This window comes from Flavobacterium geliluteum (genome assembly GCF_017948595.1).
GTDB lineage: Bacteria > Bacteroidota > Bacteroidia > Flavobacteriales > Flavobacteriaceae > Flavobacterium > Flavobacterium flavipigmentatum.
Map to the genome: position 1 here is coordinate 57,672 of NZ_JAGFBV010000006.1, position 57,671 is coordinate 115,342.

At 36.0% G+C, this 57,671-nt stretch carries 37 protein-coding genes and 1 pseudogene (1 of these 38 only partly in view); 13 read left to right on the plus strand and 25 right to left on the minus strand.

Features of this window, described 5'->3' with window-relative positions:
- Positions 1 to 26: 26 nt before the first annotated feature.
- The 4 genes from J3495_RS05235 to J3495_RS05250 all read right to left on the minus strand — a co-directional run bounded on the left by J3495_RS05235 (position 27) and on the right by J3495_RS05250 (position 6,931).
- Positions 27 to 1,220, minus strand: coding sequence for an exo-beta-N-acetylmuramidase NamZ family protein (locus J3495_RS05235; RefSeq protein ID WP_210665519.1), 1,194 nt, complete (start codon positions 1,218 to 1,220; stop codon positions 27 to 29).
- A gap of 111 nt (positions 1,221 to 1,331) precedes the next feature.
- The gene (locus J3495_RS05240) at positions 1,332 to 2,204 is read right to left on the minus strand and encodes a DUF4397 domain-containing protein (RefSeq protein WP_210665520.1); all 873 of its coding nucleotides are present in this window, start codon (positions 2,202 to 2,204) and stop codon (positions 1,332 to 1,334) included.
- A gap of 27 nt (positions 2,205 to 2,231) precedes the next feature.
- Complete coding sequence (locus J3495_RS05245; RefSeq protein WP_210665521.1) at positions 2,232 to 3,848, minus strand: SusD/RagB family nutrient-binding outer membrane lipoprotein; 1,617 nt, start codon at positions 3,846 to 3,848, stop codon at positions 2,232 to 2,234.
- Positions 3,849 to 3,856: 8 nt separating this feature from the next.
- On the minus strand, positions 3,857 to 6,931 hold the full coding sequence (locus J3495_RS05250) for a SusC/RagA family TonB-linked outer membrane protein (RefSeq protein WP_210665522.1): 3,075 nt from the start codon (positions 6,929 to 6,931) through the stop codon (positions 3,857 to 3,859).
- A gap of 1,023 nt (positions 6,932 to 7,954) precedes the next feature.
- On the opposite strand from J3495_RS05250, the gene J3495_RS05255 reads away from it, so the two are divergent.
- Together J3495_RS05255 and J3495_RS05260 are read left to right on the plus strand one after the other, a co-directional pair.
- Entirely contained in the window at positions 7,955 to 10,867 is a 2,913-nt protein-coding gene (locus J3495_RS05255) for an FAD-binding and (Fe-S)-binding domain-containing protein (protein WP_210665523.1), read from the plus strand.
- 234 nt (positions 10,868 to 11,101) lie between these two features.
- The gene (locus J3495_RS05260; protein WP_210665524.1) at positions 11,102 to 13,042 is read left to right on the plus strand and encodes an amino acid permease; all 1,941 of its coding nucleotides are present in this window, start codon (positions 11,102 to 11,104) and stop codon (positions 13,040 to 13,042) included.
- 238 nt (positions 13,043 to 13,280) lie between these two features.
- Here the strand turns inward: J3495_RS05260 and J3495_RS05265 are convergent, their stop codons facing one another.
- Positions 13,281 to 14,486: an aminotransferase class I/II-fold pyridoxal phosphate-dependent enzyme gene (locus J3495_RS05265; RefSeq protein ID WP_210665525.1), complete on the minus strand. Its 1,206-nt coding sequence runs from the start codon at positions 14,484 to 14,486 to the stop codon at positions 13,281 to 13,283.
- 393 nt (positions 14,487 to 14,879) lie between these two features.
- Here J3495_RS05265 and J3495_RS05270 point away from each other — a divergent pair, with 393 nt between their 5' ends.
- The 5 genes from J3495_RS05270 to J3495_RS05290 all read left to right on the plus strand — a co-directional run bounded on the left by J3495_RS05270 (position 14,880) and on the right by J3495_RS05290 (position 18,496).
- Positions 14,880 to 15,335 carry an Lrp/AsnC family transcriptional regulator gene (locus J3495_RS05270; protein ID WP_210665526.1) on the plus strand — a complete coding sequence of 152 codons (456 nt, stop codon included), beginning with the start codon at positions 14,880 to 14,882 and terminating at the stop codon, positions 15,333 to 15,335.
- 268 nt (positions 15,336 to 15,603) lie between these two features.
- Positions 15,604 to 15,849 (plus strand): hypothetical protein, encoded by a 246-nt coding sequence (locus J3495_RS05275; protein WP_210665527.1) that lies wholly within the window; start codon positions 15,604 to 15,606, stop codon positions 15,847 to 15,849.
- Positions 15,839 to 16,129 carry a type II toxin-antitoxin system RelE/ParE family toxin gene (locus J3495_RS05280; RefSeq protein ID WP_210665528.1) on the plus strand — a complete coding sequence of 97 codons (291 nt, stop codon included), beginning with the start codon at positions 15,839 to 15,841 and terminating at the stop codon, positions 16,127 to 16,129. Before J3495_RS05275 ends, J3495_RS05280 begins: the two co-directional genes overlap by 11 nt.
- A 276-nt stretch (positions 16,130 to 16,405) precedes the next feature.
- The gene (gene lpdA, locus J3495_RS05285) at positions 16,406 to 17,809 is read left to right on the plus strand and encodes a dihydrolipoyl dehydrogenase (RefSeq protein ID WP_210665529.1); all 1,404 of its coding nucleotides are present in this window, start codon (positions 16,406 to 16,408) and stop codon (positions 17,807 to 17,809) included.
- Between the two features lie 144 nt (positions 17,810 to 17,953).
- Positions 17,954 to 18,496 carry a lipocalin family protein gene (locus J3495_RS05290; protein WP_210665530.1) on the plus strand — a complete coding sequence of 181 codons (543 nt, stop codon included), beginning with the start codon at positions 17,954 to 17,956 and terminating at the stop codon, positions 18,494 to 18,496.
- 57 nt (positions 18,497 to 18,553) lie between these two features.
- On the opposite strand, the gene J3495_RS05295 is transcribed toward J3495_RS05290, so the two are convergent.
- Together J3495_RS05295 and J3495_RS05300 are read right to left on the minus strand one after the other, a co-directional pair.
- Positions 18,554 to 18,928, minus strand: a complete 375-nt coding sequence (locus J3495_RS05295; protein WP_210665531.1) for a DoxX family membrane protein — start codon at positions 18,926 to 18,928, stop codon at positions 18,554 to 18,556.
- A gap of 204 nt (positions 18,929 to 19,132) precedes the next feature.
- Positions 19,133 to 20,032, minus strand: a complete 900-nt coding sequence (locus J3495_RS05300; protein ID WP_210665532.1) for a DUF4349 domain-containing protein — start codon at positions 20,030 to 20,032, stop codon at positions 19,133 to 19,135.
- Between the two features lie 216 nt (positions 20,033 to 20,248).
- On the opposite strand from J3495_RS05300, the gene J3495_RS05305 reads away from it, so the two are divergent.
- From J3495_RS05305 to J3495_RS05315, 3 genes are all read left to right on the plus strand, one after another.
- A complete protein-coding gene (locus J3495_RS05305) occupies positions 20,249 to 21,535 on the plus strand; it encodes an anthranilate synthase component I family protein (protein ID WP_210665533.1) in 1,287 nt (428 codons plus the stop codon).
- 113 nt (positions 21,536 to 21,648) lie between these two features.
- Entirely contained in the window at positions 21,649 to 22,959 is a 1,311-nt protein-coding gene (gene tilS / locus J3495_RS05310; RefSeq protein WP_210665534.1) for a tRNA lysidine(34) synthetase TilS, read from the plus strand.
- On the plus strand, positions 22,959 to 25,040 hold the full coding sequence (locus J3495_RS05315) for a protein-disulfide reductase DsbD family protein (protein WP_210665535.1): 2,082 nt from the start codon (positions 22,959 to 22,961) through the stop codon (positions 25,038 to 25,040). Before tilS ends, J3495_RS05315 begins: the two co-directional genes overlap by 1 nt.
- Positions 25,041 to 25,205: 165 nt before the next feature.
- On the opposite strand, the gene J3495_RS05320 is transcribed toward J3495_RS05315, so the two are convergent.
- The 3 genes from J3495_RS05320 to J3495_RS05330 form a co-directional block, all read right to left on the minus strand.
- Complete coding sequence (locus tag J3495_RS05320; protein WP_210665536.1) at positions 25,206 to 26,531, minus strand: ammonium transporter; 1,326 nt, start codon at positions 26,529 to 26,531, stop codon at positions 25,206 to 25,208.
- Positions 26,532 to 26,871: 340 nt separating this feature from the next.
- The gene (locus J3495_RS05325; RefSeq protein WP_210665537.1) at positions 26,872 to 28,179 is read right to left on the minus strand and encodes an amidohydrolase family protein; all 1,308 of its coding nucleotides are present in this window, start codon (positions 28,177 to 28,179) and stop codon (positions 26,872 to 26,874) included.
- Between the two features lie 28 nt (positions 28,180 to 28,207).
- On the minus strand, positions 28,208 to 31,201 hold the full coding sequence (locus J3495_RS05330) for an amidohydrolase family protein (protein WP_210665538.1): 2,994 nt from the start codon (positions 31,199 to 31,201) through the stop codon (positions 28,208 to 28,210).
- 246 nt (positions 31,202 to 31,447) lie between these two features.
- Here J3495_RS05330 and J3495_RS05335 point away from each other — a divergent pair, with 246 nt between their 5' ends.
- Entirely contained in the window at positions 31,448 to 32,983 is a 1,536-nt protein-coding gene (locus J3495_RS05335; protein WP_210665539.1) for a YifB family Mg chelatase-like AAA ATPase, read from the plus strand.
- A gap of 230 nt (positions 32,984 to 33,213) precedes the next feature.
- On the opposite strand, the gene J3495_RS05340 is transcribed toward J3495_RS05335, so the two are convergent.
- From J3495_RS05340 to gltB, 6 genes and pseudogenes are all read right to left on the minus strand, one after another.
- A complete protein-coding gene (locus J3495_RS05340) occupies positions 33,214 to 33,663 on the minus strand; it encodes a hypothetical protein (protein ID WP_210665540.1) in 450 nt (149 codons plus the stop codon).
- Between the two features lie 36 nt (positions 33,664 to 33,699).
- Complete coding sequence (locus tag J3495_RS05345; protein WP_210665541.1) at positions 33,700 to 34,887, minus strand: hypothetical protein; 1,188 nt, start codon at positions 34,885 to 34,887, stop codon at positions 33,700 to 33,702.
- 444 nt (positions 34,888 to 35,331) lie between these two features.
- Complete coding sequence (locus J3495_RS05350) at positions 35,332 to 35,874, minus strand: hypothetical protein (protein WP_210665542.1); 543 nt, start codon at positions 35,872 to 35,874, stop codon at positions 35,332 to 35,334.
- A 475-nt stretch (positions 35,875 to 36,349) separates the two neighbouring features.
- Positions 36,350 to 37,570, minus strand: a pseudogene (gene lysA, locus J3495_RS05355) (diaminopimelate decarboxylase); the annotation flags it as partial.
- 560 nt (positions 37,571 to 38,130) lie between these two features.
- The gene (locus tag J3495_RS05360) at positions 38,131 to 39,585 is read right to left on the minus strand and encodes a glutamate synthase subunit beta (protein WP_210665544.1); all 1,455 of its coding nucleotides are present in this window, start codon (positions 39,583 to 39,585) and stop codon (positions 38,131 to 38,133) included.
- A gap of 169 nt (positions 39,586 to 39,754) precedes the next feature.
- Positions 39,755 to 44,272: a glutamate synthase large subunit gene (gene gltB, locus J3495_RS05365; protein ID WP_210665545.1), complete on the minus strand. Its 4,518-nt coding sequence runs from the start codon at positions 44,270 to 44,272 to the stop codon at positions 39,755 to 39,757.
- 416 nt (positions 44,273 to 44,688) lie between these two features.
- Here gltB and sucC point away from each other — a divergent pair, with 416 nt between their 5' ends.
- Positions 44,689 to 45,882: an ADP-forming succinate--CoA ligase subunit beta gene (gene sucC / locus J3495_RS05370; protein WP_210665546.1), complete on the plus strand. Its 1,194-nt coding sequence runs from the start codon at positions 44,689 to 44,691 to the stop codon at positions 45,880 to 45,882.
- A 245-nt stretch (positions 45,883 to 46,127) separates the two neighbouring features.
- On the opposite strand, the gene J3495_RS05375 is transcribed toward sucC, so the two are convergent.
- The 3 genes from J3495_RS05375 to J3495_RS05385 form a co-directional block, all read right to left on the minus strand.
- Positions 46,128 to 46,592 (minus strand): DUF1456 family protein, encoded by a 465-nt coding sequence (locus tag J3495_RS05375; RefSeq protein WP_210665547.1) that lies wholly within the window; start codon positions 46,590 to 46,592, stop codon positions 46,128 to 46,130.
- A gap of 162 nt (positions 46,593 to 46,754) precedes the next feature.
- Positions 46,755 to 47,789, minus strand: coding sequence for an aminotransferase class I/II-fold pyridoxal phosphate-dependent enzyme (locus J3495_RS05380; RefSeq protein WP_236025398.1), 1,035 nt, complete (start codon positions 47,787 to 47,789; stop codon positions 46,755 to 46,757).
- Between the two features lie 3 nt (positions 47,790 to 47,792).
- The gene (locus tag J3495_RS05385; protein WP_210665548.1) at positions 47,793 to 48,803 is read right to left on the minus strand and encodes a dipeptide epimerase; all 1,011 of its coding nucleotides are present in this window, start codon (positions 48,801 to 48,803) and stop codon (positions 47,793 to 47,795) included.
- Between the two features lie 368 nt (positions 48,804 to 49,171).
- Between J3495_RS05385 and J3495_RS05390 the strand changes: the two genes are divergently transcribed.
- Entirely contained in the window at positions 49,172 to 49,573 is a 402-nt protein-coding gene (locus J3495_RS05390; protein WP_210665549.1) for an excinuclease ABC subunit B, read from the plus strand.
- Here the strand turns inward: J3495_RS05390 and uvrB are convergent.
- The 6 genes from uvrB to J3495_RS05420 all read right to left on the minus strand — a co-directional run.
- A complete protein-coding gene (uvrB, locus tag J3495_RS05395) occupies positions 49,570 to 51,561 on the minus strand; it encodes an excinuclease ABC subunit UvrB (RefSeq protein ID WP_210665550.1) in 1,992 nt (663 codons plus the stop codon). The two genes, J3495_RS05390 and uvrB, sit on opposite strands and share 4 nt — an antisense overlap.
- 130 nt (positions 51,562 to 51,691) lie before the next feature.
- Complete coding sequence (locus J3495_RS05400; RefSeq protein ID WP_236025399.1) at positions 51,692 to 54,811, minus strand: TonB-dependent receptor; 3,120 nt, start codon at positions 54,809 to 54,811, stop codon at positions 51,692 to 51,694.
- 407 nt (positions 54,812 to 55,218) lie between these two features.
- The gene (gene rlmF / locus J3495_RS05405; RefSeq protein WP_210665551.1) at positions 55,219 to 56,163 is read right to left on the minus strand and encodes a 23S rRNA (adenine(1618)-N(6))-methyltransferase RlmF; all 945 of its coding nucleotides are present in this window, start codon (positions 56,161 to 56,163) and stop codon (positions 55,219 to 55,221) included.
- A 149-nt stretch (positions 56,164 to 56,312) separates the two neighbouring features.
- The gene (locus J3495_RS05410; RefSeq protein WP_210665552.1) at positions 56,313 to 56,975 is read right to left on the minus strand and encodes a thiamine diphosphokinase; all 663 of its coding nucleotides are present in this window, start codon (positions 56,973 to 56,975) and stop codon (positions 56,313 to 56,315) included.
- A 208-nt stretch (positions 56,976 to 57,183) separates the two neighbouring features.
- A complete protein-coding gene (locus tag J3495_RS05415; protein WP_210665553.1) occupies positions 57,184 to 57,624 on the minus strand; it encodes a DinB family protein in 441 nt (146 codons plus the stop codon).
- Positions 57,625 to 57,632: 8 nt separating this feature from the next.
- On the minus strand, positions 57,633 to 57,671 hold the 3' portion of the coding sequence (locus tag J3495_RS05420) for a GyrI-like domain-containing protein (protein WP_210665554.1). Its footprint extends 444 nt past the window's final position; the window shows 39 of its 483 coding nt (coding positions 445-483); the start codon falls outside the window, past its right edge; the stop codon is at positions 57,633 to 57,635.

The following is a 57,671-nucleotide window of genomic DNA, read 5'->3' on the forward strand; positions in this document are numbered from 1 at the left end:
GCATTGTTTTTTACTCTAAAAAAGGTTTAGTCGTACAGTAAATAAAGGGCTCTTTTTTTCTTAAATTGTTCTAAATCATTCTTCCAGCTATTGCGAATTTCGGTTTCTGAAACTCCTTTCTCAATTTGTTCCTGCAATTTTTTTGTTCCTGCAAGTTTTGTAAAAAAGGGTGTAAAAAACTTCAATTGATCAGTTGATTTTTGATAGGCTTCGATTAGCCATTTAAGTTCTAAGCGGGTTAGTTTTGGTGTTTTTGATAAATCTTTTCCAAAACAAATTTCTCCATTATAAGGTGGCGTTTTAGAACCAAAATTAGGTTTGGGCGTAAAACTGAAATCACTTTTTGGTAAAAAGGGAGAGCCGTAAATTTGAAATTGTTTTTCGGTGCCGCGGCCAACGCTCACATTGGTTCCTTCAAAAAAACACAAACTGGCATACAGATTTATCGATTGATCATTTGGCAAGTTTGGAGATGGTTTTGCTAATAAACTGTAACTCATTTTTCGATTATAATTGGAACACGGAATCACAGTAAGTGGGCAATTTGCACCATTTTTCAGCCATTTTTCGCCGTTGATCATTTGACCGTATTCGCCAATCGTCATGCCGTGTAACACCGGAATCGGATGCATGCCTACAAAACTGGTATATTCTTTTTCTAAAATTGGTCCATCGATAATGCTTCCGTTGGGATTGGGTCTGTCGAGAATGATCATCGGAATGTTATTTTCGGCGCAAGCCTCCATCACATAATGCAGCGACGAGATATAAGTATAAAATCTGGCACCCACATCCTGAATGTCAAAGACTATGATGTCTATATTTTTTAATTGTTCCGGTTTTGGTTTTTTGTTATCTCCGTAAAGAGAAATAATAGTGAGACCCGTTTTGGTGTCTTTTCCGTCAACGACTTGTTCGCCGGCATCTGCAGTTCCTCTAAAGCCATGTTCGGGAGCAAAAATGGTCTGAATGGTTATGTTTTGCTCTAATAAAAAATCGACCAAATGAATTTTTGTAGATAAAAGACCTGTTTGGTTGGTCACGATTCCAACTTTTTTGTCTTTTAGCAAAGGCAGGTATTTTTCAAAATGATCAGCACCCGTTTTAATTTCAGTATTTGGACTAACACTATTATTTTCGGATGGCCGTAGCAAATTTGAAAATAATAGAATAGGAAATAATAAAAGTAGGGGAGTGATTTTTTTTAAAATTCGAAACATGATAAAAAAGTTTAGTGATGGTTTGGTAATCGAAAATCTAAACATTTGTAAAACATAAAGTTAAGATTCTCTTTAGGAGTTTCTAGAGAGAATCTTACTTTTTGATATCAATTATTTATTGGTGTACCAACTTATGGCAGGCTTGTTTGTTGTAGAACCTGCAGGTAAACCATCGGCAATCCCTCGGCAATAAATGGTATAAATTCTACCTGCTCTCGGCACAAAAACGCCTGTTCCTGAGTTGGCTTGATTGGCTACAACGGTGGCTCCAGGAAGATTGGCAGGAGCGCCAGCTGTACGAAGTTGTATTTGGTACCCTCTGGTATCAGTGCCTACTTGTGCTTCTATGGCGACAAATTTTTCGTCACCACCTTTAAAAGTTACATTTCTGTAGGTGTACACTTCTTTTGTCGTGATAGCACCTGCTGCTGTTCCCGCGAGAGAAGTTTCTTTAATAAGTCCTAAATCGTAACCAGCTGCAGGAGTATTGCTTATTACGTTTATAAAACGAATGTAAGCTTTTGTCTTGTCTATATTGGCTACAGATAAATCATCATTGATTTGATAAGTAGAATACACAGGAGGCGTAACGGATGGTGGGGTTGCCACTAGAAAATTACTGTAATATTTTCCGAGTTCTGTAGTAAGGCTTCCTTCAAAAACCGTTACTGGCGTTGTGGCTGTAGTCCGCACGCTCAAAGGTTGTGTGCCAGATTTTACCAAAGCATAATTGGCAGGTATTGGATATTGAGCTCCAGAAGCCATCGCACCCGAAATTTTGTCTGCACCTAAGAAATAATTTACCGAAAAATTGGTTCCGTTGGGTCCCACCACAGCATGAATAAATTTTACATTGGCAGCGTTTGACGAAATTTCGGAGGTTTCGTACGGCGTAAAGTCATGCTCATCGTCACATGATGCCAGCAATACTATTCCAAGAATTGGAAAAATTGCCTTTTTTATAAAGTTACTTATATTTTTCATTTAATTAAAGTTTAAATTTTTAATGAATTACGGTTGCGAAAACCACATTTCTACAGTATGATAATCTACTTTATCTGCACCAATGGCTTTTAATGCCTCAAAATTCCAAACGTATTCTGAGTTGAATCTCGGACGCACTCTGTAAGGCATTTTGCCTCCATTATCAACAAATAAACCTCCGTTTGGAGTGTAACTCATTGTTTTGTAAATGTTTTGGTTGTCGTAATGATATTTGCGCATGTCTGACCATGTTTCCAACATTCCAAAACCAAATAAGGCAACATATTTTTGAAGCATAATTTGACTTAAAGTCAGATTATTAGCCAGTGGAACAACATTTATATTCGCTAAAAAGGCTGATTTTTCTGTAGCGGATATAGTTGTTGTGATAGGGAAAACAGTGCTAACTACTGTATTGGCATTTACAAAATCGATGCTGGCATCAATTCCTTTTTTGTACGCCTCTAAGGCCAATGCTTTATCGCCTTTTATGAAAGCAGCTTCGGCTTTTATAAACTGAATTTCGGCATAGGTCATTAAAGGAAAATTGGCTTTGTCTCTAAACAAATATCTTCCCGGATTAGCTTGGGCTCCCACAGTATAAGTGCCCCAGAAATTCGGAATCCTACTCACGTTGCTAGCAGCTGTAGAAGCAGTTGTGTTTAAAGGGTTTCCATTAAAAGTATATTTTGTAGGATCAGGAGCTGCTGCAGATGCCGGAGCGGTTTCAGAAGTTCCCACAGAAGGTACTAAAACTCTTGACATACGAGGATCTGTAGCACCAAATATCTCGCCATTCATGGTTCTTACGGCAAAATCTGTCTGGCGAAAAGTATTAAAATTGCTTCTTCCCGGACCGTAAAAATTGATATCGGCAGCTATTGTACCATTGTATCTAATTAAAGCATTATCTGCGTTTGAAGCCAAAGATTTGTCACAATATTCGATTACTTTATCAGGATTATAGCTTGCTTTGTTAATTTGGTTGTTTAAGTTACGGGCCAAAACTCCATAGGCAAATTTCATCCATTTCGATCTGTCTCCACCGTACATTTTATCTCCACCAGCGGTATACGTTTGCGAAACATTTCCATCTGTACGTGCCAAATCTGATATACCCTCATTTAAAAGACGAACGACTTCTGCATATACTTTTTCTTGACCTACATAATCAAAAGAAAGGCGTTGCGTAAACACCTGATCAAAATCTATTAATTCTGAATGATAATCGGTGGCCACCTGCCACGACCATGCCCTAATAATTTTTGAAATTCCTGTAATGTCATGACGCTCTTCGGCGATGGCTTTTTCCTGAAGTTTGCTTAGGTTAAGTCCTATCGAAAAATAGACCATTTTCCAGATTTCTCCTCCAACATCACTATTGGCCTGATAGCCGTATTGGTCCCATTGAGATCCCGCCGTATTAACAGTTGCAATACTAAAATTTTGTATATATCTTCCTAAAATACGGTTGTCAAATTGCAAACCTACCGCCATTTGTTGCTCGATTGGCGGCATCAAAGCTGTTGCAGATACATCTACAGGAAAACTTGGGTTTACGTTTAACTCGTCTAAGTTTTCGCAAGAAACGATTGTGGCCATAAGCCCAAACGCAGCAATATATTTTTTTATGTTTTTCATCATTTTAGTTATTAAAGTCCAATTCTCAATCCTAAGTTTATACCTCTTGGAGTCGAAATGGCTCCATAATCAAAACCAGTACCGCCGGCACCTCCTGTAGAGGCATTTGTTCCGTTTACCGCTGGGTCTGCGCCTGTGTAATTTGTTATCATAAACAAGTCGGTCATGGTTAAATTTAAAGAAAGTGAGTTAATAAATGTTTTCTTTAGTACTTCTGACGGCATTTGGTAACTCAACGTAATGTCTCTCATACGCAGCCAATTGATGTCTTTTTCTATAAAATCGGCATCTACACCGCCTGATCTGTAATATTCGTTTTGAACGATAGGCCTAATCGGAATATTATTTTGCGTTGGATTAGCAGTGTTTTCCAGACCATCTCTCAGGATTCCCTGTACTACAATAGTTTGATCTCTGTTTAAAGTTCGGGTAGATAATCCGTTTTGGTACAAGTAAAACTCTGTTCCGTTAAAGACATCGCCGCCTTTTCGAATGTCTAATAGAAAAGATAAGCTTAGGTTTTTGTAAGTAAAAGTGTTTTGAAGGCCAATCACAAAATCAGGATTTCGATCACCTACAACTTTAAAGTTTGGATCTTTAAGAGCAAAACCTGTGTTAGGATCAATAAGTGGCTGTCCGGCATTATTTCGTAAATAATCAACACCAGTCAGCGTAGTTGTTGGCCCACCGGCTACTACTCCGCCACGTACGTTTCCGTAAAGCCATGTATCTGATACATAGTATTCTGAAACAACAGAAGGAAGGTTTAGTACCTTTGAACGGGTTTTATTAAAATTAGCCATTACATCCCAAGAAAATTTTTCACCTTTTACAGGAGAGGCATTCAGGGTAATCTCTAAACCTTCATTTCTTAAATCTCCGAAATTAGCCGAAGTAAGAACAAATCCGGTTCCGTAACTCAAACGCATATTCTTTAAAATTGGGTCAACTGTTTTGGTGCTGTACACTGTAACGTCTAATCCTATACGATCGTTTAAGAATTTTAATTCGGCACCAAATTCATAAGCCAAACGAAACTCAGGAACTAAATTTGGGTTGGCACCTGTTACGCCATACCCATAACCGCCGTCTGTGGTTCCTTGGGGAGTAAAAACAGGCTCAGAAGAATACGGTGAAGGAATATTAGCTGCTTCTGCATAAGAAGCTCTCAATTTACCATAGGATAAGATTTCTTTTCCTTTTAAAGCGGGTAAGTTCGTAAAGACAAAACTACTTGATACAGAAGGGTAGAAAAAAGGATCTTTTAGTACAGAAGTCCAGTCTTTACGACCTGTTAAGTTTAAAAAAGCAATTTTATCATAATCTAAATTAAATTCGGAGAAAAAGCCAATTACACGACTCTGAATAATTCTTTCCTGTGATCTTTGGGTAGTGGCGTCGGTATTATTGATAGAATTAAAGTTAGGATCAAAAAACTTGGTTCCTGTTGTAGATAAAATTCTGTAATAATTGTCATTAATGGCATTACCGATCATTAATTTGGTATTAAATTTACCAAAGGATGCTTTACCTGTTGCTAAAAAAGTGGTGTTTAGGTTACTGGTATTGGCGTAATAACTTTCGATAAAACCACCGGGAGTAATACCTGCGGCAGATTCTGGGTGAATAGATCTGTAACCCTGAGCAGAATTAACATCCCAACCTACGCGACCGGTTAAGTTAAGCCACGAATACGGGTCATAAATCAAGCCAACATTGGTGATAAAACGATTGTTAAAGTCTTCTGCCAGATTTTTATTTACATCCCAAAAAGGGTTATCTGTCTCAGTATCTAATGTACCGGAAGTGATTTTTCGCCTGCTTCCGTCGGGATTCAAATAATTTTGAGCATTGTCATTGGCGGGCCAAGTCAATAGCGATAGTAAATATCCCGTAGTAAAACTTGAAGCAAGTCCTCCGGCTCCTCCTTTGGATGCTTTTTGGTTGTCTGATTTTGTAAAATTGAATGTGCCTTCTGATTTTAATTTTGAAGATATTTTTGCAGAAGCATTTAAATTTGCTGTCAAGCGACTGTATCCTGTATTAGGAGTAACGCCTTCCTGTTCTAAATTAGAAACAGATAATCGGTATGATGTTGTCTCCGTACCAGCTTCAAAAGAAATATTATGTGTTTTTGAAACTCCGGTTTTGAAGAAATTCTCAACATTATTATAAAATTGTGTTCCCGGTTCATAAGGGGCGCCAAATTGTCTTCGGTAATCAGTATTGGTTATTCCGTCACCACCTCGCTGATAAGTTGTTTGAATGTCCGGAAAACGATACAACGTTTCAAATCGGGTGTTGTTAGAGTAGGTCAGTCTGCCGGTTCCGTTTTTACCTTTTTTGGTGGTAATTACAATAGCTCCGTTACCCGCTTGCATACCATAAAGTGCTGCTGCCTCTGGGCCTTTTAGTATTACCACAGATTCAATATCTTCAGGATTTATGTCTGCGCCCCTATTAGTATAATCCTGGTTTCTGTTTGGAGCGTTAGAAATCAATAACTCCTGACTCAATGTTTCGTTATTTACGGGTAAGCCATCCACGACATACAGAGGAGAGTTGTTGCCGCTTAATGAGTTTACACCTCTTAACTGAATTGCTGCCGAAGCGCCGGGAGCCCCAGTCGAACTCGTTACGGTAAGACCTGCAATACGACCTTGCAAAGCATTGGCAAAGTTAGGACGTTGTGTGTCTGCAATATCTTTGCCTTTTACTTCCTGCACAGAATATCCAAGTGATGATTTGTTACGTACGATACCCATCGAGCCCACAACAGTAACATTATTCAGAGTTTCAATACTTTCTGATAAGGTGATGTTGGATGCTGGATCGGTTGCTTTAATTTCTTTTGTTTCAAATCCGATATAGCTAATGATAAGGATATCAGTTGGGTTAGCGTTTATCGAATATTTACCATCAAAATCAGTGACAGTACTTGTCTTTGTGCCTTTTATCAATATGGTAACACCGGGTATAGGGATCCCATCGGCCTTGTTTTTAACGATTCCAGAGATTGTCTTTGTTTGCGCAAATGTTATTTGTACGAGAAAAAACAACAATGAAAAGAGGAGAATTTTTTTCATAAGATGTTAGTTATTTATGGTTAGTAAGCAAATATATAGATAATTTTAATAAAATGCGATTTTATGCAATATTTTTGTTTTAAATATTAAATAATGCAAAAAAATGCATTTAAAAAATAAACACTAAATTATAGTTGTTAAAATTTTTAGAATGACTTAATTTGGAGGTATAATTGCGTTATTGTGCTTTATTTTATTTTAATTAGCTTAAAAAACGCATTTATTTGCATTAAAATTTAATTTTTATAGTATATTTGCCTTTTTTCAATATAAATTAATAATACTTTTAAAAATAGAATTGTTGTTTGTGTAAAAGTAATAGTGATTTGAGGATCTTAAATTTTTAAAATTTATTGTATCTTTTTTAAAATTCAGATACAAGTTGAGTATTATGAGTAATTAAAATAGCCTATTTCATTTTCGACAAGTAAAAAAAGAATAAAAAAGCTGTTTTTTAAATTTTAAATAATTCTTATTCAGTATAATTACGTAAAAAATAACATTCGATTATAAGAGAATTAAACGCTGTTTTTTTAATATATGGACAAATTTTAATTAGAATAATCATATCAAATGGCTTCAGATAACTATCAGGATTGCTATTGTTTAAGATGTAAATCTGTCTTTGTGTAGTAATATTTAAAGTAAAAAAGGTACTATTATCAAAGGAAATTTAAAAAACTAGATAAAGTGCGTTTTTCTGCAATTAGTGAATAAAAAAATAAGTTCAGTAAAAAGAATCGATTTTATTTATTTAGGATTGAAAACCAAGTGATCGTTGCATTAGTGAGATGTTGGTTTATGCGAGACAATCGTACAGCATTTGAGCTAAATGATAGAAATCTAAATAAAAAATACAGAATAAAATTAGAGATTTGAGTTTAACGAAATTTACGGTTTTAAAAGGATTTAAACGTTATTTTTTTAATCTTTATGAAGTATCAAATAACAATTGAAATTACAGTATTTTTGTACTCGTAATACAAGTATTTAACCAGTTTTAGGCAATAAATTTAGTATATAATGTCAATAAATAAGGAGTTACAGCAATTATCAGCATCTTTAGAAGGAACACTTTTATACGATGACCTACATAAAACCCTATATTCTACCGATGCCTCGGTGTACAGAATAAAGCCCAAAGCGGTTGCCATACCAAAAACCAATGAAGATATTAGTAAACTGATTCGGTTTGCCGCAAAACACCATGTTTCGATTACGCCTCGAACGGCAGGAACTTCTTTAGCGGGACAGACGGTTGGCGACGGAATTGTGGTAGATGTTTCTAAAAATTTCACTAGAATACTTTCTTTCAATCTCGAAGAGAAAACGGTGACGGTACAACCCGGGGTGATTCGTGATGAGCTAAATTTATTCTTAAAACCTTATGGCGTTTTTTTTGGTCCTAATACTTCGACTTCTAATCGTTGTATGATTGGCGGTATGGTTGGTAATAATTCATCGGGGACAACTTCAATTCGTTACGGCGTAACCCGAGATAAAATTGTTGCCATAAAAGCCATTTTGAGTGATGGTTCTGAGGTTGTTTTTAATGAACTGACTTCGGAAGAATTTATCGAAAAAACCAAAGGTGAAACATTAGAAAATAAAATTTACAAAAGTATTTACGAAGAACTTTCTAATAAAGCTACGCAGGAAGAAATTATAAAAGAGTTTCCTAAGCCCGAAATTCACAGGAGAAATACGGGTTATGCGGTCGATATTTTATTAAAATCGGATTTGTTTGGAGGAACCGAACCAACAATAAATTTAGGTAAATTACTTTGTGGAAGCGAAGGAACACTTGCTTTTACCACCGAAGTTACCTTAAAAGTAGATGATTTGCCGCCCGCAAACAATATTATGGTGGTGGCGCATTACCACAGCATTCAGGAATCGCTGGAATCTGTGGTAGTGGCAATGAAACATCATTTATACACTTGCGAAATGATTGATGATACGATTTTAGATTGTACCAAAACGAATCGTGAGCAATTTAAAAACAGATTTTTTTTGGTCGGAGAACCAAAAGCAATTATGATGTTTGAAGTCGCTTCTCATGATAGGCAAGATGCCGAAAATCAAGCCAATGCTCTGATTGAAGATCTGGAAAAAAATAATTTTGGTTATGCGCTCGTAAAAATATACGGCCCTGATATTGATAAAGTTAATGAGCTTCGTAAAGCCGGTCTCGGACTTTTAGGAAGCATCGTAGGCGATGATAAAGCGGCCGATTCTATTGAAGATACTGCAGTAGAATTGAGTGATTTACCCAATTATATTGCCGAATTTTCGGCGATGATGCTCCGTCACGGCCAGGAAGCGATTTATTATGCGCATGCTGGAGCGGGAGAATTGCATTTGCGACCTGTTTTGAATTTAAAGAAAACATCCGATCTCAAATTATTTAGAACCATCGCAACCGATGTGGCGATTTTGGTCAAAAAATACCGAGGCTCTTTAAGCGGTGAACACGGCGACGGAATTGTACGTGGCGAATTTATTCCGTTTATGATTGGCGACACCAATTATGAATTATTAAAACGAATTAAATTGGCATTCGATCCCAACTCGGCTTTGAATATCGGTAAGATTGTCAACGCTTTAAAAATGGATGAAAACCATCGTGTGATATCCGGTAGAGTAGAACCAAATATTAAAACGTTTCAGGATTTCTCTGACAGTTTAGGGATTTTGCGTGCCGCCGAAAAATGCAACGGTTCTGGCGATTGCAGAAAATTACCATCGGCAGGAGGAGCGATGTGTCCGAGTTATCGCGCTACCAAAAACGAAAAAGAAACGACCCGTGCAAGAGCCAATGCGTTGCGCGAATATTTGACATATTCTGAAAAAGAAAATAAATTTGACCAAAAAGAATTATATGAAGTTTTTGAGTTGTGTGTGAGTTGCAAAGCTTGTGCGAGCGAATGCCCAAGTAATGTGGATGTTGCAACGCTGAAAGCTGAATTTTTATATCAATATCAAAAGGCAAACGGATTCTCGACCCGAAATAAAATTTTTGCTCACAACGCCAAACTAAATAAAATGGGAAGTTTATTTCCTTCAATTACCAATTTTATTTCGAATCAGTCTTTGGTAAAAAAAACGATGGGAATCGCACCCGAAAGAGAGGTTCCTTTGCTGGCCAGGAAAACGTTTAGGAAGTGGCATGCTGCTTTTCAAGCAAAGAATAAGAACACTAATTTTACCAATGGGCGAGTGTATTTATTTGTGGATGAATTTACCAATTATTATGATGTAAACATCGGGATTGATGCTTTTGAGTTATTGTCTCACTTGGGTTACGAAGTTTTGGTTATATCTCACGAAGAAAGCGGAAGAGCCTATTTATCGAAAGGATTTTTAGAACAGGCAAAAAAAATTGCCAACACAAATATTCAAATTTTTAAAGATCTGGTTTCTTCAGAAGTTCCTTTGATAGGAATAGAACCTTCGGCAATCTTAACCTTCAGAGACGAGTATTTACGTTTGGCAGATGATAAAGCTTCCGCTGAAAAAATAGCAAAAAGTACTTTTACGATAGAAGAATTTTTCAAAAACGAAATTACTTCAGGCAATATTACAGCAGATTCATTTTCGACAGAAAAGAAAGAAATTAAAATTCACGGACATTGTCATCAAAAATCATTAAGTGCTATCGAGGCAACTTTTGCTATGTTGAACTTGCCAATAAATAATGTTGTTACCATTTATAATTCAGGATGTTGCGGAATGGCGGGTTCTTTTGGTTACGAAAAAGAACATTATGGTGTAAGCATGCAAATGGGTGAGGACACTTTATTTCCAAAAGTGAGAGCCACTGCCGAAAATGTAAAAATAGCCGCTGCCGGAACCAGTTGCCGCCATCAAATTTATGACGGAACAAGCAGAGAAGCACAACATCCTATAACTATTTTAAGAAGTTGTTTGAAGTGAATTTAACTGTGGTGGCTGCTAAGTCTATTTTTTTGCCACTGATTAAAATGATTTGCACAGATTTTTTAATTCTTTAATCTGTGGCAGAAAAAATATTTCATAAATTCGACACTAAAAAAAACTTACATAAAAACAAAATCGTTTTATATATTTGAAATCAGGATAATTTTTGCATTATTTGCAAAATAAAACCCTAAAGACCGAAATAAATTAATTTTAAAAGCAAAACCACACATGGCATTATCAGGTTTATTCCGAAAAAAAACGGTACAAGATATTCTCAAACAAGTTGCAAAGAACGAAGCAGATGGTCATAATGCGTTAGGAAAACACCTGACAACGAGAGATTTAACTGCATTTGGAATTGCGGCTATCGTAGGAGCTGGTATTTTTAGTACCATCGGAAAAGCTAGTGCAGACGGTGGTCCGGCGGTTATTTTTTTGTTTTTGTTTACGGCTTTAGCATGTAGTTTTGCTGCTTTTGCTTACGCCGAATTTGCTTCGATGGTTCCGGTTTCAGGAAGTGCCTACACGTATTCGTATGTTGCATTTGGTGAAATAATAGCCTGGATTATTGGTTGGGCTTTAATTATGGAATATGCCGTAGGAAACATTACCGTAGCCATATCTTGGAGTGATTATTTTACGGGACTCCTCCAGAGTGGCGGAATTCATCTCCCACAATGGATTCAGATGGATTATTTAACGGCCTCAAACGGTTATAATGATGCAACCTCTTTAATGCAGGGTGGTAAAGCTTTTGAAAATTTAAGCGCTTCTTTGCAAGCTTCCTATACTGCCTGGACAACAGCACCAACAATTGGTTCTTTTCATTTTGTGGCTGATTTGCCAGCTTTGTTCATTATTGTTTTGATTACGGCTTTGGTTTACAGAGGTATGAAAGAATCTCGTAATGCCAGTAATGTGATGGTCGTTGTCAAGCTTTGTATTGTACTTTTGGTGATTGCGGTGGGTGTATTTTATGTAGATACCGCCAATTGGGATCCCTTTGCTCCAAATGGCGTTAGTGGCGTTTTAAAAGGGGTTTCGGCAGTTTTCTTTGCTTATATAGGTTTTGATGCGATCTCTACAACCGCTGAAGAATGTAAAAATCCGCAACGAGATTTACCACGCGGAATGATGTGGGCGATTATTATTTGCACGATTTTATATATTGCCATTGCATTAGTTCTGACTGGAATGGTGTCTTATAACCAATTAAATGTGGGTGATCCTTTGGCTTTTGTTTTTGAAAAATTAGACTTAAAATGGATGTCAGGAATTATTGCCGTAAGTGCCGTAATTGCTATGGCGAGCGTTTTGTTGGTTTTTCAAATGGGACAACCTCGTATTTGGATGAGTATGAGCCGAGATGGTCTTTTGCCTAAGAAATTTTCTACGGTGCATCCAAAATACAAAACGCCATCATTTGCTACGATTGTAACAGGTTTTGTAGTAGCGGTTCCGGCTTTATTTTTAAATTTAACAATGGTAACCGATTTATGTAGTATCGGGACTTTATTTGCCTTTGTGTTGGTATGTGCGGGAGTTTTGGTTTTACAAAATAAACCTGAAATTCCGAGAGGAAAATTCAAAACACCGTATGTAAATTCAAAATTTATCATGCCAGTCCTTTTGATTGCGGGTTTGTATTATGCTTTTGCTTATAATAATAAAGCGACTATGGCTTTTATAAATAATGAAGCACAGACCAACGATGCCACAACGATTATAACATCATTAAATAAAGAGGAATCAACTAAAGTTTTCGATTATTTGCAAAGTATCAACTTTCATAAAAAAACTTCGGAAACTTCAGATTTAGAGCATTTATTGAGTCAGTATCAAGATGATGATGCAAAATATGCTGAGGTTGTAAAGGGCTTACCAATTAATGATTCGCTAAAATACGAATCAGGTTTCAGTTTATTCAAACACAAAATTCCAATGTGGATTTTCTTAATCGTTTTGGTTGGATTAGCTGTTTGGGCTTTTAGAAAAAACCTGTCATTAATTCCGCTTTTGGGACTTATTTGTTGTCTCTATATGATGGCTGAATTAAGCGTTTGGAACTGGATTTACTTTACAATTTGGTTATTAATAGGCCTATTTATTTACTTCACTTACAGTAGAAAAAACAGTAAATTGAACTTCGTTGAAGAGGTTAAAATTTAAAAGTTATATGTAAAAAGTTATATGTAAAAAACCGTTCTGAGATTGATCAGAACGGTTTTTTTATGTTTTTTCGTATTTTGTGTGATTTCTCCTTTGTCAAAATGACAAATTGGTGTGCAATATTGATTTCGTAAAAAAAATTACCACGAATTCACAAATTAATTTGTTTTAAAAATTTGTCAATTCGTGGTGAAAAATTGTAATTTAGTAATCTAAGATGTCTAAAATCTAAGTTAGTCTAATTTAAAATCCCTAATTCCACCATACAAGCTTTCATCATTTCGTAAGTGCGCTGAATGTCGTTGTCTAAACCAATAGAGAAACGAATCAAACCATCGGTAAGTCCCATCTCTTTTTGTTCTTCCATCGGGATCTCGCTCGAAGTAGATGTCCCAGGAGCGCTGAACAATGTTTTGTAGAAACCTAAGCTCACAGCCAAATATCCTAAATTTCTCGCTTGCATCAATTCCATCAATTCATTGGCTTTGGCCAAAGTTCCAACGTCAATAGTCAGCATTCCGCCAAAACCATATTCCGGATTGATCATTGTTTTGTAAAGTTCGTGGCTTGGATGGCTTTTTAGCCCCGGATAAACGGTTTTTAGACCCTCTTTTTCAAATTGATCCGCCAGAAAATGCGCGTTATGACTGTGTTGCTTGATACGAATATGCAACGTACGAAGATTTTTCATCACACTCGCAGAACGTAAACTGTCCATTGTAGGGCCCAAAAGCATGCTTGCGCCAGAATTTACATTTTTCAAAGCATTAATAAATTCTTTTGATGCACACGTTACACCACCAACCGTATCGCTGCTGCCGTTAATGTATTTTGTCAAACTATGAATCACAATATCTGCGCCTAATTTGGCTGGCGAAACAGACAATGGCGAAAATGTATTGTCAACAACCAACGTCAAATTATGTTTTTTAGCAATTTGCGCCAATCCAGCAATATCAGCCACTTCCAGTAGCGGGTTGCTCACCGTTTCGCAATATAAAACCTTTGTTTTAGCGGTAATTGCCGCTTCTACAACCTCTAATTTTGTAATGTCTACAAACGAGGTTGCAATTCCAAAACGAGGTGTGAAATTCTTCAAAAAAGCATAGGTTCCTCCATAAATTGTACGGCTCGAGATAATATGATCGCCTGCGCTGCAAAGTTGCAATATAGTAGGCGTAATGGCACCCATTCCAGAGGCCGAAACATTCGCCGTTTCTGTGCCTTCCATCGCTGCCAAAGCCTGGTCTAAGTACAAATTACTCGGCGACGAATGGCGCGAATACAAATAACAGCCCTCCATGTTGCCTTCAAAAGTGTCAAACATGGTTTTGGCCGAAAGAAAGGTGTAAGTCGAAGAATCAGAAATCGACGGATTTACACCACCAAATTCGCCAAAGTATTGCAGATCCTGAATTTTATCTGCTGGGTTAAAGTCTTTCATTTTTATGTCATTGCGAGGAACGAAGTACTCGAGCGCAGCGAACTGAGCGTAAGCTAACTCATCCTCAGGTTAATATTTATAATTTTTAGAAGCTATTTCCTGCTATCCGTTTCAATCTTTTGCTTTTTAAAGAAAAAAGCAAAAGGATTTCCACTTCAAACGAAGTTCACTGAACTCCACTTAAAATAAGAATCATGTGAAGTAATCAGGGCTAGGGCACTTGTTTTCAAAACAAAATTCATTCAAAATAACATCTTATTAGAAAAATAATCAACTATATGTTTTGTATTTAGATTTTAAAACCATAAAAAGTAAAATTTTTAAATTATTATTCTAAATTTACTCTATAAAACATCAATCAATAGATTTTCTTTCATCTCACAACTTCAAAAAATGACTTTAGACGCCACCGACAAAAAACTCCTTGTTTTACTGCAAACCGACAGCAAAAAAACTACCAAAGAATTGTCCTTAAAACTCAATCTTTCGGTAACTGCAGTGTATGAGCGAATCAAGAAGTTAGAGCGCGAAGGCATCATCAAAAACTATGTGGCGCTGGTCGATAAAACCAAAATCGAAAGAGGTTTTGTCGTGTTCTGTCATCTAAAACTCATTCAGCATACCAAACAATTCCTGACCAAATTCGAGAGCGAAGTCATTCAGCTCAACGAAGTTTTAGAATGCCATCACGTAAGTGGCGACTATGATTATATCCTCAAAGTTTTGGTAAAAGACATGGAAGCCTACAGAGAATTTTTGGTAACCAAGCTCACCACTTTGCAGCATATTGGAAGCACACAAAGTATGTTTATGATCAATGAAGTGAAGAATTCTACGGTTATTTTTTAAGTTGTGGAGGTTCTGAGTTGCTAAGTTTTTGAGGTTTTGCTGCAAAGATTCGCAGGGACAAAGGCTCAAAGTTTTTTTCGCTCTTTTTGTCATCCTGAGAAACGAAGGATCCCCGCAAGAAGCTCTAAAAAGAATGTTATCTCTTTGCAGAATTACCTTTGGAGATTTCTTCTTAGTCAAAACTTGGTCTTTGTGAACAAAAAAAGAAAATCATCTTAACACATTTCAAAACCAAAAAGGGTTAAATTTGATTTAAAATGCAACGATAATGGAAACAAGAGAATTAAGACGTAAGCTGATAAAGGATTTTGGAAAATTCATTGAAGACGATTCTAAATTAGAAATTTTAGAAAGTGTTTTTGCTGCTATAAATCATGACGAAAAGAAATCAATTGTTTCTGATTCTCATTATGATTTAGTTGCTGAAGAAAGAGAAAAGTATCTTTCAAATAAAAAAGAAGCAACTTCTTGGGAGGAAGTAGAACAGCGTTTGAATGATAAGTATGGTTTTTAAAATTAAAATTTTACCCTTAGCAGAAAATGAAATTGATGATTCTATTGAATTTTATGAAAGCAGGAGTAGAGGTTTGGGAAAACAATTTATGTCTTATTTACAATTATATCTAAAAGTTTTAAAAACAAATCCGCAATTATTTGAAATAAAAAAAGCACCAGGCTATCGTGAATTAACCTTAGTAAAATTTCCATTCGTAATTATTTATGAAATTATCGAAAATGAAGTAATCGTTTATTCTGTTTTTCATTCTTCAAGAAATCCTCAAAGTAAACCTTGAGTTTTATGTAGAAAGTTACAAAGGTTCAGAGGCTTCTTATAATAATCTTGCGATTTCATGAGAAACAAAAATAATTCGAGAGAATTTATGTAACTAGAGGCAAAAAAATTTTCGATTACTTGCCTTTGCAACATTTAAAAACAAACCCTAGCAAACCTTTTTATGCTTTATTATAAAACTTCCAACCAAAATTTCATACAAAAAACATTGAAATTTAAACTTTAAACAAAACTTTATTCCTTAATTTTGTATCGCTAAAAATAAAATAGACAAACTATGAGTTCATTTGACGTAGTCATTATAGGTTCAGGCCCTGGCGGATATGTATCAGCAATTCGTTGCGCACAATTAGGTTTCAAAACAGCAATTGTAGAAAAGTATAACTCGCTGGGAGGAACGTGCCTTAACGTAGGTTGTATTCCTTCAAAAGCATTATTGTCTTCTTCTCATCATTATGCCGAAATTGCACATTTTGCAGATCACGGAATTGAAGTTTCGGGAGATGTAAAAATCAATTTAGAGAAAATGATCGCGCGTAAGCAAGCGGTTGTAGATCAAACCGTTGGTGGAATCAACTACTTAATGGATAAAAATAAAATTACTGTTTTTACAGGTTTAGGTTCTTTCGTAGATGCAACACACATTGCAGTTGCAAAAGCAGATGGAACTTCGGAAACTATCGAAACAAAATATGCTGTAATTGCTACAGGTTCTAAACCATCTTCTTTGCCTTTTATTAAAATTGATAAAGAAAGAATTATTACTTCTACTGAAGCTTTGGCCTTAAAAGAAGTACCAAAACACCTTGTAATTATTGGTGGAGGCGTTATCGGAATCGAGCTTGGACAAGTTTATTTACGTTTGGGAGCGCAAGTTTCTGTAGTAGAATTTATGGATAGAATTATTCCCGGAATGGATAGTGCTTTGTCTAAAGAATTGACAAAAGTATTGAAAAAACAAGGAATGAAATTTTATGTTTCCCACAAAGTAAAATCAGTAGAAAGAAACGATGATGCTGTTGTGGTTCAGGCTGAAAATGCAAAAGGAGAAACAATCACTCTTGAAGGAGATTATTCATTAGTTTCTGTTGGTCGTCGTCCTTACACAGACGGATTAAATGCTGACAAAGCTGGAGTAAAAATTTCAGACAGAGGACAAGTAGAAGTAAACGATCATTTGCAAACAAATGTTCCGAATATTTATGCGATAGGAGACGTTGTTCGTGGAGCAATGCTGGCGCACAAAGCCGAAGAAGAAGGAACGATGGTTGCCGAAATCTTAGCAGGTCAAAAACCACATATCGATTATAATTTGATTCCTGGTGTAGTTTATACTTGGCCAGAAGTTGCTGCAGTTGGACAAACAGAAGAGCAGGTAAAAGCTTCTGGAACCGAATATAAAGTAGGAAGTTTTCCTTTTAAAGCTTTAGGTCGTGCAAGAGCAAGTGGAGATTTAGACGGATTCGTAAAAATTATTGCTGATGCAAAAACAGATGAGGTTTTAGGTGTTCACATGATTGGTGCCCGTACCGCTGATTTGATTGCTGAAGCTGTGACTGCAATGGAATTTAAAGCCTCTGCAGAAGATATTTCAAGAATGAGCCACGCACACCCAACTTTCGCGGAAGCGGTAAAAGAAGCGGCATTGGCTGCAACAGATAACAGAGCTTTACACGTGTAATAGACGTTAAATCATATTTTTTAAACCGCTGGAAGTATTTTTTCCAGCGGTTTTTTTGTGCATTTAAATATGTAAAAAATAAAAATAATTCTGTAAACATTTCTCTGACTAAGATGGTAACTTTATGATATAAAAGAGAACATTATGAAAAATAGATATATAATTCCTGCATTAGTGGGGGCAGGAGTAGCTATTGCACTTTATTCTTGTAAAGCGACTATTCCTAAAAAAGCAGCTGCTGTTACTAATTTTGATATTTCTAAATATTTAGGAAAATGGTTCGAGATTGCCAGACTGGATTTTAAATATGAAAAAGGTTTAAGCAACGTAACTGCCGAATATTCTCTGAACGATAATGGTACATTAAAAGTTGATAACAAGGGCTATGATGTCAGAAAAGACAAGTGGGAACAAAGCATAGGAAAAGCCAAATTTGTCAAAAAAGACAATGTAGGTATGCTGAAAGTCTCATTTTTTGGTCCTTTTTACGCTGGTTATAATGTAATTGCTGTTGATGAGAATTATAAATATGCCTTGGTGGTAGGCGAAAATCTAAAGTACATGTGGATCTTGTCGCGCGAAACGACAATGCCTGAAAGTGTAAAAGCAGATTTTCTTATAAAAGCTCAGGATATAGGTTATAATGTTTCAGATCTTGTTTGGGTACAACATGATAAAGCGCAATAAACAAGAAACCCGACATTTTTCTTGATGTCGGGTTTTTATGTCTGAAATTGAAGCAATTTAAGCTGTAAAAACACTTTTGTAATTACCCCAATATCTGTAAATTAAAAATAAATTGGCTAAAAATAATAACGCTGCAATAGGCAAACCTTCTGGAGCCAAAAAATAATTAATAAACAAAATATTAATCGTAATAGGCAGAATTAGGATATTAGCAAGTGTTACATAACGCCCTGTCAAAAAAGCAACTCCGCACAGCAATTCGATTGATTTGGCTAATGGCAATAAGTAAGTTGAGGCGACTAAACCCATATTAAATGCTTTAAAATTTCCTGTAGCTTCAGGCTCAGGCGCCAGTTTGAAGAAAAAAGTAATAGAAGCAAATAATAATAAAAGACCAATTAAAACTCGGACAACAATTGTAGCAATTTTCATAGTATTGGGGTTTTTAGATAAGTTAAAAAGCACTGTTTTGAAAAGCGTTATTCCCTAAATTCCTAATAAAATGAAAATCATTTTTTGAAACCAGTTTATTAAGAATTTTACAATCTGCGTAATCCTATTTTAGGATTAATTGAATTCTATATCAAATATAACGAATTTTTTCCTATAAAAATACTGCTTTATTAACACTTTTGCTTATTTTTTTACATACTTTTTATAAAGGAAGAAACCTCCAAAACCTAATAACAGAAAAGGCCAAAGATGTACTAATGCGACCAAAATGGTTTCAAGAATGTACCAGCCACTTTTTAAAGCATCTATAATTTGGATGCCTAGATTCGGTTTGTAGGCGTCGCTATCTTTTTCGCTGGCCGTAATTTCTTGTTTAATCGTTTCTTTTTGGTACAATTGCAACGTCACAGTACTAAAGTTAATTTGATCCTGCATTTCCAAATCTGTTATTTTTCGGGTATCGTTTTCTTCTTTTTGGATGGCCAAAGTGTTTTCGGCTTCCATGATATCTTTTATTTTTTTGCCTTTAGTATCAATAGCTTTTTCGACCCTTTTTGCTGTAACTACGCTTCTTTTTTGCGAAAGTTGATTCGATAATAACTTCAGCGACACATCATCTGCTTTGATGACCCTGAAGTCCAGAAAATCAATTTGTTTGGCAATACTTTTTATAACTGTATCAAGTTGTGTATTGGGCACACGAATCGTGATATTATTTTCGACACTGTATTTCAAGGTTTCGAGTGTGCTGTCCTGGCTAATTTTGGTTTTTATTTCATCATTAATGGTGCTTTGAAGGTTGGTATACGTAACAAAACCACCAAATTTGTGCACCACATTTTCTATGGCATACGTTGATTTTGCTACATTTTTAACCTTAAATTTAATATCGGCGGTACGAATAAATTTTTGCTTGCTGTCCTTTTTTTCCACTGCGGCCGAGGAAGAAACTATAGTGCTATCCGTGATGGCGTCAGCGATATCTGCGCTTTCTTCGGCTGTGGCGGTATCTGCTTTTTTACAGGAAAATAATAATGTGATAATGATCAAGGCAGTGAAGCCTAACTTTGCAAATGTTTTCATAAAAGTTTTAAAATTGGATTAGTAAAAGGTTTTTTTTTAGGTGATTTATAAATATTTTTTATCAGACAGAAGGAGTAATTTTTTAATCAAATGATGAAATTGGTTTTAGGATTTGGCATTAATTCGATATACTAAAAAGTGTGCCAAGATTTTTTGAGATTACTTTAACGAAGGAAAATATTTGTCGTAATTTTGAGGTCTAAAATTTATTTATTCTTGAGAGTTTCCATTCATAAGCATATTTCGAATCCCGAGCAGTTCAAACAGCAACTTTTAATGTGGTCACAACAATTTCGTGAAGCCATTTTTTTAGATAGCAACTCCTATCCGCAAGAATATTCAAGTTTTGATTGCATCCTTGCAGTAGATGCTTTTACAGCTCTCAAAACCGATTTTTACAATGCTTTTGAAGATTTAAAACAATACCAGCAAACGACCAAAGATTGGCTTTTTGGTTATCTTTCGTATGATCTGAAAAATGATTTAGAGCGCTTGACATCTTCAAATTATGATGGATTGCATTTTGCAGATTTGTTTTTCTTCCAGCCAAAAAAAATATTTTTATTGAAAGAGAATCACTTGGAGATACAGTATTTATTGCTTTGTGATGATGAGATTGAAGATGATTTTGAAGAAATTATGCAATATCATTCTGATGTTTTTGAAACAGTAAATCCGATTATCGTACAACAAAGAATTTCTAAGGCATCTTATGTAGAAAAAGTTTCAAAAATGCTGAATCACATTCACGCAGGTGACATGTATGAAGCTAATTTTTGTATGGAATTTTTTGCCGAAAATGTGATACTAAATCCTGTAGAAAAATTTCAAAAATTAAATGCTATTTCTCAGGCTCCTTTTTCGGTTTTCTTCAAAAATAATAAGCAATTTTTGCTATCAGCATCCCCAGAACGTTATATAAAAAAGAGGGACGAAAATATTATTTCGCAACCTATAAAAGGAACTTCGAAACGTTTTTTTAATGCAGTTGAAGACGAACAATCTAAAAAATTTCTGGAAACAGATGCAAAAGAAAGAGCCGAAAATATCATGATTACAGATTTGGTTCGCAATGATTTATCGCGAACTGCGCAAAAAGGATCTGTAAAAGTAACGGAACTTTGTAAAATTTATTCTTTTTTGCAAGTGCATCAAATGATTTCTACGGTTACATCAAAGCTAGATCCACAATATTCGGCAGTTGATGTTTTAAGAACGACTTTCCCGATGGGAAGTATGACGGGTGCCCCAAAAATTTCTGTGATGAAAATTATCGAAAATTTGGAAGAAACAAAACGTGGCTTATACAGCGGATCGGTAGGTTATTTTACCCCCGATGGTGATTTTGATTTTAATGTTGTTATTCGCAGTATTTTGTACAATCAAGAAAATAAATACGTTTCGTTTTCGGTCGGCAGCGCTATCACGTCACAATCAATACCCGAAAAAGAATACGAAGAATGTCTGCTAAAAGCCAAAGCAATGCACGAGGTTTTACGATAGGATTTAGTCACAGATTAAAGGATTAAAATGACTATAAAATCTGTGTAAATCTTTTAATCTGTGGCAAAAAATAAATCATAAGTTTTTAGAATTTAATTTTTTACATTTATCAAATGCTTTCAAAATTTCAAAATCACATTGCAGACAGATTTCCTTTTTTGAAGGAAAAAAAACTATTTCTAGCCTTAAGTGGGGGATTAGACAGTATGGTTTTGTTGCATTTAATGCAGCAATTACCTTTTGAAATAGCTGTTTTGCATTGTAATTTTCAGTTGAGAGGATTGGAAAGTTTTGGTGACCAAAATTTTATTCAAACGTATTGTGATGACCACAATATTTCTGTTTTTATTACCCAATTTGACACCGAATCTTTTGCAAAAGATTATAAATTATCCACTCAGGTTGCTGCTCGTGAGTTGCGATACAGTTGCTTTTATGAGCTTCTGGAAACCAAGAATTTCGATTATGTTCTAACAGCTCATCACGCCGATGATAATCTCGAAACCTTTATTATTAATCTTAGCAGAGGTACGGGTTTAGAAGGATTAGTTGGGATTCCCGAGCAAAATGATCGAATTGTTAGACCATTATTGCCTTTCTCCAGAGCTGAAATTTTGTCGTATGCTCAGGATAATAATGTCGAATGGCGAGAAGACAGCAGCAATGCCTCTAATAAATACCTTCGGAATAAAATTCGTCATGATTTGGTTCCGATTCTAAAAGAGATCAACCCAAATTTTTTGGCAGCTTTTGAGAAAACTCAATCGTATTTGCAGCAATCGCAGGAAATGGTCGAAGATGCAACGATTATGGTGTATCAGCAAGTTGCAAAAGAAGTCGGCGATGTCATTCATTTCGATTTAAATCAATTAAAAAAACTGCCCAATTATCAATCTTATTTGTACCAATGGCTCAATGAATTTGGTTTCGTGGCTTGGAGTGATATTTATGATTTAGTAGATGGGCAATCCGGGAAACAGGTACTGTCGGCAGAGTTTCGATTATTAAAAAATAGAGATAGCCTGATTTTGATTCCAATTTCTGAAATGTCAGAAAAAGAAGAATTTCAGATTAGTGAAGGGGATGCGCAAGTTAATTTTCCCTTAAAATTAAGGTTTGGTCAGGTAGATGACATTACAGTAGAATCAAATACAGTTATCTTTGTTGACGGAGAAAAAATCTCTTACCCTCTAGTTTTACGTAGATGGAAAGAAGGCGATTTTTTTCATCCTTTGGGAATGCATGGAAAGTCTAAAAAAATCAGTAAATTTTTTAAAGATGAAAAATTATCATTAATAGAAAAAGAAAATACTTGGCTTTTGTGTTCTAATGAGCAAATAGTTTGGGTGATTGGTATGAGGCAAGACGAGCGTTTTAAAATTGAAAATAGTACAAATAGAATCTTAAAAATAGAATTACAATAATGAAATTTAATCAATACTCCGCTGTGTTACTGAGAAATACCTGGAATAGATATTTGGTGCTCTTATTATTTTTCTTTTTCTTAAAAGGAAATGCTCAAATTTTAGAACCTGTAAAATGGACTGCTAAAATTGAAAAAAAATCGAATACCAATGCTGTTTTGATTTTTGATGGTATTCTGGAAAAAGATTGGCATTTGTACTCTCAATTTACACCAGATGGTGGGCCTCTTCCGCTAGAAATTGTGTTTAAAAATCAAAAAGGGAATTATAATTTAGTAGGAAAAGCCAAAGAAGGCAAAACTAAAACCACTTTTAATGATGTTTTTGGAGTAAACGAAACTTATTTTGAAAGTAAGGCTCATGTTGAGCAGGAAATCATCATTACCAACCCTGATTTGAAAGCTGTAGAAGTTGAATTTGATTTTCAGGTTTGTAAAGAAGTGTGTATCAATTTGAATAAAAAATTCTCGATTGCAATCCCAGCGTCATTTAAAATGAATGCAGTTGCCACGGTTTCAGAAGCAAAAGCAGACGGAACAAAAACGGCAGATTTAGTAGTCGATACTTTAAATACGGCCACTAAAACAGTTGTAAAAACACCTGAAAAAGCGACGACAGAAAATGCAACAACAGAGTCTGAAATAGCGTCTCCGGCTTCACCAAGAAGTCTGTGGTCGGTATTTTTTGTGGCTTTCTTGTTTGGATTTACAGCGTTACTGACACCTTGTGTTTTTCCGATGATTCCAATGACGGTAAGCTTTTTTACCAAGCAAAGTAAAACCAAAGCAGATGGAATTCGAAATGCTATTATTTATGGAATTTCGATTATCGGAATCTATGTGACATTAGGATTTTTAGTGTCTTGGATTTTTGGTGCAGATGCCCTAAATTCATTGGCTACCAATGTTTGGTTTAACGTTGGATTCTTTGTTCTGTTAGTTATTTTTGCAACGTCATTCTTGGGAGGATTCGAAATAATGTTGCCTAATTCTTGGGCAAATAAAGTAGATCAGCAAGCAGATAAAGGCGGCATTGTTGGAATATTATTTATGGCTTTGGCCTTAGCAATTGTCTCTTTTTCGTGCACAGGACCCATTGTAGGATCGCTTTTGTTTGAAGCGGCAACCAATGGTGTCATTGGCCCCATAGTAGGAATGTTTGGATTTTCGTTAGCATTGGCTCTGCCTTTTATGCTTTTTGCAATGTTTCCGGGTTGGTTAAATTCGTTGCCAAAATCAGGAGGATGGCTGAATACAGTAAAAGTGTTTTTAGGATTTTTGGAACTCGCTTTTGCATTCAAATTTTTGTCAAATGCCGACTTAGTTTTGCAATTACATTTCTTAGAAAGAGAAGTTTTCTTAGTAATCTGGATTGCTATTTTTGGTGCTTTGGCATTGTATTTATTCGGAAAAATTACGTTGCCGCATGATAGTCCTTTACCACATATTTCTGTAGGTCGATTGTATTTAGGTTTGGTTACTCTGGCCTTTACAGTGTACCTGATTCCGGGACTTTGGGGAGCACCTTTGAAGTTAATCAGTGCGTTTCCGCCACCGCCACAATATAGCGAAAGTCCTTTTGGGGTTGGAGGTTCGTCTGCAAGTGTAACTTCATCAGAAGGCTTACCAAAAGGAGCAGAATTGGGACCACACGGGATTATGGTTTTTACAGATTATGAAGATGGTTTGGCGCATGCGAAATTAATTAATAAACCTATTATGCTCGATTTCACGGGACATGCTTGTGTAAATTGCAGAAAAATGGAGAATAATGTTTGGTCAGATCCTCGTGTTTTATCCATTTTGAAAAATGATGTGGTGCTCATTTCTTTGTTTGTAGATGATAAGCGACCATTGCCTGCAGAGAAGCAATTTGTGACTTCTGCGGGAGACAAAATAGAAAGTATTGGCGATAAATGGACCGATTTTATGATTACCAGATACAAAACCAATACACAGCCTTTGTACGTTTTGACAGATTTAGAAGGAAAGAGTTTAAATGTAACAACACCAACCATCAGTTATGTTGGAGTTGAGGAATATTTAAACTGGTTAAAAACGGGAATTTCAAAATTTAAATAAATTATTTCAAAATAAAATTTAAAAGTAATCGTTATTTCTTTTGTAATAATTCAGAATAATTTTAGAAGAAAAAAATATAGATAAGGTTGAAATTAATTCAAACAAAAAGCACTCTAAAGAAATTTAGAGTGCTTTTTTATTAAGGGCAAAGTCGAAAATTATTTCTTATAAGAATTCTCCGTGTTGAGAGATATCCAAACCTAATTCTTCTTTTTCTTCGGTAACTCTTAGAGGAGTGATTTTATTAACAACAAAGAATAAAATGTATGAACCGACAAATGCAAAGATTGAAACAAGTACCAAGGCTTTTAATTGTATTAAGAATAGAGTAGCATCGCCAAAAATAAGTCCTTGGTTTTTACCAACAATTGAATTGACAGAATTTGAAGCAAAAACTCCTGTTAGTAGCATTCCTACCATTCCTCCGACACCATGACAAGCAAAAACGTCTAAAGCATCGTCAATTTTTCCTTTAGGAAATTTACTTACAACAAGGTTACTGATAACACTAGCGATAATACCAATGGCCAAAGCGTGAGGGATACTTACGAAACCAGCAGCTGGCGTAATCGCTACCAAACCTACAACAGCACCAATACAAGCACCCATAGCAGATAATTTGTGACCTAAAATTTTATCAAGGAAAACCCAAGCCATAGCTGCAGAAGCGGCGGCAATAGTAGTAGTTCCTAAAGCTTGTGCGGCAAGACTTCCAGCTCCAACTGCAGAACCTGCATTAAAACCAAACCATCCAAACCATAATAAACCTGTACCTAATAATACATAAGTGATTCTTGCAGGATTTACTTTTTGAACTTTACGTTTTCCTAAGAAAATTGCACCAGCCAAAGCAGCCCAACCAGCACTCATGTGTACAACTGTTCCTCCAGCAAAGTCTAAAACTCCCCATCCGAAGAATAATCCATCAGGATGCCAAGTCATGTGGCATAATGGAGCGTAAATAAATAATATAAACAACACCATAAATAACAAATAAGCCCAGAAGCGTACACGTTCTGCAAAAGCTCCTGTTATTAAAGCAGGTGTGATAATAGCAAATTTGGCTTGAAATAAAGCGAAAAGAATCATCGGGATTGTCGGCGCTAATTCCCATGCGGTGTTGGCGCTTACTCCTTGAAAAAATATATTAGAGGAAGGATCTCCAATGAATCCGCCCAGTGATGGGCCAAAACACAATCCAAACCCAACTACTACCCAAAGTACCGTAACAATTACCATGGCCATAAAACTTTGCAGCATAGTACTGATTACATTTTTTTTACCTACCATTCCTCCGTAGAAAAAACCTAATCCGGGAGTCATTAATAATACAAGAGCTGTTGCAACAATCATCCATGCAGTATCACCCGTGTCCAGTTTTAATTCGACGATGTGAGGACCCAATGTTTTTGATTCAGTAATAAAGGAGATAGAAAAAATAGATAGTAACAAAACTGTGATTAATATCACGCTTAAAATAATTTTTCGCATAGTTATTTAGTTTTAAATTTTTGATAAAAATATAAAATCATTCAATACCCCTATAAAAAATAAGGTATTAAGCCTAATTTTTATTAATATTTTAATTTAAACCCCTCTATTTTGAATCTAATTATTAAAACACATATAAATTTTGCGTTTTGTGAATCTCATTTTATCTAAAAATGCATTTTATTAATAGTTTTAAGGTTTAATTGTGCTAATAATTGATAGTTTTAAGATTAATTTAAGTTTTATTTGTGTTGTATTTTGTTTTTTATTGAAATTAAAGCAAAAAAAAGCATCAGATGAAATTTTCAAATGATGCCTTTTTGAGAAGATAAAAATTCTACTATTGCTGGTTGAATTTTTGCTTAAATTTTTTGTTTAGTTTAGTCTGATGCGTTTCAAGGTTAATTTCTCTTCCTTGAATAAAAGCGGTAGACAATTGATTGGTTCTCATGTCTAGAGCATCTCCTTCAGAAATAAACAAAGTAGCGTCTTTTCCTGTTTCCAAAGTACCACATAGAGCATCTATTCCTAATAATTGGGAAGTATTTGAAGTGATCAACTGCAAAGCTGTTTCTTTATCCAAACCAAAAGCGGCGCAAGTTCCTGCTAAAAACGGAAGATTTCTCACGCTCATACGCTCATGATCACCACTGTTTTCTAGTCCTACTATAATACCTTTGTCTGTCAATATTTTTGCCATTTTATAAGGTAAATTCACGTCTTCATCATCGCTTGTTGGCATGTCGTGTACCCGTCTTAGTAAAACCCCTACATTGTTCTTTTTTAAGAGATCTGCCGATTTGTAAGCTTCAAATCCTCCTACAACAACTAGTTTTTGTATACCATTATCTTTTGCCAATTGTATAGCATCAATAATTTGTTTTTCCTCATCTGCGTGCACATATAAAATCTGAGTTCCATCAAAAAGACCTTTTGTTGCTTCCAAAATCAGGTTTCTTTCTTTAGGAGCAGCGCCAGAATACGCTTTGGCATTTATTAAAAAAGTATTTACTTCTTCAACTTGTTTGATATAATCTTTGTTAGGTTCGATAATCCCTGGCTCAAACCAATTTCCACCTCTTTTAAAAGTAGCAGGAAAGTTTAAATGGATACCGTCATTTTCTTTTAAAATAGCATCACTCCAACTCCAAGCATCTAACTGTACAACAGAGGAAGTACCCGAAATTCTTCCGCCGCGTGGCGTAATTTGAGCAATCAAAACACCATTGGGGCGAACTGTTTCGATTACTTTCGATTCAGAATTATAAGCGATAATACTTCTTACATTTGGATTAAAATCACCAATTTCTGCTTCGTCATCAGATGATTTTACAGCGTCTATTTCGACCAATCCTAAAGTTGAATTTGGAGAAATAAATCCCGGGTAAACATGTTTTCCAGCAGCATTAATCGTGGTGTCAAAAGCATTATCCGCCAACCTGATAATCGTGGCATCTGCGACTAATGTTAATTTTCCATCTTTAAAACCAATAGCACTATTTTCGATCACTTTTCCGTTGCCTAAATGTGCTGTTGCGTTTAATATCAAAACCGACTTGGTCTGCTTCTGAGCGGGTATTTGCTGGGCATTTAGTTGTACCGAGGCACAAAATACGAGTAGCAAATTATATATGTTTTTATTTATCATAATATCTTTTTTTGACTTTATAAAATTTCTACTCTTCAAGAGTGTCACAGTGATACTCTTTTTTCTCTTTTTTAGTAGGGGTTTGCGTTTGGCCACCTTTATTTTTTTCCTGCAACATCTGTCCGATCAATATATTCCTTTCTTTGGTGATAGCAGCTTGTTTTTCGGCATCTTTTTCAATGTCAAAATAGACTACACCTTCAATGATAGTTTTTTCGGCTTTTGCATAAATAGACAAAGGATTGTCGCTCCATAGTACCACATCGGCATCTTTACCCATTTTTATACTTCCTACTTTATCGTCGATATGTAATAATTTTGCTGGGTTAAGAGTTACAAATTTCCATGCTTCTTCTTCAGGGATATTACCGTATTTTACTGCTTTTGCAGCTTCCTGATTTAGTCTTCTTGACATTTCGGCATCATCAGAGTTGTACGCAACCACGACTCCTGCATTGTGCATGATAGGCCCGTTAAACGGAATAGCATCGTTTACTTCAAATTTGTAGGCCCACCAATCAGAGAAAGTCGAAGCTCCAACGCCGTGAGCTTTCATTTTGTCGGCCACTTTGTATCCTTCAAGAATATGGGTGAACGTATTTACATTAAAATTAAATTTCTCGGCAACGTTCATTAGCATCAAAATTTCAGACTCTACATAAGAGTGACACGTAATAAAACGCTCTTTATTTAAAATTTCGGCCAAAGTCTCCATTTCTAAATCAACTCTTGGCGCTTTTTCTTTTTTAGAATTGGCTTTGAATTTCTTCCAGCTTTCATCATATTCTTTGGCACGTTGAAAGTAATCGATAAAAACCTGCTCAACTCCCATTCTCGTCTGAGGAAAACGAGTAGGGTTATCAATTCCCCAGTTGGCTTGTTTTACGTTTTCTCCCAATGCAAACTTGATAAATTTAGGTTGATTTTTGTACAACATATCCTCAGGAGCAGCACCCCATTTCCATTTTACAATGGCAGAACGACCACCAATTGGGTTGGCAGAACCGTGTAATAATTGTGAGATCGTAACACCACCGGCCAAATCTCTGTAAATATTAATATCTTCAGAGTTTACAACATCTTGTATCGTAACTTCGGCGGTAGAGTTGTGACCGCTTTCGTTTACCCCTTTAGAAATAGCAATGTGCGAATGCTCATCAATGATTCCGCTTGTGATATGTTTGCCTTTTGCATCAACTACAGTAGCAGTTGCGTCTGAAAGATTTTTACCAACGGCTGCAATTTTTCCGTTTTTGATTAATACATCGGTCTCTGTAAGGATTCCTTCTTTTTCATTGGTCCAAACGGTTGCATTTTTAAATAGTAAAGTTTGAGCCGTTAATTTTTTTGAATCACCAAAAGCTACGTTAGGGTAGGTGGTTGGCATGATTGCAATTGGTTTTTCTGGCTTTAAAGTATCTTTAATCGCGATAAAAGCACTGGTTCTTACAGCAGTCCATTGGGTTTCTTCTCCATTGGATAAAACGGCTTTTCCAGACAATATTTCTGGTTTTTCTATAAAACCTGTCAAACGAGTGTAGTTTGATTTTATAGTGTCAGCAGGTTTAACTAAAAGCGAAATCCAGTTTTTAGCAACCGAAAAAGTACTTTTTATCTTTTTAGCATCTGCAGTGGTAAGGTCAGATTTTGGAGCTTCAGCCGTTCCTTCGATCTTCCATTTATAGGTATCTTTTCCGATTGTTAAATCATAATTACCGCGAATATCTTTTCCGTTGATATCGTTAATGACGAATTTACTTCCTTGTACCCAGTTTTCGAATAAAATCGTTTTTTCGTCAAAAATTTCTCCAGATGTAATTACAAAATTGGCAAAACAACCCGCTTTTAAACTTCCTATTTCATTGCTTTTTCCTAAGATAGAAGCCGGAATAGTTGTCAATGCCTCTAAGGCTTTGGTTTTGTCAAATCCAAGTTTAATGGCTTTTAAAAGATTGGTTCTAAAATCTTCTATTTTCTTTAATTTATCAGTTGTCAAAGCAAAAACGACACCGTTGTCCGAAAGCACTTTAAGATTCGTTGGCGCCTGATTCCAGAAACGCATATCTGCCAATTCTATTTGGTTGGATTGATATGGATTGGAAACATCATAAGCCTCTGGAAAACTGATTGGGATGATGAATTTTGCGTTGGTGTTTTTAATTTCTTCAATTCTTTCAAACTCATTTCCGCTCCCTTTCAAGATATAATTCAAACCAAATTCTTTGGCAATTTTAGCGGCTCTTAAGCTGTTTAGTTTGTCTTCGGTAGCAAAAATTTGAATTAATTTTTCATTATTAGCCAAAGCTTCCAAAGACAAATCTTTGTTTTCAGCATTTCCTTTTTTGTACCAGTCAAGATCCAGATACATCTGACGCAATAAGGCCATCATCCCCATTAAAGAGCTTGGATAAGCTTGATTGGTCAAGGCACTTTTGGTAAATGCAAAATGATTGGTTAGTTTATTCGAGATAATTCTATTTTTATCGTCTGTATTGTTCAGTGCAATCAAAGCGCCAGTTCCCTGAGCAACTCCGTCGGCAATATGCGTACTTACAACACCAAAACCTGCTTTAAGCAGTTCGTCTGCTTTGGGTTGGTCATAAGTAAAACTTTCGTAACTATTTGTTTCTGGGCGAATACTTTCATTCCAATAAAATCCAACTCGTTTGGTGTCGTAAGAAGCATCTCTTCTTCCACCAGTTAAATTTCTTTTTGGTTTTTCTATTCCAAAAGTGGTGTATAAATCAATAAAAGAAGGGTAAATTGTTTTTCCTTCCAGATTGATGGTGATCGAGTTTTTAGGAATTGCGATATTGGTTCCAACCGAAACAATTTTACCATCCTGAATTAGTAGTGTTCCTTTTTCAATCTTTTGATTTGGAGTAACGTAGATCGTAGCATTGGTAAAAACAGTATAATTATTGTTTTTATTGTGTACACTTTCGTTAATAGGGAAATAGTCTTGAGCGTGCATTTTTGTTAAAAAAACGCTCAAAAACAATAAGAGTAGGGCTTTTTTCATATATAAATAAATAAATTTTTGATAAAAATATGAAAAATATATAATGTTTGGTAATTTAAAAACCAATATTATTGTCCTTTTTTATTTTTTAATAGTTGTTTAAGGAATGCTGTTTTTGTGGGTTTGTGATAACTTAGATTTTGGTATAAGATGTAGGATTATAAATTCTTTAAATTAAAATTGTAGTATTTTATTTATAATAAAGTATTTTTTAGTAGATTTAGAAATATTTAATGATTTACAATTATGTTAATTAAAGTTTACGGAAGTGCTGTTTTTGGGGTAGAAGCGACAACGATCACTGTCGAAGTCAATATGGACAAGGGAATTGGTTATCATTTGGTAGGATTGCCCGATAACGCCATAAAAGAAAGCAGTTATCGCATTGCAGCAGCACTTAAAAATAACGGTTATAGTTTGCCCGGCAAAAAAATCACTATCAATATGGCGCCAGCCGATTTAAGAAAAGAAGGTTCTGCCTATGATTTGCCTTTAGCAATTGGTATTCTTGTGGCGTCCGACCAAATAAAAGCGGCAGAAGTTGATCAATATATTATTATGGGCGAACTTTCATTAGACGGGAGTTTGCAATCTATAAACGGAGCGCTGCCAATTGCAATAAAAGCAAAAGAAGAAGGGTATAAAGGATTTTTTCTTCCGAAGCAAAATGTAAAAGAAGCTGCAATCGTAGCGGGATTGGACGTGTATGGCGTTGAGAATGTGCAGGAAGTTATTGATTTTTTTGAAGGCAAAGGTACTTTAGAACCCACCACGATCGATACCCGGGCCGAATTTTATAAAACCTTAGATTTTCCCGAATTTGATTTTTCTGATGTTCGCGGGCAGGAGAGTATCAAGCGCTGTATGGAGATTGCGGCAGCAGGTGGTCATAATATTATTTTAATTGGGCCTCCCGGTGCAGGAAAAACGATGTTAGCCAAAAGATTGCCTAGTATTTTGCCCCCAATGACGTTGCGGGAAGCGCTAGAAACAACTAAAATTCATAGTGTAGCAGGAAAGTTAAAAGAAGTTGGACTCATGAATCAAAGACCTTTTAGAAGCCCTCATCATACTATTTCGAATGTAGCTTTGGTGGGTGGCGGAAGTTATCCGCAACCAGGGGAAATTTCAATGGCACACAATGGTGTTTTGTTTCTGGATGAACTGCCGGAGTTCAAACGGGATGTTTTGGAGGTCATGCGTCAGCCTTTGGAAGATCGAGAAGTGACGATTTCTAGAGCCAAATTTACGGTAACCTATCCTTCGTCTTTTATGTTAGTGGCAAGTATGAACCCGAGCCCGAGTGGTTTTTTTAACGATCCGAGCGTGCCCAATACGTCGTCGCCACACGAAATGCAGCGGTATTTGAGTAAAATTTCGGGACCTTTGCTAGACCGAATCGATATACACATCGAAGTGACACCGGTACCTTTTGAGAAACTATCTGATGATAATAAAGCAGAAAGCAGTGTAGAAATTAGAAAGCGTGTTACTGCGGCTCGCGAATTGCAGTCGCAGCGATTTGAAGAACTGTCGAATATTCATTATAATGCACAAATGAACACCAAACAGATTCGTGAATTTTGCGCTCTCGACGAACCATCAAAACAATTACTGAAAACGGCTATGGAACGACTCAATCTTTCGGCAAGGGCTTACGACAGAATTTTAAAAGTTTCCAGAACCATAGCCGACTTAGATGCTGCTCCCGAAATCATTTCATCGCATATTGCAGAGGCGATTCAGTACAGGAGTTTGGATCGCGATGGTTGGTTGGGGTAAAATGGTGGATGTTTCAGGTTTGATGTAATAATAACCTGGGATTTTTTCTGAAACGGAAGTTGCGTGAAGGATGGGCGCGATATCCTTTTGCGACACCCTGCAATTACTGGTGTACACCGATGTTTCTGGAGCAAAAGATTTAGCAGACAGCCTGACCCGAAGTTTACGGAGGGGCACGCCCAAAAAAGTACTATTGTTCTTTTATGAGCTTTTGCTTTGTTCTGAACTACTTACTGCAAAAGTGCTTCTATTTTTTCTTCCGATTTTTCTTTGATGGGACTGTCCTGGTGAAAACTCCAGATGATCAGGAACTTTCCTTTGGCCAAGTATTCTTCAGGGTGTGCGTCTGTTGGTTCTTTGTCTCTGCCCCAAAGGAGTCCTTGCAGAAAAGCATCCCCTTTAAATCGGTTTTCAAATTCAAAATACATTATCGTACCGCTGTCGCCCTTGCTCTTAAAACTCTGAATTTCCTTTTTCTTTACGGTGCCCACGAGTGTGTTGTAGGTGGCAACATCATTATAAAAAGAGCACGCCTGAATAGATACGCAATTGTGCCCATCGCTTAATGCATAAGACTTCGGAATTTCTTTAGGTTTCAATTTTAAGTCTGCAATCGTCTGGCTAAACAAAGGAGCACTTATAAGCAGTAAGAATGCTGCAAGTAGAAATGATTTTTTCATGATTTTTTAGGTTTTGGGGTAATATAGGGCATCTGTTTAGTCTCGAAATCTATTGCGAACAATAATATCTTTTAGTTTGGCTTTCAGATCTTCGCCCGTATCATACACCATTTGCTCGTTGTTAGGAAAAGGCACAGAACGTTTGTCAAAATACGTCATATAATTGTCTTCGCAAGCACTTTTGTCTCCTTTGTAAGTCGAATAAATATTCTCAAAAACATACTCGCTCACGACCGGAAACGATTGTTGCAGCTCGTTTCTTCTTACATCAATAAAATCTACTTTGGCCGTGATCTGGCACGATTTAAACTGTCTAAACTCATAAATATTAGCACGTAGTAATCTAAAGTTATCTACTTTTATTTCTTTGCCCAAACTATCTTTTACAGGTTTTCCACGGCTGTCCAGAAGTGTTTTTAGACCGTCTTTAACCTGCTTTTCTTTTATAAATTCTTTTTCTTTAATCTGCTCAGGCGAAATATTAATTTGCTTAAAATTGATCACCATACTATAGTCGTACGTAACATTTTTTTGTTTAGCACTGTGGTAGACCGTCCATTTATCGTTTAGTCCGTAGGTTTTAAAGTCTAATAAATCATCCTGCAGCTGCTTCGGAATCACCATATTGGTTTCGTTCTTCGCATACACATTTACAAAGTCAGTTCCTTTAAACTGCGCATCGTCCATGAGCTTTTTGGTATTTTTATAACCGGGATTTATACCTTCTAAATAAGCAAAATCATCATACGCTTTTCTAAAATCCATCTTATTATTAGACTTCAAAAGCGCCGACGCATTCTCATACAAATATTTAGAAAGTGCATTTCTGCTGCTCACAATCTGATCTGAATAATTATCAAACGGAAAATATGCATTTTTTCCCTGCTTCAATAAAGGCAAAGGCAATAAAGGCCTTATTTTCTCCTGACGGTTGTTCAATTGCAAGTAAGTGTTGTAGATACGTTCTGCATTGGCAGGATTCGCCTCTTTTACCATCATATCGAGATTGCGCAAATCCCGATCTTTTGCTTTAGCAAACGCTTCTTCTAGCAAATACACATAATCTTGCTTTCCTTTCGACTCTTTTTTGGTGCGCAATGCCTCTACAGCGCGATCAATAGCGCCGTCATAATTACCATCGCTCAACAGTGATTGAGTGGTTTTTACCCCACAAGAATAAAGCGTTAAAAATAATATAGAAAATAGTAAAGTAATTTTTTGCATAACTGGAACTTTTAATGCTGTAAATATATCAGTTTTAGATCAATTGAGATACAACTGCCTCATGATTTTAAGTTTCAGAAGCACAAATTTTATTTCCATAATGACGTCTCGTCCCGCTGTACGCTAAATCTTTTGTGGCGAACCCCGCCACAAAAGGATATCGCTACCATCAGGGCTAGTTTAGAAGTCTCGTTTTCATAAGGGTAGAGGTGCTTTGCTAAGAGCTATTTTACCCCAATGTTTCGACGTTATCACTCAGTTTTTAGGTTCTGTACTGAATTTTTTAGGTCTTGAACCTAAAGTTTTAGGTTCGCAACCCAACCTAAAAACTTCATGATTAGACCTAAAAAAGACTGTAAAAGGCTTAATCACTCCTGTTAAGTTGAATAATTCTATTACGTAAGTTACTGTTTATTGCGACATGTTTGCACATTTAAGATCCTATCAAATGTGGGTATGTACTAGCAAGATTTCGCCACCTAATTTATGTCGAAACGCCGTAAGAAACTCGTCTGTAAAGTTCGGCCAATTCCAGAAGGTAAACCCCAAGTCACTAAATGCCCAAACGGGTAAAAAGGAAAATTTCTGAATATCAGTCGCAACCTTGCACAAAGGACACGTTAGCGTATCGCTTTTATTTTCGGCCCAGTCATTTAAGAAGTCCCAATCTTCAGATGCAATGTTTTGTTTGCAGTTCGGGCAAATGCATTCGTCTATACCGGTTTCACCCGCATGAAAAACATTTCTTTCAGTAATAATTTCCAAACCATTGGTGATTAGGTTAAACGGTAATTCATCTGGAAGATTGGTTACTTGTTTTGCACCATGAGAGATTGAATAACCATTATTGCTGCTTAAAATACAATCTGTAAGGGTTGGTTTGACAATATCCTGCGAAATCAGCCAAGTCAAAATTTCTTGTGCTTTGATGTTTTTGTCTGGATAACTGGATTGCCTTGGAACTATCGAAATACTATGGTCACTCATTTTTTGTCTTTTGGGTTTTTGGTAGCGTTATAAAATTATGATTAACTTGTATATATAAACTATGCAATGGCTCATAATAGTCCAAATTTGCTGGCTTTGGATTAAAAAATTATACATTTTATCTTTACTAAAGTACTATTTTTTTGTAATAAATTAACTGATGAAATTTTATATCGTTATGAAAACGATTGCCGCGTAAGGGATAGAGGCGGTATCCTTTTGCCGCCGAAGTAAGGCAAAAGATAAAGCCGAAAGCCCGACCCGGAGGGATACGCCCAAAAAAGTAGTATTGGTTTTGAAGTAGTTGGTCTTGAGGATTTCGATCGAAGATTTTGCGTGATTTCTAATGAAGAAAAATTGTAAAATGTTTAGGATGACGAAGGGTAAAAGGAATAAAGATATTTTTTAAACAAAAAAAATCCTGTCTCAAGTTGAAACAGGATTTTTACAATTGATATTCTTTTTTCTTTTATTTTTAAACTGTTGCCGTTTCTGGCAACGGAATTTGATTTTTAAGCAAATCTTCAAAAGTTTCGTGGGCACGAATTAGGATTCCCTCACCGTTCATCCATAATACCTCGGCTGGTTTGTATCTCGAATTGTAATTAGAAGCCATAGAAAAACAGTATGCTCCGGCGTTTCTAAAAGCCAAGATGTCGCCCTCGGTAATCTCTTGAATTCTGCGGTTGCTTGCAAAAGTATCGGTCTCGCAAATATAGCCTACCACAGAGTAAAAACGCTCTTTTCCTTTTGGGTTCGAGATGTTTTCGATATGATGTTGCGAACCATAAAACATTGGACGGATCAGGTGATTGAAACCACTATCGATTCCGGCAAAAACCGTTGAAGTTGTTTGTTTTACTACGTTTACTTTGGCTAGGAAGAAACCAGCTTCGCTCACTAGGAATTTTCCTGGTTCGAAAATTAGGGTTAGATCTTTGCCGTATTCTGTACAAAAAGAGTTGAATCTTTTGGATAGTTTTTTACCTAATTCTTCGATGTCAGTTTCGATATCGTCTTTTTTGTAAGGTACTTTAAAACCGCTTCCGAAGTCTAAAAATTCTAGTTCTTTGAAGTGTTTTGCTGTATCAAACAGAATTTCGGCTGCGTATAAGAATACTTCGATATCCAGAATATCAGATCCTGTGTGCATGTGAATCCCAACAATGCTCATTTTGGTATTCTCGACAATGCGCAAGATATGCGGCAGTTGATGTACCGAAATTCCGAATTTACTATCGATATGACCTACTGAAATATTGGCATTTCCTCCTGCCATAACGTGTGGGTTGATACGGATACATACCGGAATTTGAGGATATTTGGTTCCGAATTGCTCCAGAATAGACAAGTTATCGATATTGATTTGAACGCCCATTGCGGCAACTTCTTCAATTTCTTCTAATGAAACCCCGTTGGGTGTAAAAAAGATTCTGTCTGGTTCGTAGCCAGCATGAAGACCTAATAAGACTTCTTGAATAGATACAGTATCTAATCCAGACCCCATGTTCTTTAACAACTGAAGAATTGCAACGTTGGAGAGTGCCTTCATGGCATAATTTACTCTTAAGTTTTCTACCTTCGAGAAAGCTTTTGTTAATCTGTCATACTGAGATTGGATTTTCTCGGCATCATAAACATATAAAGGACTTCCAAATTGATCTGCTAATTGCAGTAAATCTTTTGCTTGCATTGTTAAACTATTTTGAGCAAATTTATTACTCTTTTGATGAACTGCAAATTAATTGTAGAAAAATAACAAATTATAACAAATTGTTTAATTTTTAACAAAAAGTTGATTAAAAAAGATTTTTGTAAATCTTTTTTAAGATGCTAAGTTACTAAGAATCTAAGTTACTAAGTTTTTTGCCACGAATGACATGAATTTATGCGAACTTTTATTTTTAAAGTTGAGTTATGCGTTTTTGTGATTAGTTAAAATTGGTGTCATCGTGGCAAAGAAATCCTTTTAATCTGCGAAATCTGTGGCAAAAAAAAAAGTTGCTAAGGTTCTGATTTGCTAAGTTTTTTGTTAAAGATTGTTTCATTTTTTCCCACAAATTCCACGAATCGCCCGAATTAATTACGGTACATAAAAATCAACTCAATCTACATTAGTGAAAATTAGTGTAATTCGAGGCAAAGAAATCATTTTAATCTGCGAAATCTGTGGCATAAAAAAAATCGCTAAGATTCTAAAGTATTTAAAATAAAACTCAGAACCTTAGCGACTCAGTATCTTAGAACCTTAAAAAATCACAAACTCGGTAAATCTCCATTTCCTTTGGTTGGCAAATTGGTTGATCCCATTAGGAACAAATCTACTTCTCGTGCAGCTTCGCGGCCTTCAGAAATAGCCCATACAATCAAAGATTGGCCTCTTCGCATATCACCAGCTGTAAAAATATGAGGAACATTCGTTTGATAATTGTTTGCTTTGTAGTTGCTTCTCATATCGATTTCGAGACCTAATTGCTCGCTTAGCGTTTTTTCAGGACCTGTAAATCCTAGAGCCAATAAAGCCAAGTCGCAAGGCCATATTTTTTCAGAGCCTTCTTTTTCGATTAATTCAGGTCGTTGTCCTAGAGTCATTTTCCATTGTACTTCGACAGTTTTTAGTCCCACTAGTTCTCCTTTTTCATTTGATAAAAACTCTTTGGTATTGATTAGCCAGTTTCTGCCACAACCTTCTTCGTGAGAAGAGGAAGTTTTGAGCTGTAAAGGCCAGAAAGGCCAAGGAGTAGTTTCGCTTCTTCCAACAGGAGGTTTTGGTAAAATCTCAAAGTTGGTTACAGATTTTGCTCCGTGTCTGTTAGAGGTACCTACACAGTCTGAACCTGTATCACCACCACCAATTACAATAACATCTTTGCCAGTTGCTTTTACCTGATCTGGAATAGATTCTCCGTACAAAACTTTGGTTTGCTGTGTCAAGAAATCCATTGCCTGCACAACGCCTTTGCTTTCTATTCCTTTCGTTGGCAAACTTCTTCTTTCGGTAGCGCCACCGCATAATACGATAGAATCGAAAGTATTAAGTTCTTCTACACTAAAGTTAACACCAACATTTACATTGGTTTTAAAAGTGATTCCTTCTGCTTCAAGGATTAAAACACGTCTGTCGATGATTCCTTTTTCTAATTTGAAATTCGGAATTCCGTAACGCAATAAACCTCCAATTGCATTGTCTCTTTCAAAAACAGTAACGGTATGACCCGCTCTATTTAATTGTTGAGCAGCTGCCAAACCAGCAGGTCCTGAACCAATAACAGCAACAGTTTTGCCTGTTCTGGTTAATGGCGTTTGTGGTTTGATCCAACCTTCGGTAAAACCTCTTTCGATAATGTTTTTTTCAATGTTTTCGATTGCCACAGGCTCTTTTATAATGCCCAATACACATGATTTCTCACATGGAGCAGGGCATAAGCGACCTGTAAATTCCGGAAAGTTGTTTGTAGATTGCAGAATTTCTAAAGCGCTTTGCCATTCTTCCTGATGCACCATGTCGTTAAAATCAGGAATTAAATTTCCTAACGGACAAGCACTGTGGCAAAAAGGAATGCCACAATCCATACATCTCGATCCTTGTTCTTTTATTTTATCTTTCGCTAACGGAATCGTAAATTCATTATAGTTCGAAACACGTTCTATAACCTCAATATTACTTTCGTCGGCTCTGTTATATTCTTTAAATCCGCCTATTTTACCCATGACATTTTAATTAAATCTAAATGATAAATTTTCAATTTTAAAAAATTCCAAATCCCAATTTTTTTAACCGCAAAGGGCGCAAGTTTTTTAATTTTTGCTTCTTTGAGAGTTTTAAGTCCGCAAAGCTTTGAGGTTAATTTCAATATAAAATCTAAAATTCTAAAATCATTTATCCAGCTATTAATTCTTCTATTTTTTTCTCTTCAGCAATTCTTTGTAATGCTTTTTTGTAATCAGTTGGCATTACTTTTACGAAATGATGCTGCTCATTCTCCCAGTTTTCTAAAATTCTTTTTGCTAATGGACTGCTGGTGTACAGTGAATGATTTTTAATCAATCGTCTTATTTTTACCACATCTTCTGTTTCGATAGGATCAAAGGCAACCATTTCCATGTTGCATAAAGTCGCATCAAATTTTTGATTTGGATCATAAACATAAGCCATACCACCGCTCATACCTGCTGCGAAGTTTCTTCCTGTTTTTCCTAAAACAACGACAGTACCACCTGTCATGTACTCGCATCCGTGATCTCCAATTCCTTCTACAACCGCAGTTGCTCCAGAATTTCTAACACAAAAACGCTCTCCGGCCATTCCATTAATATAAGCCTCTCCGGTAATAGCTCCGTAAAGGGCAACGTTCCCGATAATGATGTTTTCTTCAGGTTTGAAGGTAGCTGTAGGAGGGACTTTGATAATCAATTTTCCTCCGGAAAGGCCTTTTCCTAAATAATCATTACAGTTTCCGTGAATTTTAAACGACAAACCATTGGTAGCAAATGCACCAAAACTTTGTCCTGCAGAACCTTCAAAATCAACCAAAATAGTGTCTTCAGGCAAACCTTGAGCGCCATAGATTTTTGAGATTTCATTACTCAAAATAGCGCCTACAGAGCGGTCTGTATTTTTAATTTTAAAGGTAACTCTTGTTTTTTCCTTTCTGTAAATAGAAGGAATCGCTTCTTTTATAATATCAAAATCCAATACGTTTTCTAAATGATGATCTTGCGTAGTCGTATTGTGATTCGGAACCGTTTTTGCTTTTTCTGGTTTGTATAAAATAGAAGATAAGTCTAAACCATTGGCTTTATAATGTTTAATCGCTTTGTTTACATTTAATTTCTGCGATTGTCCCACCATTTCTTTTAAGGTTCTAAAACCTAATTGTGCCATGATTTCTCTTAATTCCTCAGCAATAAAATACATAAAGTTGATCACGTGCTCTGGAGTTCCCTTGAAATTTTTTCTCAATTCAGGATCCTGAGTAGCAATACCTACAGGACACGTATTTAAGTGACAAGCTCTCATCATAATACAGCCAGAAGCAACAAGAGGAGCAGTAGCAAAACCAAATTCTTCGGCTCCTAATAAAGCGGCAATGGCAACGTCGCGACCTGTTTTCAATTGTCCGTCACATTCTAGAACAACGCGACTTCTTAAATCATTTAAGATTAGAGTTTGTTGTGCTTCGGCTAAGCCAAGTTCCCAAGGAATACCAGTGTGTTGCAATGATGTTAAGGGTGCAGCACCAGTTCCTCCGTCATAACCTGAAATCAAAATCACATCTGCTTTCGCTTTTGCGACACCAGCAGCAATGGTTCCAACTCCAACTTCTGAAACTAATTTTACGTTGACACGTGCTTCACGATTAGCATTTTTTAAGTCGAAAATTAACTGAGATAAATCCTCGATAGAATAAATATCGTGGTGCGGCGGAGGCGAAATCAAACCTACATAAGGCGTAGAATTTCTGGTTTCTGCAATCCAAGGCACTACTTTTTCTCCTGGTAATTGACCACCTTCTCCAGGTTTTGCACCCTGAGCCATCTTGATTTGGATTTCTTTAGCATTCGTTAAATAGTTAATCGAAACGCCAAATCTACCAGAAGCGACTTGTTTGATGGCACTATTTCTAGAGTCTCCGTTGATTTCTTTCTGGAAACGTTTAGGATCTTCTCCGCCTTCTCCAGAATTACTTTTTCCTCCAATTCTGTTCATGGCAATGGCCAAATTTTCGTGTGCTTCTCTACTGATAGAGCCGTAAGACATCGCACCGGTTTTGAATTTTTTTACAATTTCTGTCCAAGGTTCTACTTCATCAATAGAAATTGGATCTAAATTATTAAATTCGAATAAACCTCTAATAGTCATTAGGTTTGAGCTTTGCTCGTTTACCATGTTAGAGTATTCTTTATAACTTTCCGGACTGTTTAAGCGAACAGCCTGCTGTAATTTTGCAATAGTGGTGGGGTTAAACATGTGTTTTTCGCCACCACGTCTCCATCTGTAAATTCCACCTATTTCCAAAGGCAATAAATTGGCAATCTTAGAATTTGGAAATGCTTTTTGGAAACGTTTCTTAACTTCTTTTTCTACTTCCATCAAGCCAATTCCTTCGATTCTGGAAGGAGTGTAAGGAAAATATTTATTGGTGAACGTTTTATTGAGACCTAAAATCTCAAAAATTTGAGCAGCTCTGTACGAATGCAACGTAGAGATACCAATTTTGTTCATGATTTTAAGGATGCCTTTTGCGATTGCTTTGTTGTAATTTACAATAGCATAATCGGCTTTTACGCCCGTTATAAATCCTTGGTTTACTTGATCATGAATGATTTCGTTTACCATGTATGGATTGATGGCACTTGCTCCATATCCGAATAATAAAGCAAAATGATGTGGCTCACGTGGCTCAGCAGATTCGATTATGATGCCGAATTTAGAGCGAACTTTTAAAAAGTTTAAAGAGTGATGAATGTAAGAACACGCCAATAACATTGGTATTGGAGCCATTTCTTCGCTTACGCCTCTGTCTGAAAGAATTATAATGTTGCAACCTTCAGAAACAGCTTTAAAAGTAGCCTGAACACATTTTTCAAGTGCGCGCTCCAAACCATTAACTCCTTTTTCTATTTTATATAAAGTAGAAATAGTAGCCGATTTAAAATCAACGTGATCAATGTTTCTTACTTTATCCAAATCTTCATTTGAGATTACGGGATTTTGGATTTTTAATTTTTTACACTGTTTTGATTCAATTTCAAAAATATTAAAATCACCACCAATCGCTAAACTAATATCGGTAATGATTTCTTCACGAATACCATCCAAAGGCGGGTTGGTTACCTGAGCAAATAATTGCTTGAAATAGTTGTACAATAATTGTGGCTGATCAGATAAAACGGCCAATGGCGTATCGTTACCCATAGAGCTGATGGCCTCGCCACCCTGACTTCCCATTGGGTTAATGATTGTTTTTAAATCTTCTATAGTATAACCAAACAGACGCTGTCTGGTTTGAAAATCAAGTTTTTCAACAGGAGTAGGGTTGTTGGTATATGGAATTTTAGCCAGTGGTAACAAATTGGCATCGATCCATTCTTTGTATGGACGCTTGGTTACAATAGCTTTTTTGATTTCGTCATCTTCAATAATACGACCTTCATTCATGTCAACCAAGAACATTTTTCCAGGCTCTAAACGACCGTGTTGCACCACATCTTCAGGTTCTACATCCAAAACACCAATTTCTGATGACATGATCACGAAACCGCTTTTTGTTAAGGTATAGCGAGAAGGACGCAATCCGTTTCTGTCCAGTAAAGCACCAATTACATTGCCATCTGTAAACGGAATAGAAGCAGGGCCATCCCAAGGCTCCATGATACAAGAGTTAAATTCGTAGAAAGCTCTTTTCTCTGCAGACATGGTTTGGTGTTTTTCCCAAGCCTCCGGAACGACCATCATCATGGCTTCTGGCAAGGAACGACCCGTCATTAGTAAAAGTTCGATCACCATATCCATAGAAGCAGAATCTGATTTTCCTTCCAGAATAATAGGGAACAATTTTTTGATATCAGCTCCAAAAACTTTGCTTTCCATCAATTCCTCACGAGCACGCATTCTGCTTACGTTTCCGCGAAGAGTATTAATTTCACCATTGTGACACATGTATCGAAAGGGCTGCGCCAGCTCCCATGACGGGAAAGTATTGGTTGAGAAACGTTGGTGAACTAACGCCAAACGCGTCACCAAATCCGGATCTTTTAAGTCAATATAGTACCTACTAATGTCTTCTGGCATCAAAAGACCTTTGTATATAATAGTTGTAGTCGATAAACTAGAGAAATAAAACATGTGGCTTTCTGAGGTTTTAGAGCCTCTTATAGCGTGTTCGGCAATTTTTCTAGCTGCAAAAAGTTTTGCATTAAACTCTTGTTCTGTTAACTCCTGACCGTTTTTGCTAACAAAAACCTGTTTAACTGTTGGTTCTTTTTCTGCGGCGATTTGCCCTAAATTTTCAACGTCAACAGGGACATCTCTCCAACCCAGAATTTTTAAGTTTTGATCCTTAATGGTAGATTCGAAAGCATTCATACAAAAAGCAGCCTGATTTTTACTTTTCGGTAAAAAAACCATTCCTGCTGCATATTCGCGTGTTTCAGGGATTTCAAAATCACATACTTTTTTAAAAAAAGCATGTGGGATGTCAAATAAAATTCCAGCACCGTCTCCAGTTCTTCCATCAGAACTAACTGCACCACGATGTTCCAGTTTAATTAAGATATCCAATGCCTTATGAATGATGTCGTTAGACTTAATACCATTCAAATTACAAATAAATCCTGCACCACAGTTGTCGTGTTCAAATTCAGGCAGATAAAGCCCTTGTTCTTTAACTTTCATTCTTGATATTTTTTTTACAAAAATAGAGATTTCGTTAAATATAATGTATTGAAAATGTAATTCGGCTTACATTTTTGTAGTAATATTAGAAAAACGATTCTTAAATGATAATAATTTCGTAGAAAGCATTGCGAAATGATAAAATCACAATATGTATTGAATTATTTTAATGAAATACCTTTCTGAGGCATTGAAATCACTGGTTTTTTTGTTAAATTTCAAACGAAATAGTGTTTTTTAGTTAACAATTTGAATGCAATAGTTTAACTATTTATTTTCTTCAAAGAGTAATTATCTTTTAATGTGAAGCAGGATGATTTTTTTAATTGAAAAAGATTTTACTTTTAAGTTGAATTTTGCTATTTTTGTCCCACTTTTATTCTGAACTAACTTCAGAACCAGACAAATTCTATATTATGAACATACACGAATATCAAGGAAAAGAAATTTTAGCGAGTTACGGAGTACGCATTCAACGCGGAATTGTGGCTAATAGTCCAGCTGAAGCTGTTGAAGCTGCGAAACAATTAACTGCCGAAACCGGTACAGGATGGCATGTTATAAAAGCACAGGTTCATGCAGGTGGACGTGGAAAAGGTGGTGGAGTTAAGTTAGCTAAAAACTTGCAACAAGTTGAAGAAATTGCCGGACAAATCATCGGAATGCAATTGATTACACCTCAAACTTCTGCCGAAGGTAAAAAAGTAAGCACAATTTTAGTTGCAGAAGACGTATACTATCCTGGTGAAAGTGAAACTTCTGAATTTTATGTTTCTGTTTTATTGAATAGAGCTACAGGTCGTAACATGATCATGTATTCTACTGAAGGTGGAATGGATATCGAAGAAGTTGCGGAGCATACACCACACTTAATTTTTACTGAAGAAGTAGATCCTTCTGTTGGATTGCAAGGTTTTCAAGCAAGAAGAATTGCTTTTAACTTAGGTCTTTCAGGAAATGCTTTCAAAGAAATGGTTAAATTCATCGATTCATTATACAATGCTTACATTGGTTCTGATGCTTCTATGTTTGAAATCAACCCAGTTTTGAAAACTTCAGACAATAAAATTATGGCTGTTGATGCTAAAGTAAATATCGATGATAATGCTTTATACAGACAACCAAAATACGCTGAGATGAGAGATATCCGTGAGGAGAATCCAATCGAGGTTGAAGCTAAAGAAGTAGGTTTAAATTACGTAGATCTTGACGGTACTGTAGGATGTATGGTAAATGGAGCTGGTCTTGCAATGGCGACTATGGACTTAATTAAATATGCTGGTTTTGAACCTGCAAACTTCCTTGACGTTGGAGGAACTGCTGATGCAAAACGTGTTGAAACGGCCTTCCGTATTATCTTAAAAGATCCTAACGTAAAAGCTATTTTGATCAATATTTTTGGTGGAATTGTTCGTTGTGACCGTGTGGCGCAAGGAGTTGTAGATGCTTACAAAAATATGGGTGATGCTATTAAAGTGCCAATTATCGTTCGTTTGCAAGGAACAAATGCTGAAATTGCAAAAGAATTGATTGACAATTCAGGTATGCCAATTTTATCAGCTACTCAGTTTCAAGAAGCTGCTGATCAGGTTCAGGCTGCACTTTCTTAATCAAACAAGAAATCAATTATATAAAAACCATCCTTAAAGGATGGTTTTTTTTTGGAAATATTTTAACCGCAAAAAAATACAAGGATTCTATAAAAAAGTTAGCCACAGATTACATAGATTAAGGTAGATTTTAAATAATCCTTTTAATACTGATAATCTGTGGCTAAAAAAACTTTGCGTTTATGAGAGCTCAATGCAGAGCTCAATGCCAGATTAAAATCCTAGCGTTCTTTGCGGTTAAAACGCTATTTTTTATTCTTACCGTTTTTGTAAACAACTTTTTCTACAACCTGAATTTTAGGAGTAGCTTTTGAGTTGTTTTTCTTGAAAGGTTTTTTGGCTGCGGGCGCTGATTTTGAAGGCGCTTTGTCGCCTCTTCCTTTTTCTGAATCTTTGGCACTCGCCTTAAATTCAGGTCTTTCTTTTGTGCTCTCTTTCTTTGGAATCTCCGCTTTATGTTTCGCTAAAACATCATTTGGGTTTTTAGGATTTTCTTTCGTTCCTCTCAAATGAATAACCAATCCGTTTAGAAAGTTACGCAAAACCTGATCACCGCATTCCATGTAATTTTCATGATCTTCAGCTCTAAAAAAAGCGCCTAATTCTGACTTTGAAATTCGAAAATCTACTAATTCTAAAATTTCAACTATTTGGTCATCACGGAGCATCAAAGCCACGCGAAGTTTTTTTAAGATATCGTTGTTTGTCATCGTTTAATTTTTTACAAAGGTACGTTTTAAAAGTAATTTGATTACATTTTATTGAGCAAGGGAGCTGTTTTTTGCTACGAATCGCACTAATTTTCGCTAATTAAATTCTAAAAACAATACAATTCGTGAAAATTTGTGTAATTCATGGTAGACTCTTTTACATTATTTCGAATTAAAGACGTTTAAGATGTTTATCAATTTATCCAGATCTTCTTTAAGATGATTCGCCGTAACCACAATTCTATTGATGTCTTTAGAGTTTTCCTGATACCTGAAATTGGCAATAATAATGTTGTTTTCTTTGAGAACTTCCGTGATACTTTCTATTTCGATATAAATCAACGGATACGTTTTATCAAATTTAATGTTCTCATTTTTGATTAGTTTAGAATCTATATACTTCAGGTTCTCTGTTAGTTTTTGATGTTGAATTTTGTAAATTTCCTCGGCATCAGCCAAAGTTTGCACAAAAGCAGGATTCATTCCGGCAGCAGAAACAAAAGTATCTAGGTTTTTTATTCGATTTATGAAAGAAGTATCACTAGCAATTACGCCTCCAGTCACCCCAAATGCTTTACCTAACGATGCCAGCATAATTTTTCGTTGAATAGGAAGGTGTATAGAGGAGTATATTCCTGAGCCTTTTTCTCCCAATATGCCTAGTGAATGCGACTCATCAATAACCAAAGTGATTTCTTTACAACTTGAAATTTCTTTTAAAATACTCAAATCAATTGCTTTTGTTTGATGCGAAGGTACGGCATCGGCAAGAATTGTTATTTTTTCAACAGCATTATCGAGCAAACGAGTATTTAATTTACCATTGATTAAAACAGGTAAACTATTAGGGGTTTTAATAGCAGTGTGAATCTCCTGCAAGTGAAAAAAGCAAGCTGTATCTTTTCGTAATTCGTCCATAACGAGTTTTCCTGCCAACATTCCCGAAGAAACGGTAACTGCTGCTGCGGCTTTTATGTGTTGAGCCAAAAAAAGCTCACCATCATCATAAGCAGTAAGTTTGATGTTGGCACTTCTGGAACTTCCATAAGTTGTTCCCCATCTCAGGATGTTTTTTACCACTAATTCCTGAAACATAGTGTTTTTTGGCAATCCCAAATAGGCGGTTCCTCCAAAATACAAATATTGTTCTTGGTCTATTTCGATGATTCTATCTGGAAATTGTGTTACTTTCATCATCGTTTAAAGTAAAGTCACGCCAGTTCCGTTAAGTTCCGAATAATAAATGATGCCATCTTTTATGGTCACACCCGTTGCAATATCTTGGGCAAGTAATAGTGCACCATCCATATCTACATAATCCAATTGGGGTAGCAAATGCGCAATAGCTGAAATTCCAACCGTTGATTCTGTCATACAACCTACCATCGTTTTCAATCCTAACTTTTTTGCTTCCTCAATCATGCGCTTTCCAGGTGTTAAACCGCCACATTTTACCAGTTTTACGTTTACTCCGTGAAAATGATTGAAGCATTTTGCCACATCTGCTTCAATAATACAGCTTTCGTCTGCAACGATTGGTAAAACCGAGTGTTTGAAAACCTCTTTATGAGCCTCCCAATTGTCAGCTTTCATAGGTTGTTCTAAAAATTCTACGCCTAATTTTTTCAGTTCAACAGCATTATTAATCGTTTCTTCAACTCCCCATCCGCAGTTGGCATCAATTCTAAAAATGGCGTTGGTATGTTTTCTGAGTTCTTTTACAATGGCAATGTCTTCCTTGGTGCCTAATTTAATTTTATAAATCGGCCACGGTAATTCCCGCATTTTTGAAACCATTTTTTCTATAGAAGCAATCCCGATGGTGTAGTCCGTCATCGGATTGTTTTCGGTAGTGTAATTCCATAATTGGTATAATTTTTTACCTTTTTTACGTGCATACAAATCATTGTAAGCCAGGTCTAAAGCGCACAAAGCAAACATGTCTTCTTTTAGGTGAGGATGTATTTTAGACCAGAATTCTTCGGGAGTTTCATCTTCTGTAGCTTCGATTAGAGGTTTAATTTTTTCTAAATCTGCCATCATTACGGGAACCGTCGTCTTGTAATAAGGGTTCGATGTGGCTTCTCCATATCCGGAAAATCCATCGCTTTTTAGTTCCACAATTAACGACGGCTGAAAATCGATAGATTCTCTTGATATCGTAAAAGTATGTTTTAGTTTTAGATTGTATTCTCTTAATATTAGTTGCATTTTTTGTTTTTTTTAAATTTAAAAACCGATTCAGAATTCTATTTACAGAATTTATCTCTTTTAAAATTTTATATTTTTTGTATAATTGTAGATTGATACTTTCATTATATTAAAAAAGTGAAAAAGAAAATATAACTATTTATGAATTGAAAAGATCAGATTGAAATGCAATTTTAGTTAAAAAAAATGATTATTGAAGTTAAAATTGTTAAATGATTTAATTTTAATGAAGCTCTGTTGTTTGATGCAGTATTTTATGATTTTTGTTCTTCGTTTAAGAATTTTATACAGCTTATTTTATTTATATACGTTTCAAAGATTTGTCTTTTAAAAGTAAAAACAATATTTTAGCCAAAATAAAAAACTAGATGAATACCCAAACCGATAAAATAAGTTTGCTTCTCGAAATGATTGCTTTCTCTACAATTGATGGGAAATTGCATAAGAGAGAACACGAATTTTTGTGGTTAGTGGCTCAGGAACTGCAAATTGATGTGGTCACCTTTCAGGATTTATTTCATCAGGAAATCAAACCCACAGTGATCAAGTCTGAGTTTCAGCGCATCCAACAATTCTACAGATTGGCGCTTATCATGCATTGCGATGGTGTTTTGCACGAAAAAGAAGCCATTGCGATTCAGCAAATTTCAATACAAATGGGACTCAATCCTGCAGCTACTAAGCGCATTTTGGATTTAATGAAAAAAGCACCCAATGCAATCATCGATCCTAAACTTTTACTGAAAGTTTTTCAGGAACAGCATAATTAAGGCAATTGTTCTTGTAGTTTTTTTATATCGTCACGTAATTTTGCTGCCTGTAAAAAGTCAAGTTCCTTCGCCGCTTTTTCCATTGATTTGCGTTTCTCACGAATCATTTTTTCTAATTCGGCTTTTGGTAAATATTTCGTTTCTGGTTCTGCCGCAAGAGACAAATTATGACCTAGTTCGTATTCTACCAAAGGATTTTTGGTAAAAGCGCTTTCTATTTTTTTATTTAAAGCCTGAGGAGTTACGCCGTTTTCCGTATTAAAGGTAATCTGTTTGGTTCTTCGATAATTGGTTTCGTCAATTGTTTTTTGCATACTTGCCGTAATTTTATCGGCATACATAATGGCTTTTCCGTTTAGATTTCGAGCTGCCCGACCAATAGTTTGGGTGAGCGAGCGGTGGCTTCGTAAAAAACCTTCTTTGTCGGCGTCTAAAATTGCAACCAACGAAACTTCCGGTAAATCAAGACCTTCACGAAGCAGGTTGACTCCAATTAAGACATCAAAAATACCTTTACGTAAATCCTGCATAATTTCGATACGCTCCAAAGTATCGACATCTGAGTGAATGTAACGACAGCGAATACTCACTTTGGTTAAATATTTGGCCAATTCTTCCGCCATTCTTTTGGTCAGAGTGGTAACCAAAACCCTTTCGTCCAGTTCACAACGAATCTGTATTTCTTCAATTAAATCATCAATTTGGTTCAAACTTGGGCGTATTTCTATAATTGGGTCTAATAAACCAGTTGGGCGAATTACTTGCTCAACATAAATTCCGTCTGATTTTTGCAATTCATAATCGGCGGGCGTTGCAGATACGTAAATCACCTGATTTTGCATGGCTTCAAATTCTTCAAATTTCAAAGGGCGATTGTCCATAGCTGCAGGTAAACGAAAACCATACTCGACTAGATTTTCTTTTCGACTACGATCGCCTCCATACATAGCGTGTACTTGCGAAATGGTCACGTGACTTTCGTCAACTACCATTAAATAATCATTTGGAAAATAATCCAACAAACAGAAAGGTCTCGTGCCCGCTTCTCTTCCGTCAAGATAACGTGAGTAGTTCTCAATTCCGGAACAATAACCTAGTTCCCGAATCATTTCAAGGTCAAAATTGGTGCGCTCTTCTAATCGTTTTGCTTCCAGATGTTTGCCTATTTCCTTAAAATAATCAACCTGTTTGACTAAATCTTGCTGAATTTCCCAAATTGCTCCTTGCAAAACATCGGGAGAAGTCACAAACATATTGGCCGGATAAATAGTTAGTTTTTTAAATTTTTCTATAACTAATGAAGTTTTAGCGTCAAAAGATTCTATTTCTTCAATTTCGTCTCCAAAAAAGTGAATTCTAAAAGCATCATCAGCATAACTTGGATACACTTCTACAGTATCACCTTTGATTCTAAAGGTTCCGGGAGTAAAATCAGCTTCGGTTCGGGCGTATAAACTTTGTACCAGACTGTGTAATAATTTAGTACGCGAAATCACCTGATCTCTTTCGATAGCAATAACATTTTTCTGAAATTCTACAGGATTTCCAATACCATACAAACAAGAAACAGAGGCAATAACAATTATATCTCGACGACCTGATAGGAGAGAAGATGTAGTACTCAAACGCATCTTTTCCAGCTCTTCATTGATAGATAAATCTTTTTCTATAAAAACACCAGTAACAGGCATGAAAGCCTCCGGTTGATAATAATCGTAGTACGAAACAAAATATTCTACCGCATTATTCGGAAAAAATTGTTTGAATTCTGAGTATAATTGCGCTGCTAACGTTTTGTTATGTGCCAAAACTAATGTCGGTTTTTGAACTTCCTGAATAACATTGGCAACGGTAAAGGTTTTTCCAGAACCTGTAACACCGAGTAATGTCTGGTACTTTTCGCCATCACGAACACCTTGCGCTAATTTTTCTATCGCTTGCGGTTGATCTCCTTTAGGGCTGTAATCTGAGGCTACTTGAAATTCCATTTTAAAAAGTAAAAGTTCTTATTTACAAAGATACAAGTTTGATTTCTTTTTATACGAAAGTAAAATCCAAAAGAAAACCGCCAACAAATAAATGCTGACGATTGTTCCATTTTACTAATTCTGGGGTAACTTAGAAACTAAAGCTCAATCTTGCAAACACAAAACGTCCGTTTTGACCAAATTGTGAAACATTTCGTGAGTAAACAAACTGATTTTGATTAGACAAATCAATAGCGGTTGCGGTTGGCGCATAGGTTACGTTTCCACCAGCATCAACACCATTGGCTCTCCTGGCGGTTTGCGGACCTAAGTTTTTATCAGGATAAATGTCAAAAATATTGTTAGCTCCAATTACAATTTTAGTAAAATCAGTAATTTTAAAGCCTACAGACATATCAGTAATTACTTTTCCTCCCCAAACTGGATGCTCATTTTCTACGGCTTTACCATTTACAATAGTGGCGCCCACAAATCCGTCACCATTTACATCTGCAACGTTTGGATCTGTAACTTCTCCAAAATATACATTTCTTAAAAAGAAATCGAATTTTTTATAAGTAAGATTATTTGTTAAGTTCACTTTTATTCGTGGAACTGCTTCTTCCAGATATATTCTTGAGGATTCAGAGTAATAAGTATTTACCTGTCCGGCGGCTTCCAAAATTGGTGAAGCGTGAATACTGCCTACCTGCTGCGTTTTTGAAAAAGTTCCTGACAAATCATTTTTTAAGGTCAAATTTTCATTTAAATTTAATTTGTTCGTAATCACAACATCGATTCCTTTTGATTCCGTATCGATCGCATTAGCAAAGAAAGTAGCCGCATTGGCGCCCGCTTGGTCGTAAAGCGACTGTGTTACAGGAGTTGGAGTAAATTGATCGGTAAGTACCACTCTGTCTTTTATTTTTATGTAATAAGCATCGGCCGTGATCGTAATATTAGCTGATGGTATTTTGGCACTAAATCCTGCACTTGCACTTCTGGATTCTTCTTGTTTTAATTTTGGAATACCCAATAAACCTGCTATTTGAGAATCATTGCTGAATGTTCCTACTTCAAAAGGTACACCTCCTGTAAATTGTGTTGCAGTCGATTCGTAGTAAATTTGATGTAAAGAAGGTGCTCTAAAACCCGTAGAGAAAGCACCGCGCAAGTTGATGTTATCTGTTATTTTGTAACGTGTGGCTAATTTAAAATTCGTAGTGCTTCCAAAATCTGAATAATTTTCAAAACGTACGGCTCCGTTTAGCAACCATTTTTCAGTAACATCTAATTCTAAGTCGGTATAAACGGCAACGCTATTTCTTTTTTCGTCTTTTGCATTAGCGGCTCTATATCCGGGAAAAACTTGCGCTCCTCCAGGTCTTGCGGCACCAAAAAAATCGGTCACTCGTATATTGGCAGGTGTTGTTCCTGTAACTACATTTCCGTTAATGTCATACTGGCTGTACGAATCAGGAACACCGGCATTGATACCATACATTTCGTAACGATATTCAGCACCGAAAGCTACGTTTAAAGTATTGAACTTTTTACTCAAATCGAAATTGGTTGTGTTTTGAGAAAAACGCAAACCTCCTGCATCAAATTCTGTTGGTGAGCCTTCTCTTAAAGTGGCATTTACAGTGTTTTCTATATTGTAATCAAAAGCATTTCTTCCAAAGGTATTGCTCAGGTCAAAATTCCAATCTTTAAAAAGAGTACCTCTAAGTCCTGCTGCAGCAGAAAGGTCATTAATGGTAGAATGTATTTCAGGTAAAAAGCCGTTCAAATACAAGCCTGTGTAGGATCTTGATTGATTTGGCCTTCTGAAAAAACCGGCAGATTCTCCTTCTCTGTAACTTGTACCGCCAAAAACATACACTTCTAATTTATCGTTTATAGGGTAAGCAGCATTCAGAAAGAACTGAACACTTTCAAATGAAGATTGTCCCACACGCATATTAAAATTTTTTCTTTCCAGATTTCGATAAGCCAGTTCTCCGTCGGTTGCATCAAAATTTAATGCAGTTTGTAACTGCGGGATAGTGGTAGCATTACTTATGGCGGTTTGTTGAGCACTTGTAAAATAGCTCACTTGTGGCGCATATCCTTTTATCGTATTGATTATTTGTGTTGTATTTGGTGTATTACTTATATTTCCGAACAAAGAATTGATGTTGATGCCATCTTCAGAAGCTCTTTGTTCAATAGCATTATAAGCATTGTAAATAGTACCGGCTGCATCATTAGCTCTGCTTGTGGCATCACGCAATTGCAAACTTCCTGTTACGTTGATAAAACTTTTCTCTTTGCCTAAATTTGTACCATAATTTAGGTCCAATTGGTAATGATTTCCATCATTTCCGCCTCTGTGATCATTAGCATTTTTTGAGAAATTGCTTCCTGAAAAAAGATTAATATCGAGTTTTTTAGTATCTTTTTTTATATTTAAATTGATCACTCCTGCAATAGCATCTGAGCCGTATTGAGCAGAAGCTCCATCTCTTAAAACCTCAATTTTTTCGAGAGCAAATGAGGGAATGGCGTTCAAATCTGTTCCTACTGATCCTCTTCCGGGAGTTCCGTTAATATTTACTAATGATGAAGTGTGTCTCCTTTTACCATTTAGCAAAACCAAAACCTGATCGGGTCCCAAACCTCTCAATTGGGCAGGGTCAAGGTGATCTGTTCCGTCTGCTACAGTTTGTGTGTTGGAGGTAAAGGAAGGTGCCACCATATTCAAAATCTGATTTAAATTGGTTTGTGCGCCCTGAGTGGCAATATCTTTCATCGCAATCACATCAATTGGCACGGCAGATTCTGTGACGGTTCTGGTCGGATTACGTGACCCAATAATGACCACATCCTGCAAAGTTTCGCCGCTTCCACTTGCTAAAGTAACATTTACAACAGGCCCGGTAACGGTTACAGTTTTGCTTTCTAGCCCCACATACGAAAATTGCAGTACGTCTCCAATTTTAGCTTCAATAGTATAATTTCCTTCAATATCGGTGACTGCCCCTCGTTGTGTACCTTTTACCAGTACGCTAACCCCGGGTAAGGAAGCTCCAGTTTCATCTACGACTTTTCCTTTTACAAGGTCAATTTTATTGTTTTGAGTTATCCGAACGTTGTTTTCTGGTGTGTTTTTAAGATCAGTTGCATTTAAATTGTTACTGTTGGCGAGAATAATGGCTAATGCAAATGGCGAAAGCGACACCTTTTTGAGTCGTAAAAGCATTCCATTTTTGAATAGATCTTTTTTCATAATTTTGGTTTGTTATTAATTTGGTTTTGAAATAATAGAAATCAAAAAAATAATTTAAAATAGGCTTTGGGCACTATAATAAATTAATGAGAAGGGGATTTTGAATTTGTTTTTGGTATGAATCTTTAAGGCATGAGAATCTGAACCATTGGTAATAGCGACTTTATTGGAAAAGATGATGCTGTACTATGCTTGCAAATTAAAGTGGTATTATTCGCCAGATTGTAAAACATCAAAAATAAATTTCTTGTAATGGTAAAACTACATAATTTTATATTAAAATTCTTACTCAAGGTAAAAAAAATATAAACTTTTTAGATTATTTAAGTATACGGTAGTTTAAAAGCATTAAAAATAGTTTTTTTTGAAATTTAAGATTCTATTTTTATTGTTTTTAGAATTTAAAATTACAACTTCCACTCTTTTTGCTGATTAGCGCTTAAGAAAGTCCAAGCAACAATACGACTTGTTTTTTGCCCTTGCGCCATATCAATGGTCTTGATTTTGGAAGCATTTACTTTGTTTAAAGTCTTATAAATGCTCGAAAGGTTTTCTTTCTTGGATACTAAAGTCGTGAACCACAAACATTGCATGGGATATTTGGCACTTTCGTAAATCATTTGAGTTACAAAACCAATTTCTCCGCCATTGCACCATAATTCGGCATTGTGGCCTCCGAAATTCAAAATTGGATTGGTTGTTTTTTTCTCTTTCGGATTTAAATTTGAAATCTTGCGAACAGTACTTTTGTTGGCTTCGGCTTCTGAAGCGTGAAACGGTGGATTGCACATTGTAAACGTGAATCGATCTTCGGGAGTAATGATGTTTTTAAAAATAAATCTTGATTCTGTTTGTTGTTGCAAACTGATGGCGTCAATTAAATGCGGATTGGCTTCGATAATAGTACTACAATTGTCAATAGCAACTTCGTCAATATCGGTGCCCACAAAATTCCAGTCGTAAAGTGCATTTCCTAAAATTGGATAAATACAATTGGCTCCTGTACCCACATCAAGACCTAAAACATTTACCCCTTCCGGCTGAATGCCGTTATTGGTTTCTGTTAGTAAATCGGCCAGATAATGAATGTAATCTGCTCTTCCGGGAATAGGAGGGCAGAGGTATTTTTTGGGGATGTCCCAATTTTGAATTTTATAATAGGTCTGTAGCAATGCTTTGTTGAGCAATTTTACAGCTTCGGGATCACTAAAATCTATTGTTTCGATGCCGTGAATGTTGATGGCAACATGTTTTTTTAATTCGGGACAATTTGAAATAAGTAGTGCAAAATCGTATCGCGAACGATGAAGATTTCGTGGATGTAAATTGGTTTTTTCAGAATCGTCTATCATTTTATTTTATCAATTTGGGTGCAAAGATAGTCATTCCTTTTTGGGAAATTGTATTTATGAAAATGATTGCCCTAGCCCTGATGGAAGCGACATCCTTTTTCTGGCTTTTTTTGCCAGGAAAAGATACAGCGGACAGCAGGAAATAGCTTCTAATCATTACATTCCATTAATAATAAATCGCCATCTTCGTGGAAGATACTTACGAGTCCGTCCTGAGCCACGGCGTTGCTGCTACCGGTTCTATAGCCAATTGTGAGGGTGTCATTTTGCAAAGGATATTGCAAATTGGTCGAAGAAATGCCATTGACCACCCCGATCGGAATTAGAGAAATAGGGGTTTTGGCGGTGTACCATTTTTCGAATTTTTTAGGCAATAAAAATATTTTGGAGTGATCATCGAGAATCACAATTTTGAGTAAATTTCTGTATCGAACGATGTTGGTAAGATTGGTGATGGTGTGATCGGCACGTTTTCCTGTTGCCCAAATTACGTTGACTGCGGGGATTTTTCGTTGGATAAGATAGTCAAAAGCCTTCTCCAGATCGGTTTTATCCTGATCGGGAGCGTGTACGATTTCGATTGGAAATTGCGAGGTTTTGTAGGTTTCCGGATCAAAACCACGATCAAAATCACCCAAAAGTACATCTATTTTGATGTCGAGTTTAATGACTCTTTCGATAGCAGAATCGAGTACGATGACCAACGGCGACCATTCGAGCAACTGTCCGAGCAACTCATTATTGCAGGACGCGCCATTGGCAATAATTAAGGCCGGTTCCTGATCGTCGCGAACTATATGGTGTGATGACATGCTGATTTTAGATTTTAGATTGTTGATTTTAGATTGTTGATCAGTGAAAAGCGATTTCAAGCTTTAATTTTTTTAAAAAAACTTAGAATCTAAGTCTCTAAGGGCCTCGGAACCTCTCTTAAACTAAATTTTTGATCACTGAATACTAATTTATGACTTTAATTTGAAAAACTTAGAATCTTAGTCCCTCATAAAATCAGTTCCTCTCTTAAACCAATCTTCGGTGGTAATTGATTTGTCCTAAATGATAGGCGAGATGCGTAGAAAGATGTACTAGAAAAAAACCTGTTGTCATTTCTTTTTCAAAAACGATTTGCGGGTAAATAGCTGCTAAATCAGCTTCTGTCAAGCTGTCAAGCGCATTGTTGACTACCGAGATAGTATCTTCGATTTTACTGATTAATTCGGATTTGGGAATGTCTTTTGATGAAAATTCTAAAGGCCTGTTTCTATTGTAACCTGTTTTACCAATTTCTGCACCAATATAGGCATTTATATTCCCGATGAGGTGCAAGCAAATATTTCCTGTAGAATTGGCGATATTTTTATCGATTGCCCAAATTTTGCTTTCGTCCTGATAGGCTTCGATTTCGCTTTTAAGTTTGTTAAGGTCTCGGTCAAAAAGTGATTTTAGAGTTTCGATTAACATAAGTATTCTTAAATTTTATTTTTTATCGGAATCCAAATATCCTCTTC

What these genes read in the sequence shown, in the direction of transcription:
- J3495_RS05250 (WP_210665522.1), bottom strand. Translation starts at nt 6,931, where the DNA reads ATGAAAAAAATTCTCCTCTTTTCATTGTTGTTTTTTCTCGTACAAATA.
- J3495_RS05360 (WP_210665544.1), bottom strand. Translation starts at nt 39,585, where the DNA reads ATGGGTAAAATAGGCGGATTTAAAGAATATAACAGAGCCGACGAAAGT.
- J3495_RS05390 (WP_210665549.1), top strand. Translation starts at nt 49,172, where the DNA reads ATGAATACCCAAACCGATAAAATAAGTTTGCTTCTCGAAATGATTGCT.
- J3495_RS05280 (WP_210665528.1), top strand. Translation starts at nt 15,839, where the DNA reads ATGGTTTTTAAAATTAAAATTTTACCCTTAGCAGAAAATGAAATTGAT.
- lpdA (WP_210665529.1), top strand. Translation starts at nt 16,406, where the DNA reads ATGAGTTCATTTGACGTAGTCATTATAGGTTCAGGCCCTGGCGGATAT.
- J3495_RS05345 (WP_210665541.1), bottom strand. Translation starts at nt 34,887, where the DNA reads ATGCAAAAAATTACTTTACTATTTTCTATATTATTTTTAACGCTTTAT.
- J3495_RS05290 (WP_210665530.1), top strand. Translation starts at nt 17,954, where the DNA reads ATGAAAAATAGATATATAATTCCTGCATTAGTGGGGGCAGGAGTAGCT.
- tilS (WP_210665534.1), top strand. Translation starts at nt 21,649, where the DNA reads ATGCTTTCAAAATTTCAAAATCACATTGCAGACAGATTTCCTTTTTTG.
- J3495_RS05240 (WP_210665520.1), bottom strand. Translation starts at nt 2,204, where the DNA reads ATGAAAAATATAAGTAACTTTATAAAAAAGGCAATTTTTCCAATTCTT.
- J3495_RS05235 (WP_210665519.1), bottom strand. Translation starts at nt 1,220, where the DNA reads ATGTTTCGAATTTTAAAAAAAATCACTCCCCTACTTTTATTATTTCCT.
- sucC (WP_210665546.1), top strand. Translation starts at nt 44,689, where the DNA reads ATGAACATACACGAATATCAAGGAAAAGAAATTTTAGCGAGTTACGGA.
- J3495_RS05300 (WP_210665532.1), bottom strand. Translation starts at nt 20,032, where the DNA reads ATGAAAACATTTGCAAAGTTAGGCTTCACTGCCTTGATCATTATCACA.
- J3495_RS05275 (WP_210665527.1), top strand. Translation starts at nt 15,604, where the DNA reads ATGGAAACAAGAGAATTAAGACGTAAGCTGATAAAGGATTTTGGAAAA.
- J3495_RS05325 (WP_210665537.1), bottom strand. Translation starts at nt 28,179, where the DNA reads ATGATAAATAAAAACATATATAATTTGCTACTCGTATTTTGTGCCTCG.
- J3495_RS05400 (WP_236025399.1), bottom strand. Translation starts at nt 54,811, where the DNA reads ATGAAAAAAGATCTATTCAAAAATGGAATGCTTTTACGACTCAAAAAG.
- J3495_RS05415 (WP_210665553.1), bottom strand. Translation starts at nt 57,624, where the DNA reads ATGTTAATCGAAACTCTAAAATCACTTTTTGACCGAGACCTTAACAAA.
- J3495_RS05255 (WP_210665523.1), top strand. Translation starts at nt 7,955, where the DNA reads ATGTCAATAAATAAGGAGTTACAGCAATTATCAGCATCTTTAGAAGGA.
- uvrB (WP_210665550.1), bottom strand. Translation starts at nt 51,561, where the DNA reads ATGGAATTTCAAGTAGCCTCAGATTACAGCCCTAAAGGAGATCAACCG.
- J3495_RS05380 (WP_236025398.1), bottom strand. Translation starts at nt 47,789, where the DNA reads ATGATGAAAGTAACACAATTTCCAGATAGAATCATCGAAATAGACCAA.
- J3495_RS05410 (WP_210665552.1), bottom strand. Translation starts at nt 56,975, where the DNA reads ATGTCATCACACCATATAGTTCGCGACGATCAGGAACCGGCCTTAATT.
- J3495_RS05245 (WP_210665521.1), bottom strand. Translation starts at nt 3,848, where the DNA reads ATGATGAAAAACATAAAAAAATATATTGCTGCGTTTGGGCTTATGGCC.
- J3495_RS05335 (WP_210665539.1), top strand. Translation starts at nt 31,448, where the DNA reads ATGTTAATTAAAGTTTACGGAAGTGCTGTTTTTGGGGTAGAAGCGACA.
- J3495_RS05260 (WP_210665524.1), top strand. Translation starts at nt 11,102, where the DNA reads ATGGCATTATCAGGTTTATTCCGAAAAAAAACGGTACAAGATATTCTC.
- J3495_RS05330 (WP_210665538.1), bottom strand. Translation starts at nt 31,201, where the DNA reads ATGAAAAAAGCCCTACTCTTATTGTTTTTGAGCGTTTTTTTAACAAAA.
- J3495_RS05350 (WP_210665542.1), bottom strand. Translation starts at nt 35,874, where the DNA reads ATGAGTGACCATAGTATTTCGATAGTTCCAAGGCAATCCAGTTATCCA.
- J3495_RS05265 (WP_210665525.1), bottom strand. Translation starts at nt 14,486, where the DNA reads ATGAAAGACTTTAACCCAGCAGATAAAATTCAGGATCTGCAATACTTT.
- rlmF (WP_210665551.1), bottom strand. Translation starts at nt 56,163, where the DNA reads ATGATAGACGATTCTGAAAAAACCAATTTACATCCACGAAATCTTCAT.
- J3495_RS05295 (WP_210665531.1), bottom strand. Translation starts at nt 18,928, where the DNA reads ATGAAAATTGCTACAATTGTTGTCCGAGTTTTAATTGGTCTTTTATTA.
- J3495_RS05375 (WP_210665547.1), bottom strand. Translation starts at nt 46,592, where the DNA reads ATGACAAACAACGATATCTTAAAAAAACTTCGCGTGGCTTTGATGCTC.
- gltB (WP_210665545.1), bottom strand. Translation starts at nt 44,272, where the DNA reads ATGAAAGTTAAAGAACAAGGGCTTTATCTGCCTGAATTTGAACACGAC.
- J3495_RS05320 (WP_210665536.1), bottom strand. Translation starts at nt 26,531, where the DNA reads ATGCGAAAAATTATTTTAAGCGTGATATTAATCACAGTTTTGTTACTA.
- J3495_RS05315 (WP_210665535.1), top strand. Translation starts at nt 22,959, where the DNA reads ATGAAATTTAATCAATACTCCGCTGTGTTACTGAGAAATACCTGGAAT.
- J3495_RS05385 (WP_210665548.1), bottom strand. Translation starts at nt 48,803, where the DNA reads ATGCAACTAATATTAAGAGAATACAATCTAAAACTAAAACATACTTTT.
- J3495_RS05270 (WP_210665526.1), top strand. Translation starts at nt 14,880, where the DNA reads ATGACTTTAGACGCCACCGACAAAAAACTCCTTGTTTTACTGCAAACC.
- J3495_RS05340 (WP_210665540.1), bottom strand. Translation starts at nt 33,663, where the DNA reads ATGAAAAAATCATTTCTACTTGCAGCATTCTTACTGCTTATAAGTGCT.